This window comes from Streptomyces sp. NPDC005811, from assembly GCF_040630405.1.
Taxonomy (GTDB): Bacteria; Actinomycetota; Actinomycetes; order Streptomycetales; family Streptomycetaceae; genus Streptomyces.
On the sequence record NZ_JBEXXK010000040.1, the window covers coordinates 1 to 57,671 of the forward strand.

At 68.4% G+C, this 57,671-nt stretch carries 54 protein-coding genes and 1 tRNA gene (1 of these 55 running past the window's edge); 48 read left to right on the top strand and 7 right to left on the bottom strand.

All coding sequences use genetic code 11. The annotated features are described in order from the left end of the window. Positions 1 to 551 precede the first annotated feature (551 nt). Complete coding sequence (locus ABZ490_RS34505) at positions 552 to 1,226, bottom strand: Eco29kI family restriction endonuclease (RefSeq protein ID WP_358999205.1); 675 nt, start codon at positions 1,224 to 1,226, stop codon at positions 552 to 554. A gap of 130 nt (positions 1,227 to 1,356) precedes the next feature. On the opposite strand from ABZ490_RS34505, the gene ABZ490_RS34510 reads away from it, so the two are divergent. The 8 genes from ABZ490_RS34510 (at position 1,357) to ABZ490_RS34545 (ending at position 12,362) form a co-directional block, all read left to right on the top strand. Beyond that, on the top strand, positions 1,357 to 2,676 hold the full coding sequence (locus tag ABZ490_RS34510) for a DNA cytosine methyltransferase (RefSeq protein WP_358999208.1): 1,320 nt from the start codon (positions 1,357 to 1,359) through the stop codon (positions 2,674 to 2,676). A 296-nt stretch (positions 2,677 to 2,972) separates the two neighbouring features. Beyond that, positions 2,973 to 3,485, top strand: a complete 513-nt coding sequence (locus ABZ490_RS34515) for a very short patch repair endonuclease (protein ID WP_358999210.1) — start codon at positions 2,973 to 2,975, stop codon at positions 3,483 to 3,485. 444 nt (positions 3,486 to 3,929) lie between these two features. Then, positions 3,930 to 6,959, top strand: a complete 3,030-nt coding sequence (locus ABZ490_RS34520) for an ATP-binding protein (protein WP_358999213.1) — start codon at positions 3,930 to 3,932, stop codon at positions 6,957 to 6,959. Then, on the top strand, positions 6,956 to 8,707 hold the full coding sequence (locus ABZ490_RS34525; protein WP_358999216.1) for a response regulator receiver domain: 1,752 nt from the start codon (positions 6,956 to 6,958) through the stop codon (positions 8,705 to 8,707). Before ABZ490_RS34520 ends, ABZ490_RS34525 begins: the two co-directional genes overlap by 4 nt. Positions 8,708 to 9,170: 463 nt before the next feature. After that, complete coding sequence (locus tag ABZ490_RS34530; protein ID WP_358999219.1) at positions 9,171 to 10,019, top strand: helix-turn-helix transcriptional regulator; 849 nt, start codon at positions 9,171 to 9,173, stop codon at positions 10,017 to 10,019. 96 nt (positions 10,020 to 10,115) lie between these two features. Further along, complete coding sequence (locus ABZ490_RS34535) at positions 10,116 to 10,517, top strand: ATP-binding protein (protein WP_358999222.1); 402 nt, start codon at positions 10,116 to 10,118, stop codon at positions 10,515 to 10,517. Between the two features lie 175 nt (positions 10,518 to 10,692). Next, positions 10,693 to 11,544: a sigma factor-like helix-turn-helix DNA-binding protein gene (locus ABZ490_RS34540; RefSeq protein WP_358999225.1), complete on the top strand. Its 852-nt coding sequence runs from the start codon at positions 10,693 to 10,695 to the stop codon at positions 11,542 to 11,544. Then, on the top strand, positions 11,541 to 12,362 hold the full coding sequence (locus ABZ490_RS34545) for an integrase (protein ID WP_358999228.1): 822 nt from the start codon (positions 11,541 to 11,543) through the stop codon (positions 12,360 to 12,362). The genes ABZ490_RS34540 and ABZ490_RS34545 overlap by 4 nt, the downstream gene beginning before the upstream one ends. A gap of 92 nt (positions 12,363 to 12,454) precedes the next feature. Here the strand turns inward: ABZ490_RS34545 and ABZ490_RS34550 are convergent, their stop codons facing one another. Then, positions 12,455 to 13,126, bottom strand: a complete 672-nt coding sequence (locus ABZ490_RS34550; RefSeq protein WP_358999231.1) for a hypothetical protein — start codon at positions 13,124 to 13,126, stop codon at positions 12,455 to 12,457. Between the two features lie 214 nt (positions 13,127 to 13,340). Between ABZ490_RS34550 and ABZ490_RS34555 the strand changes: the two genes are divergently transcribed. The 10 genes from ABZ490_RS34555 to ABZ490_RS34600 all read left to right on the top strand — a co-directional run bounded on the left by ABZ490_RS34555 (position 13,341) and on the right by ABZ490_RS34600 (position 20,082). Further along, on the top strand, positions 13,341 to 13,688 hold the full coding sequence (locus ABZ490_RS34555; RefSeq protein ID WP_358999234.1) for a hypothetical protein: 348 nt from the start codon (positions 13,341 to 13,343) through the stop codon (positions 13,686 to 13,688). A 5-nt stretch (positions 13,689 to 13,693) separates the two neighbouring features. Then, positions 13,694 to 15,058, top strand: a complete 1,365-nt coding sequence (locus ABZ490_RS34560; protein WP_358999237.1) for an FtsK/SpoIIIE domain-containing protein — start codon at positions 13,694 to 13,696, stop codon at positions 15,056 to 15,058. An 87-nt stretch (positions 15,059 to 15,145) separates the two neighbouring features. Beyond that, positions 15,146 to 15,811: a DUF2637 domain-containing protein gene (locus ABZ490_RS34565; RefSeq protein WP_358999240.1), complete on the top strand. Its 666-nt coding sequence runs from the start codon at positions 15,146 to 15,148 to the stop codon at positions 15,809 to 15,811. Positions 15,812 to 15,826: 15 nt separating this feature from the next. After that, positions 15,827 to 16,006, top strand: a complete 180-nt coding sequence (locus ABZ490_RS34570; RefSeq protein ID WP_358999243.1) for a mobile element transfer protein — start codon at positions 15,827 to 15,829, stop codon at positions 16,004 to 16,006. 15 nt (positions 16,007 to 16,021) lie between these two features. Beyond that, entirely contained in the window at positions 16,022 to 16,177 is a 156-nt protein-coding gene (locus ABZ490_RS34575; protein ID WP_167467581.1) for a hypothetical protein, read from the top strand. 20 nt (positions 16,178 to 16,197) lie between these two features. Next, complete coding sequence (locus ABZ490_RS34580; protein ID WP_358999246.1) at positions 16,198 to 16,500, top strand: SpdD protein; 303 nt, start codon at positions 16,198 to 16,200, stop codon at positions 16,498 to 16,500. 89 nt (positions 16,501 to 16,589) lie between these two features. Then, complete coding sequence (locus ABZ490_RS34585) at positions 16,590 to 17,960, top strand: replication initiator (protein ID WP_358999249.1); 1,371 nt, start codon at positions 16,590 to 16,592, stop codon at positions 17,958 to 17,960. Beyond that, entirely contained in the window at positions 17,960 to 18,130 is a 171-nt protein-coding gene (locus ABZ490_RS34590; protein WP_358999473.1) for an excisionase, read from the top strand. The genes ABZ490_RS34585 and ABZ490_RS34590 overlap by 1 nt, the downstream gene beginning before the upstream one ends. Next, on the top strand, positions 18,127 to 19,500 hold the full coding sequence (locus ABZ490_RS34595) for a site-specific integrase (protein WP_358999252.1): 1,374 nt from the start codon (positions 18,127 to 18,129) through the stop codon (positions 19,498 to 19,500). Before ABZ490_RS34590 ends, ABZ490_RS34595 begins: the two co-directional genes overlap by 4 nt. 195 nt (positions 19,501 to 19,695) lie before the next feature. Next, complete coding sequence (locus ABZ490_RS34600) at positions 19,696 to 20,082, top strand: DUF6083 domain-containing protein (protein ID WP_358999255.1); 387 nt, start codon at positions 19,696 to 19,698, stop codon at positions 20,080 to 20,082. A 175-nt stretch (positions 20,083 to 20,257) separates the two neighbouring features. Here ABZ490_RS34600 and ABZ490_RS34605 read toward each other — a convergent pair. Next, positions 20,258 to 20,329 (bottom strand) — tRNA-Arg (locus ABZ490_RS34605). Positions 20,330 to 20,393: 64 nt separating this feature from the next. Here ABZ490_RS34605 and ABZ490_RS34610 point away from each other — a divergent pair. The 27 genes from ABZ490_RS34610 (at position 20,394) to ABZ490_RS34740 (ending at position 49,253) form a co-directional block, all read left to right on the top strand. Beyond that, the gene (locus tag ABZ490_RS34610) at positions 20,394 to 20,972 is read left to right on the top strand and encodes a response regulator (RefSeq protein ID WP_358999476.1); all 579 of its coding nucleotides are present in this window, start codon (positions 20,394 to 20,396) and stop codon (positions 20,970 to 20,972) included. Positions 20,973 to 21,074: 102 nt separating this feature from the next. Continuing rightward, positions 21,075 to 22,241, top strand: a complete 1,167-nt coding sequence (gene nrtL / locus ABZ490_RS34615) for an ArgS-related anticodon-binding protein NrtL (RefSeq protein ID WP_358999258.1) — start codon at positions 21,075 to 21,077, stop codon at positions 22,239 to 22,241. 15 nt (positions 22,242 to 22,256) lie between these two features. Then, entirely contained in the window at positions 22,257 to 23,648 is a 1,392-nt protein-coding gene (gene lysA / locus ABZ490_RS34620) for a diaminopimelate decarboxylase (RefSeq protein ID WP_358999261.1), read from the top strand. A 195-nt stretch (positions 23,649 to 23,843) separates the two neighbouring features. After that, positions 23,844 to 25,136 carry a homoserine dehydrogenase gene (locus ABZ490_RS34625; RefSeq protein WP_358999264.1) on the top strand — a complete coding sequence of 431 codons (1,293 nt, stop codon included), beginning with the start codon at positions 23,844 to 23,846 and terminating at the stop codon, positions 25,134 to 25,136. A gap of 6 nt (positions 25,137 to 25,142) precedes the next feature. Continuing rightward, positions 25,143 to 26,201 (top strand): threonine synthase, encoded by a 1,059-nt coding sequence (gene thrC, locus ABZ490_RS34630; RefSeq protein WP_358999267.1) that lies wholly within the window; start codon positions 25,143 to 25,145, stop codon positions 26,199 to 26,201. A gap of 288 nt (positions 26,202 to 26,489) precedes the next feature. After that, positions 26,490 to 27,434: a homoserine kinase gene (gene thrB, locus ABZ490_RS34635; RefSeq protein ID WP_358999270.1), complete on the top strand. Its 945-nt coding sequence runs from the start codon at positions 26,490 to 26,492 to the stop codon at positions 27,432 to 27,434. 406 nt (positions 27,435 to 27,840) lie between these two features. Then, a complete protein-coding gene (rho, locus tag ABZ490_RS34640) occupies positions 27,841 to 29,859 on the top strand; it encodes a transcription termination factor Rho (RefSeq protein ID WP_358999273.1) in 2,019 nt (672 codons plus the stop codon). A gap of 159 nt (positions 29,860 to 30,018) precedes the next feature. After that, positions 30,019 to 31,827 carry a trypsin-like serine protease gene (locus ABZ490_RS34645; RefSeq protein WP_358999276.1) on the top strand — a complete coding sequence of 603 codons (1,809 nt, stop codon included), beginning with the start codon at positions 30,019 to 30,021 and terminating at the stop codon, positions 31,825 to 31,827. A 168-nt stretch (positions 31,828 to 31,995) separates the two neighbouring features. After that, a complete protein-coding gene (locus tag ABZ490_RS34650) occupies positions 31,996 to 33,126 on the top strand; it encodes an LCP family protein (protein ID WP_358999279.1) in 1,131 nt (376 codons plus the stop codon). A 176-nt stretch (positions 33,127 to 33,302) separates the two neighbouring features. Next, positions 33,303 to 33,527, top strand: coding sequence for a 50S ribosomal protein L31 (gene rpmE / locus ABZ490_RS34655; protein WP_067247864.1), 225 nt, complete (start codon positions 33,303 to 33,305; stop codon positions 33,525 to 33,527). A 108-nt stretch (positions 33,528 to 33,635) separates the two neighbouring features. Further along, complete coding sequence (gene prfA, locus ABZ490_RS34660; protein ID WP_358999283.1) at positions 33,636 to 34,712, top strand: peptide chain release factor 1; 1,077 nt, start codon at positions 33,636 to 33,638, stop codon at positions 34,710 to 34,712. 36 nt (positions 34,713 to 34,748) lie between these two features. Continuing rightward, entirely contained in the window at positions 34,749 to 35,594 is an 846-nt protein-coding gene (gene prmC, locus ABZ490_RS34665; RefSeq protein ID WP_067247858.1) for a peptide chain release factor N(5)-glutamine methyltransferase, read from the top strand. A 76-nt stretch (positions 35,595 to 35,670) separates the two neighbouring features. Next, on the top strand, positions 35,671 to 36,318 hold the full coding sequence (locus ABZ490_RS34670) for an L-threonylcarbamoyladenylate synthase (protein ID WP_055632548.1): 648 nt from the start codon (positions 35,671 to 35,673) through the stop codon (positions 36,316 to 36,318). Next, positions 36,315 to 36,995, top strand: a complete 681-nt coding sequence (locus ABZ490_RS34675; protein WP_358999288.1) for a protein-tyrosine-phosphatase — start codon at positions 36,315 to 36,317, stop codon at positions 36,993 to 36,995. The genes ABZ490_RS34670 and ABZ490_RS34675 overlap by 4 nt, the downstream gene beginning before the upstream one ends. Positions 36,996 to 37,243: 248 nt before the next feature. Further along, entirely contained in the window at positions 37,244 to 37,408 is a 165-nt protein-coding gene (locus ABZ490_RS34680) for a hypothetical protein (protein WP_358999291.1), read from the top strand. 389 nt (positions 37,409 to 37,797) lie between these two features. Further along, positions 37,798 to 39,048 (top strand): serine hydroxymethyltransferase, encoded by a 1,251-nt coding sequence (gene glyA, locus ABZ490_RS34685; RefSeq protein ID WP_358999294.1) that lies wholly within the window; start codon positions 37,798 to 37,800, stop codon positions 39,046 to 39,048. A 203-nt stretch (positions 39,049 to 39,251) separates the two neighbouring features. Next, on the top strand, positions 39,252 to 40,553 hold the full coding sequence (locus ABZ490_RS34690) for an MraY family glycosyltransferase (protein ID WP_358999297.1): 1,302 nt from the start codon (positions 39,252 to 39,254) through the stop codon (positions 40,551 to 40,553). Between the two features lie 311 nt (positions 40,554 to 40,864). Continuing rightward, positions 40,865 to 41,296: a hypothetical protein gene (locus tag ABZ490_RS34695; protein ID WP_358999300.1), complete on the top strand. Its 432-nt coding sequence runs from the start codon at positions 40,865 to 40,867 to the stop codon at positions 41,294 to 41,296. A gap of 225 nt (positions 41,297 to 41,521) precedes the next feature. Continuing rightward, the gene (atpB, locus tag ABZ490_RS34700; RefSeq protein WP_358999303.1) at positions 41,522 to 42,343 is read left to right on the top strand and encodes a F0F1 ATP synthase subunit A; all 822 of its coding nucleotides are present in this window, start codon (positions 41,522 to 41,524) and stop codon (positions 42,341 to 42,343) included. A gap of 71 nt (positions 42,344 to 42,414) precedes the next feature. Further along, complete coding sequence (locus ABZ490_RS34705) at positions 42,415 to 42,663, top strand: ATP synthase subunit C (RefSeq protein WP_030008695.1); 249 nt, start codon at positions 42,415 to 42,417, stop codon at positions 42,661 to 42,663. A 36-nt stretch (positions 42,664 to 42,699) separates the two neighbouring features. Continuing rightward, entirely contained in the window at positions 42,700 to 43,245 is a 546-nt protein-coding gene (locus ABZ490_RS34710) for a F0F1 ATP synthase subunit B (RefSeq protein WP_358999307.1), read from the top strand. After that, the gene (locus tag ABZ490_RS34715; RefSeq protein ID WP_358999310.1) at positions 43,242 to 44,057 is read left to right on the top strand and encodes a F0F1 ATP synthase subunit delta; all 816 of its coding nucleotides are present in this window, start codon (positions 43,242 to 43,244) and stop codon (positions 44,055 to 44,057) included. The genes ABZ490_RS34710 and ABZ490_RS34715 overlap by 4 nt, the downstream gene beginning before the upstream one ends. A gap of 146 nt (positions 44,058 to 44,203) precedes the next feature. Further along, complete coding sequence (gene atpA / locus ABZ490_RS34720) at positions 44,204 to 45,793, top strand: F0F1 ATP synthase subunit alpha (RefSeq protein ID WP_358999313.1); 1,590 nt, start codon at positions 44,204 to 44,206, stop codon at positions 45,791 to 45,793. A gap of 21 nt (positions 45,794 to 45,814) precedes the next feature. Continuing rightward, positions 45,815 to 46,732, top strand: coding sequence for a F0F1 ATP synthase subunit gamma (locus ABZ490_RS34725; protein WP_358999316.1), 918 nt, complete (start codon positions 45,815 to 45,817; stop codon positions 46,730 to 46,732). After that, positions 46,732 to 48,168, top strand: coding sequence for a F0F1 ATP synthase subunit beta (atpD, locus tag ABZ490_RS34730; RefSeq protein ID WP_358999319.1), 1,437 nt, complete (start codon positions 46,732 to 46,734; stop codon positions 48,166 to 48,168). The genes ABZ490_RS34725 and atpD overlap by 1 nt, the downstream gene beginning before the upstream one ends. A 118-nt stretch (positions 48,169 to 48,286) precedes the next feature. Beyond that, on the top strand, positions 48,287 to 48,661 hold the full coding sequence (locus tag ABZ490_RS34735) for a F0F1 ATP synthase subunit epsilon (protein ID WP_358999322.1): 375 nt from the start codon (positions 48,287 to 48,289) through the stop codon (positions 48,659 to 48,661). Between the two features lie 145 nt (positions 48,662 to 48,806). After that, entirely contained in the window at positions 48,807 to 49,253 is a 447-nt protein-coding gene (locus tag ABZ490_RS34740; protein WP_358999325.1) for a DUF2550 domain-containing protein, read from the top strand. Between the two features lie 22 nt (positions 49,254 to 49,275). Here ABZ490_RS34740 and ABZ490_RS34745 read toward each other — a convergent pair whose 3' ends face one another. From ABZ490_RS34745 to ABZ490_RS34755, 3 genes are all read right to left on the bottom strand, one after another. Continuing rightward, entirely contained in the window at positions 49,276 to 51,096 is a 1,821-nt protein-coding gene (locus ABZ490_RS34745) for a glycoside hydrolase family 18 chitinase (protein ID WP_358999328.1), read from the bottom strand. A 130-nt stretch (positions 51,097 to 51,226) separates the two neighbouring features. Further along, positions 51,227 to 51,868, bottom strand: a complete 642-nt coding sequence (locus tag ABZ490_RS34750) for a response regulator transcription factor (protein ID WP_358999331.1) — start codon at positions 51,866 to 51,868, stop codon at positions 51,227 to 51,229. Then, positions 51,865 to 53,043: a histidine kinase gene (locus ABZ490_RS34755; RefSeq protein WP_358999334.1), complete on the bottom strand. Its 1,179-nt coding sequence runs from the start codon at positions 53,041 to 53,043 to the stop codon at positions 51,865 to 51,867. Before ABZ490_RS34755 ends, ABZ490_RS34750 begins: the two co-directional genes overlap by 4 nt. Before the next feature lie 153 nt (positions 53,044 to 53,196). On the opposite strand from ABZ490_RS34755, the gene ABZ490_RS34760 reads away from it, so the two are divergent. Further along, on the top strand, positions 53,197 to 53,820 hold the full coding sequence (locus ABZ490_RS34760; RefSeq protein WP_358999337.1) for a hypothetical protein: 624 nt from the start codon (positions 53,197 to 53,199) through the stop codon (positions 53,818 to 53,820). On the opposite strand, the gene ABZ490_RS34765 is transcribed toward ABZ490_RS34760, so the two are convergent. Then, positions 53,740 to 54,312, bottom strand: a complete 573-nt coding sequence (locus ABZ490_RS34765; RefSeq protein WP_358999340.1) for a cob(I)yrinic acid a,c-diamide adenosyltransferase — start codon at positions 54,310 to 54,312, stop codon at positions 53,740 to 53,742. The two genes, ABZ490_RS34760 and ABZ490_RS34765, sit on opposite strands and share 81 nt — an antisense overlap. A gap of 434 nt (positions 54,313 to 54,746) precedes the next feature. On the opposite strand from ABZ490_RS34765, the gene ABZ490_RS34770 reads away from it, so the two are divergent. Next, positions 54,747 to 55,070, top strand: coding sequence for an STAS domain-containing protein (locus ABZ490_RS34770; protein ID WP_020131168.1), 324 nt, complete (start codon positions 54,747 to 54,749; stop codon positions 55,068 to 55,070). A gap of 248 nt (positions 55,071 to 55,318) precedes the next feature. After that, positions 55,319 to 57,671: the 5' portion of an ATP-binding protein gene (locus ABZ490_RS34775; RefSeq protein WP_358999344.1), read on the top strand. The gene runs 152 nt beyond the window's last position; 2,353 of the gene's 2,505 nt are visible here — the first part of the coding sequence; the start codon lies at positions 55,319 to 55,321; the stop codon falls past the right edge of the window.

A 57,671-nucleotide genomic window follows, 5' to 3' on the forward strand; every position in this document is an offset into this window, starting at 1 on the left:
CACCGGAACGATGCCGGCTCCGTCAGGCAGAGCACAAGATCTGAAACAGAACACGACTCATGGGGCGAGCCCAGAACTCAAAACCAGGTCACTAGGACTCACCGGCCACCGCAGAGGTTGCACTGACAGCTGGCCACAGACCCCGACACAGATCGGCTTCGGGCACCATCCGCCTACACATACGCGAAGACCCCGTCCCCAGCGTTCTCGCTGATGGCGGGGTCTTTGGGCACCTGAATCAAGGTGCCCCCGGCAGGATTCGAACCTGCGCACACGGCTCCGGAGGCCGCTTGAGGACTGGGCAACGCGGCAGGTCGCGGCCCCAACTGCAGTAGGTCGGGCAGGCCCAGTCCACGGATAGTCCACGGGCTGCTGAGCATCGCTTAGATGTGAGACCTCAGTCGTGGGACTGACTGATGCCGACCGTTGCACCTGGCATGCGACCCTGTGAACCGCGCGGTGGACCTACGACTTCGGACTCGGCGAGACCCGTTCAGCTCTTTGCTCTGGCACTTGCCGCATTGGAGTAACTCCGCAGGAAGCCAAGCGGCTTAGGAGATGAGGCCCAACTGTTTCCAGTGGTTCAGAATTCGGATCCTCGACTCTTGGGCGGTGTACTGACTGGGCTTCGGCATCTTCTCCGGTGCCGACCACGAGCGCCCAGGGTGGAGGTCGTCCCACGGGGGCCGCGCCTGGCTGGTCCGGCCGCTACCCGGTGCATGATTCCCGAAGCCGTCAACGATGGCGTTCCACACCGGCCTGAACTGTCGAAGCATGACCTGCTCGGCGAGGGAGACGAAGAAGTCGACGGCGACCAGGTACCTCACTCGGAAGTCCGCCACGTCGAGATCGTAAGCTTGTTCGATGGATCGCCGATGGTCTCGGAGGCGATCCCATAGGGCGTCCTCATCGTCAGCGGCGCCAGACCCGGTGCCCTTACGCCCGCCCTCCGGAGTGGCCTTGCCCACATAGATGGGACTCTGGCAGTACGGCTCTGCGATGGGTGCGTACAGCTCATGGGAGCCGACGTAGTAGAGGGCGTAGATTCCGGCTCCTATCATCAGAGGCACGTCGGTGAGCGGGGCCGGCTCCATCTCCAGCATCTGCATCTCGATGCTGCGCCCGAGGTTCTCCAGTGTCAGCGGGTCGTAGGGATCAGGGCGAAGCGCGGTTTCGCGCCAGTTGCGCGGCCTGCGGCCGCCATTCACAGGTGATGCCTCCGACATGTGGTGCAGTCCCCCTCCTCGACCGATGCCTGCTGATGCGGCGATCACTCTAGTCGTGCGTTTCCCCTGGTGAAGCAGTACTTGCGCAGGTCTGTCCCCATGATCAACAAGTCCGCGGTACGCTTTGGTCATGTCTGATCAGGAGAAACACAAGTTCACCGACAGGACGTCTGTTGAGCTTTTCGCGGGTGGAGGCGGCCTAGCGATGGCTGTACACAACGCGGGCTTCCGGCCGCTCCTGGTCAATGAGTTCGCCAAACGGGCCTTGGAGACGTTGACTGAGAACGGGGCGCTTCCCCGAGACCTAGACGACGTGTCCATGCCCGAGCCGGGGAAGGGCCACCCGGGGCGGCGCGCCGCTGGCTGGCCTTTGGTACCCGGGGATGTGCGGCAAATCCCGTCGTTCGAGTTCCTGCGGGATGCGACGGTAGATGTCCTTGCCGGTGGGCCGCCCTGCCAGCCGTTCAGTCTCGGAGGTGTGGCTAAGGGTACCGAGGACGAGCGGAACATGTTCCCCGAAATGTTCCGAGCGATTCGCGAAATGCGCCCCAAGGCCGTGATCTGTGAGAATGTACGCGGCCTGCTCCGGAAATCATTCTCCCCGTATTTCGAGTACATCATTCGGGAAATGAGCCTTCCCTTCGTCCAGCGGGCCGAAGGTGCCACATGGGAAGAACACGATGAGGTTCTTCGGAAGGTACTGCGAGAGGGTAGTGCCGATCCGTCGGAGCGCTACGACGTCACGTATATGCCGGTCAACGCTGCAGATTACGGTGTCCCCCAGGTCCGGCAACGCGTAATCATCGTTGCGTTCCGCTCGGACCTGGGGGTGGCCTGGGACAGGTTCAAGCCCGAGCCACAGTATTCGGAGGCCGCACTGGTTCACTCCATGTATGACGGGACGTACTGGAAGCGGCACGACGACGTTCTGGGCATCGACGAGGTACGCGGGAAAGTCATGGCAAATCTGCCGCCGCTGCCCCTCATGCCGGATGGTAAGAAGCCGTGGCGCACGCTCCGTGACGCCATCGCGGGTATTGATGAAAACGAAAAAAAGCCACTGCCTCCCGTTTCGCTGGAGGCTGTCCACGGCAGACTCATGGTCGAAGGAATTCCTGATCACATCGGCTGGCCCGGTGCCCGTATCTATGCTGGCCACACTCCCAACGAACTTGACCGCCCTGCTAAGACGGTCAAGGCCGGTGTGCACGGTGTTCCCGGCGGTGAGTCCGTGGTGCGCCTAGATGACCCCACCTTCGACGGCACCGGGTGTCGATACATGACCGTCCGAGAGACGGCGCGAGTGATGACTTTCCCTGATGACTGGGTCCTTGCTGGCCCTCGTGGTGAGCGGATGCGCCAGCTCGGCAACGCTGTTCCTGTCAGGTTGGGAGAGGTCTTCGCCGCCGCTGTGCGTGACGCATTGGACGATGCTGAGGGGCGGGTGTGACCCAACGCGGCTGGAGCAACCAACTTCCTCCGGATCGGGCATGGAAGCCGCGTCCGGGGATGTCTCGCGCAGCCCGCTCAGGGGAGCAGGATCGTGCGGCTGGGGGCCGGCATCGCCGTGTCGTTGTCCTAGACGAAGACAAGCGAGCCACGGGTTCCATTGCCCTACGGGTTTATCGTCGAACGCGTCGCATCCGCGCTTATCTTCGGTGGTCTGAGGGAGGACGCACCCGCGAGAACTACATAGGTGAAGTCGACGCGGCTACTCGAGCGGCCAATCTGCTGCAAGCTTGGGCGATGGCTCGCGCGGCGGGCCTGGTTCGAGACGAAGTCTTGCCCAGTGACTCCAAGGCATCCTCCACAGCTGTGCGCGCTGTGATGACCGCCAACAGGAGCCGCGACACCAAGCCTGAACGCCAGCTCCGCTCACTGCTTCACCGTCAAGGGCTACGCTACCGAGTCGACGCTCGGCCGATTGGGACTCTCCGTCGCACCGCAGACCTTGTATTCCTCAAGGCACGCGTCGCCGTATTCGTGGACGGTTGCTACTGGCATGGCTGCCCCGAGCACTACCGCCCGGCTGTGAAACGCTCGCACTGGTGGCAAGAGAAAATCGAGGGAAACCGGGCCCGAGACGCCGATACGAACGCCCGACTCCGTGAGCAGGGATGGACAGTTGTCCGTGTCTGGGAGCACGAGGCTCCTGAGGTGGCAGCTGCGGAGGTCATCTCTGCACTTGAACGTTGCTCAGGTACGTCTGAAGGTCGGGTGCCGGCTAGTTCGCCGCGTGGCTCGGGAACCGACGACTAACCAGCACCGATCACGACTTGGTGTTAGCCCTCGTTCGAGAGGCAGACAGGTACAGCACACCATCTTCAAGCAACGAAGGGCCGACTCGGAGTACTGCGCCTCGGGAGTGAATCTTCTCCAGGCCACTCCCCAGGTCTACCAGGCCGCGCATCCTGAGGACGCGACGCTTCTCATCTTGACCCCGTCCTCTACTGGTCAACACCACAAGCGGGCGCTTGCCTTGACGCACCCGGCCATCCTTCAGCGCCGCCGGCCCCGGCTAGCTGGCGCTCCGGAGCTAAGCCTCTAGGCACGTTGCTCCAGCTCCAGACGTAAGAGAAGGCGTTGCCACTACCCGTGGAGCGGCGAAGCGTTCGAAAGCCTCCACGAGTGGGGGTATGCACCGCTAGCATGATCGGGCCTGAGGGTATCCCGGGCCCCGATCCTCGTCAGGAGTTCGCTAGCGTGGCTAACTTTCGCACCTCGGCCCGAACGGTGGACATGCTCGGCCGGCAGCAGATTGCAGGCATTCCCACAGCAATCAATGAACTCTTCAAGAATTCCTTTGACGCGTATGCCAAATCTGTAGTCGTTGATTGGCTAAAGGATCGCAACGTATTGATCCTGCGCGACGACGGAGTGGGCATGAGCCAAAGGGACTTCTTGGAACGGTGGCTTACTATTGGGACTGACAGCAAGGCTGCGGGAGGGCGGCTCCCACCACCACCAATCCCCCTGGGGTTCACGAAGCGCCCTGTCATGGGAGAGAAGGGGATCGGACGTCTTGCTATTGCTGCACTCGGTTCCCAAACCCTAGTGCTGACGCGGCAGCGCCCCCCGCTAGCAGTCGAAGAGAATCCATCCCCGGTTATCGCAGCCCTGCTCCCTTGGACTCTTTTCGGTGCACCCGGTGTGAATCTTGAAGATATCCACATTCCCGTCATTCCGGTGGTAGGAACAGTTGATCGATCAGTGGTCGAGCAATTGACTGACGAGGTTCGTGCGAACTTGGTCCGCCTCTCTGGTCGACTGGATAGGACAACCGAAGCGACGATCCGCGATCAGCTGGCTCAGCTAGATCAGATCGACCCCACAATTATTGAACGGATTCCTGGTCCACATATCACCAGCAACGCTGGTTATGGAACGGCATTCATCGTAACGCCTGTCGACGAATCTCTGCCAGGAGAGATTGAAGGAAGTAACGCAAACAAGGGCCAAGCGAGCCGTCTCTTCAAGTTGTTGGCTGGATTCTCGAATTCAATGTCGACAGACGCCAGAGAACCAGAAATGAAGACGTCATTCGTGGTTCGCACCGATGACGGTGTTGCCACGGACGTTCTAGATGGCGATGAATTTTTCAGGCGATCTGATTTTAAAAAAGCTGATCACGAATTCTCCGGAACGTTTGATGAGTACGGAACATTTCGTGGGCAGGTGTCTGTTTACAGAGAAGATCCCGTAGACCACGTTATCCCGTGGCGGGCGGGGCGAGGGGCTGCAACTCAATGTGGTCCGTTTAAGATTCACTTTGCATACGTGCACTACAGCCTGGCGCAGAGCAGTCTCACGCCTCAAGACCATGGAGATATTTCTGCAAAACTAGAAAAAATCGCGGGATTGTACGTGTATAAAGACGGCATTAGAATTCTTCCTTACGGCCAGAGTGACGTAGATTATCTCCAGATCGAAGAGCGGCGGAGCCGAAACCAGGGTTACTACTTCTTCTCGTATCGGAGGATGTTCGGGGCTATCGAGCTGTCGTCTTCTTCGAATCCTGCCTTGCAGGAGAAGGCCGGTCGTGAGGGATTTCGCGAAAATATCGCGTACCGGCAAATGAGAGGCATTCTCGAGAATTTCATGGTTCAGCTTGCCGCCGACTTCTTTAGGTCCAGCGGCACGCAAGGGCAGGAATTCCTAGCGAAGCGAGACGAACTCCAACGTACAGAGAAGATTCGTCGTGCGCGCGCCAGAGTCGCTGATGCGCAGCGTGACGGTTTTCGTTTTCGACTTCAACAAGTAATTGGAGAATTTTCTGAATCGAAACCTGCCACGCTAGTTGCTAACACGGTATCGCGTGTTGAGCGCGAACTTGCTCGTCTTAGTGATACTGCACCAGATGCTCTGGAATCCACCCTTGAGCTAGAAGAGGCGGCTCGCAGAGATCTGGAAAGCCTAGTTCATAACTACACGCTACGTAAACCCGACGGGGTAGGACTTGATCGCGAAACCAGCAGGGATTGGAATGTTTATGAGCGACTTCGGGATGAGCTGGTAACTGCTGTCGTGCCTGGGGCCGCTGTCAGAATCAGTGAGATGACAGCAATCCGGGCTGGGCGTTTGGCGCCGATCTCACACCTGAGAGAAAGAATCAAGGAGGATTTCGAGGAGTCCGCGAGCCGGGATCTTTACGACTGGTCGCAAGATGTTCAAGCGATCCGGACGAGATCTGAGCAGATTTCCGACGGCATCTCAGGCAAAGTTCGTTCGGCAGTTCAAAATGCGTCAGACTTTGCTAGGGAGCTGACGCGACGAATTACAGACCTTCCACCGTCAGCAACGGAAGATGACCTTTTCGCTTTGCGCCGACGACTTCTGCAGGAACTGGAGAGAGAGCTTCAGCGGCAGAAGGAATCATTGGATCCAATCCGCCGATTTCTAGGAAGCTTTGAGAGCGTGTCTCGTGGCCTCAGCTTGGATGAACAGCTTGAGGCTGTGGAAGAGGAGGTTATTGCCCTTCGTGCGCAGGTGGACACAGATCTCGAACTTACACAGCTGGGAAGAGCCGTAGAGCTGATCAATCACGAGTTCTCGTCAAGCATTAAGACCGTGAGGCGAAATCTGCGTGCTTTGCGCCCTTGGGGTCAGCGGAATGAGAAACTCGGCCATATTGAGCGGGAGCTAGCGACTGCTTTCGAGCACCTGGATAATTACCTAACGCTTTTCACGCCGCTGCAGAGGAGGTTGTACCGGAAGCCAACAAATATTAGAGGTTTCCAAGTGGCGCAATTCGTTCGCGATCTTTTCGGTGAGAGGTTTCGGCGTCACGATGTCGATCTCCGGGTGAGTCCGTCGTTCGAAGACTATTCCTTTGTGGGCTACCCGTCTACGTTTTACCCTGTCTTTGTCAACTTGGTTGATAATGCGATCTTTTGGCTGGCAGATAGGCCGGAGCCTCGTATTGTGCAGTTGGGGCAGCGGGGTGGCGCCTTGATTGTTGAGGATAACGGTCCTGGCATTTCGCTCCGTGACCGCGAAGCGATTTTTGAGCATGGGTTCTCGCGAAAGCCGGGGGGGCGGGGGCTAGGCCTGAAGATCAGCAGAGACGTACTGCAGAGAAGCGGATGGTCGCTGGAAGCGGTCGCTGATGGTGGTCTGCCATGGCCGGATAGTGCGGCATCCTTGCCGGGGCCCGGAGGGCAGGGCGTAGGCGCGAGTTTCTCGATCAATCCGCCAGACGACATCGAAGCGAGCGAGTTGGGGGAGGAAGAATGACTGAGGAGCTTGAGCACTGGTCGGTTGATGCCGCCAGGCACTACCTACAAACCGTTGTCGTCGTTGACGATCAGGTGGCTATTGAGCCGCTTGAGGGCGAGGATATTACGGGAGACGATGAAGTCTTTGACGGCTTTGATCCTTTTTCTGTGCCAGCAGAGTCAGAAGGAAGGCCGGCAGCTTCGCAGGAACCTCCAAAAGCCCGCCAGGAAGGAAAGGTCCCACGAGTCGAATCGGATCTAGATGGCGCTGTACTCTCAGAAGCCTTTGCAGGTTACGGGCTGGTCTGTGGGTACTTGCGTCCAGCTACCGTCGAACAACGGAATGCCCTGACCGAGGGGAGCTATGACCGTCTCTTCATGCGATCTGATGTCTTGGTGCTCGACTGGTCACTGAATGGTGACACAGGCCAGACCACATCTCGGCTCGTGGCCCGCTTGTTGAAGACCGAACAGGGCAAGCTCGGGCGGCTACGACTGATTTGCGTCTACACAAATGATCCCGACCTTTATGGGGTCCGAGACGTCCTTCGTCAGATGTTGCTGAATGAGGGCCATAAGCTGGATGAACTCGAAGATGACGACAGGCTGCAGCTTGAAGCAAGGGACTTTCGAATCTCGGTTCTGGGAAAGGCTGGAGTGAGCCGTCCTCCTATTTATGAGGCGGCGGTGGTGCCTGAAGTAGAGCTTCCTGAAAGAATCGTGAGGGAGTTTGCCCGAGCATCCCATGGCATCTTGCCGGGGTTCGCACTGAAAAGTCTGAGCCTACTGCGGGACAACGCGCCGGCGCTTCTGCAGCGGTTCCGGAGCGAATTGGATCCGGCATTCGTCAGCCATGACATACTCAGCGGTGAGGGCAAGCGATTCGCTATCCAGCTGATAGCTCGAGAGGTGCAGTCACTTCTGGAGTCGGCTGGTGCTGGCGATATGATTTCGCGTGAGCGCATTCAGTCATGGGCAAAGGCTCGGCTCGCTGATTCGGCGTTCGCCCCGTCTGTGCAGGGTAAAAAGGATGCTCTGAAGGAAGTCTCGGCAGAGAGCGTTTTGGGACTCCTCTCGCAGGAATCTGTCGATGTTTCCACACTGCACGATACCCGGGGTGGGAAGCTGGGCATCAATAACGTGGCAACTGTTGCCTCACTATTTGTGACGTCAGATCAAGCGCGCGTATCGGAAGAGGAATTGGGCAGGCTCTCCTGTTTCTCCAGGGATCTTCACAGTGGATATAGTGCTGCGCAAGAACCGACTCTCCAGCTGGGAACCATCTTGGTTCGAGGTGATGGGGTCTCTTCAGCTAAATCAGCCACGGACTTGCTGAAGGATTTGGAAGAGGGGGATTCGAAACTCGAATTCTTGCTATGTTTGCAGCCGCTTTGTGACTCGGAGAGATTGGAGATGGATATGCCTCGCGGGTTTCCGATGATTCCGCTATCTGAAGTGGAACTCGGAAAGGAGTTCCACTTCCTGGCTCTCGATCACCGCAAGAGCAGGCGGGTTCTCGCCAGTAAGGCCAAGCCGTATGACATGATTATGGTTCCGTTTCGTCGCACTGGCGATGAGCGGGTGGTGAGAGCTATTGGCAAACAGGGCATCCCGTGCTTCACCAGCGATGCCGGTGAGGAATTTCTATGGGTAGGCGAGCTGCGTCCCGAGCATGCGTTGCGTGTATCTCATGAAATGGGTCGCCTGATTAGTCGAGTGGGCTTGGATGAATCCGAGTGGCTCAGGAACAACGGCCTCAATCGTTAGCCAGTCCTTTCGTGAGCGTATGAGACCCGCACAGGTCATGTGTAGGTCGGTGGAGCGGCTTTGGGCTGGAGCTGCTTTGGCGCGAGTGATCATGGCCCCGTAAGCTTCCGGCGCGTCGGGCAGTCTGTGGACCTGCCCGGTAAAGCACGACGTTGGGGCCATGATCTTCGAGGCTCGCGCCAAAGTGGCTGCCTAAAGCCGTGGAGGCGACCGCCCCAGCCGCGACGTACTCTTTCTCGCACGTCAGGTCTCTGATTGCTGTGTGCGTGGCACGGGCGCCGGCCGGGCTGGAGCGGGGCGGAGACTGGAGCGCAGGCCCGGCCGGGGGCCGGGCCGCGCGCGGGGAGCGGAGCGAGCCGCCTTGAACCAGTAGAGAAAGTTTGAATCATGGCTGGGCTGCTGGTCGTGAGCAGTGAGGTTCATGGGCCTGGTCCCCGCAGTCCCGTGGTGTAGAACCCTGGGTATGGGGAGTGAACGGCGGGAGCGGCTGAGGGTGCTCGGGGCACGTCTTCGGGGGCTTCGCCTGGAAGTCGGTCTGACGGGTGCGGTGTTGGCGCAGCGCGCCGGTGTCGGTCAACCGACTGTGTCCAAGGTGGAGAACGGGCGCATGCTTCCCAGCCCCGATGTTCTGGGGCGCCTGTCGTCGGCGTTGGGTCTCGACGAGCCGACCACCCGTGAGGTGCGTGAGCTCCTGGCCGCGGTGGAAGCCGCGCCGGACGATGACCAAGTATCCGGCGAGGCAAGTCCCGCGGGTGTCCTGGACGACGCGGTGCGCTCCGCCAGCCTGGTCCGCTCGTTCCAGTGCGTTGTCCTGCCGGCCATGCTCCAGAGCGCCGAGTACGCACGCCACGTCTTCGAGAGCGCGCCGAACGCGACACCCGAAGCCATCGGCCGTGCTGTCGCCGCCCGTGTGGAGCGGCAGAGCCTCCTGTACGAACCGGGGCGGGAGTCAGTGTTCGTGCTGACGGAAGGCGTCCTGCGGACCTGGCCGGGGAATCCCGCGCTCATGCTGGCCCAGTTCGACCGGCTCTTGGCTGTCGAGAGCCTGAGTACGGTGCAGCTCGGGGTCATCCCGTGGCGTCGTGCGGTGCCGGTCATGCCTCGCCAGGGGTTCACCTTGTGCGACCGGCGGGCGGTCGTCGTCGAGACCTTCCGCGGTGAGCAGGTCTTGACCGACGCAGCTGAACTGGCTGCGTATGAGGATGCCTTCGCCCGGTTCGCGGAGGCGGCTGTCTTCGGTGCCGAGGTGCGGGAACTGCTCCTGAGCGTGATGAAGGAGTTTCAGGAGTTGGGAGACTCCGCCACTCGTTAGAGGAATAATTCCTCAAGATGCCTGGCCTGGTGCTTGCCTCTGGGAATAGTCTGCCGTGTGATGTCTAGCCCCCTAGACGGTGAGGAGTGCTTTCCCATGCCCACAAAGTGGTGCCGCATCTTTCCGGGCCAGGCTTGGCAGGTGGCCGAGGCTCGTCACTTCGTCGCCGCCATGCTCGACGACGAGGGCTCGGACGTCGTCGATGATGCCGTGCTGATCGTCGGCGAACTGGCCGCCAACGCTGTCCGGCACACACGCAGCGGTTGGTATCGAGGATGGTTCCTCGTCGCTGTCCACTTCGGTGACGACCTGGTGCGCGTTGAGGTGACGGACCAGGGCGGCGACGAGGAGCCCCTGCTTCGCAGTGTGACCAGCCAGGTGGAAGAGGGTGGCCGTGGGCTGATGCTGATCGCGGCCTGCGCCAAGGACTGGGGAGTGCGGGACCGGCCCGCCGGCGGTCGTTGCGTGTGGGCCGAGCTGCCGCGGAACGGTGCGTGATGCTCTCCTGGGCGGCAGGACTCGGTGTCTGCCTCAAGGGCTGTGAAGGGTGAGCCCCAAGGGAGTGCCTCGGCGGAGAGCCGGCTTCTTCGTGATCGGGGTTCGTTCGGGCAGGCGACTCCCGCCCATTCCGTCTAGGGCCCTAGACTCCTGGGTACTTCTAGGAGGTGTGGTCATGTCGGACGAGTTGCAGCGGATCATGGCGATCGATGATCCGTACCTGCTCCTGCGTGAGGTCACGACGCGGTTGGCCGACGCGCAGCAGGAGGTGACCGAACTCGCCCGGCTCCGTCGCCGTGTGGTTCAGGACCTCCATGCGCAAGGGCTGTCGTACGCGCAGATCGCCGAGAAGGCGGGCCTGAGCCGTGGGCGCATCCACCAGATTCGGCACACTGGGCCGGCGCCCGAGGGAGCGTTCCTCGGGGCGGGCGCCGTCACGATCGTCACCCCGCTGCGGTGGGACGGTGAGAAGAAGCGTCCGGTCGTCGCCATGGCTGACATGAACTCCGGGAAGCGGCTCGAAGAGCTGGCCAAGTCGTACGGACTCGCCGTCAGCTCCGGTCACGTCCAGGTGAGCGGTGAGGTCGACCTCAACCGGGACGGCCTGGTCGTCGTCTGCGGGCCGGGCATGTCCCAGGCCATGAGCGACTTGTACGCTCAGGACCCGGTACTCGGCTGGGAGCACCCGGACGGGGAGCCGTGGGCGTTGGTGGACCGGCGTAGTGGCACGTCCTACCGCGCTGGAGCGGACATTGAGCCGTACCGGCCGCATGACGTCGGATACCTCGGCCGTCTGCCCCGGCCCGACGGCAACGGCTCTGTCCTCGCCATCGCGGGAATCCACACGGCGGGCTCGCTCGGTGTCGTGCAGCTCCTGGCCTCGGATCTCAACGCGCTCTGGGGGCAGGTGGGCGAACGTCACTTCTCCACGCTGGTGAGCGTCGAGTACGACCCTGCGACCGATGAGCCGCAGTCCGTCGAGCTGCTCACCCCGCTCTACCTGCACGATGAGGAGTCGGGGGCGTGAACGTCGCCCTCGGCTCACAGCCCGCTGATCCGGGACGGGGGAACGAGGACTTTGCCGCAGCTGCCCCGGGTGCGGCTGTCCTCCTCGACGGTGCTGGCGTGGCCGGGGCGGAGACCGGATGCTTGCACGGCATCGCGTGGTTCTCCGCGACGCTGGGCGGGCTGCTGCTGAGCACCATCACGGCGCACCCCGCCCGGCCACTCGCCGACTGCCTCGCCGACTCGATCCGTGTCGTCCGGTCCCTGCACGGGGACGGCTGCGACCTGACCTATAAGGCCAGTCCGACCAGCACAGTCGTTGCCGTGCGGGCCAACACGGGAGGTCTCGAATACCTCGTCCTCGGAGACTCCACCCTCCTCCTCGCCGACAAGGACGGGAAGACGACGGCCGTCACCGACCAGCGCTTGGACGAGGTTGGCAAGCGGCTGCGCGGCCCGGTCGATCAGCTGCCCACCGGCTCACCCGAGCACGCTGTCGCCCTGGCCAAGTACCGCGACGCCCTGACCGGGCTCCGCAACCGGACAGGCGGCTTCTGGATCGCCGGGCCTGATCCGCAAGCGGCCGGCCACGCGCTTACAGGGGTGGCGCCGCTCGACTCGCTGATGTCCGTGACGCTGCTGAGCGACGGTGCGACACGACTCGTCGACTCCTTCGGGCTTGCCACATGGGAAGGGGTGCTGGCGGTTCTCGGTTCGTCTGGTCCGGATGAATTGATCGACCGCGTGAGGGAGGCAGAGGCCAGCGATCCTGATGGTCGGCGCTGGCCCCGCGGCAAGGCGCAGGATGATGCCACCGTCGTGCATTGGGTGCTGTCCTGAGTCTGTAGACGCCGTGCACAGGCGCGGGATGACCTGCCGAAGCTCGGGACGACCGAAGCGAGGCCAGGGGCCGGAATCCGCGATCCGCCGATTCAGGTGTCCGTGTCCTCGACTTCTCCTCGCAGCCCCCACTCGTCAAGGCCGGAGTAGATCAGCGCAGTGCGGGCGGCCGGGAAGGACAGGGAGTCGGCCTCCCCCGAGTACACCGCCACCAATGAGTCGGCTCCTCGCCACCAGGTGTCCGCCAGCCCCTTCACCTCGCGCACCGGCTCGTAGGCGCCCAGCGGGATGCTGTCGACGTCGTTGCCGGTGACCTTGGTGATCTGCTTCGCCCACATGGACGCGTGGTAGGCCAGTGCGAGCGATTCCACCCACCCCTCGACAGTCGCGTGAAGGGGTGTCCACTGATGTGAGTGGATGCCGAACTCTCCGTTCGGCCCGATCATGAACGAGTAGGGGACCGCGGTCCGTTGGTCTCCCGCTTCGAACGACCACCCTTCAGCGGGCGAGCCTTCAGGAGCGTCGGGGTGGAAGTATTTGGGGCCTCCGTCGTACTTCGGTGCCGGCGGCAGGACCAGGCCGCCCCATCGTTGCTGGTAGGCGGCCATCCGGTCGATCACTGCCGTCGGTATGTTCCGCTCGAGCCACCAGTCCCTGTGCTCCTCGATCGACTTCGTGTCGATCTTGACGCCGTGCTCGGTGACAAAGGACCGAGCCCTTCGCGTCAGCCCGTCGGGAACCTTGCTGGAGGGATGCGGTTTCACCAGGTGGACGGTACCCGGCACGGCCGTGCGACGCACGGGAGAAGTCGTCGTCCATCATCCGATCCGTATACCCCCCTAGACAATTGACGGCGCGTCGGTTTACTGTCGTCGTCAACCCCCCTAGACGGATGGGGTGGGTCGCCCCTCGCTGTCTAGGGGGGTATCCAAGTCGAGCGGGCCTATGAGGTCCCGGTAGTCCAGTGAGGTTCAGAAGATGCGTTTCATCCCCGTAGACGTCTCCGCCGCAACGCTGCTGGTCACGAAGCTTCCGGAGGTCAAGGTGAAAGACCGTCAGACCGGAGAGGTCGCCGTGGACCCGGTGACCAACCAGCGGCTGATGGTGCTGGAGCTGGTGTTCATCGCGCAGGGCGGATCGGACATGATCAAGGTGACCGTTCCGGAATCGGGCCTTGGCGAGGGGCTGATGATGGGCGCGGCGGTGATCGTGTCCGGGCTCGTCGCCAGGCCCTGGGAGAGTGAGTTCGGTGGTCGGATGCGGCACGGCATCGCCTACCGGGCGGACGCCGTCATGGTCAACGCGCCGGCCCCGGTGCAGGGCTGATCGCCATGACCGACACCGTATGGATGCTCGCTCTGGGTCTGCTCGGCCTGGTCGCGTTGCTGGTGCTGCGGCGCCGTGCGCCAGTCGCGTTCTGGTGGCTCGTCGGCTATCCACTCGTCGCGGTCCGGGTGTTGACGACGTACCGGGCCACGATGGACGCGTGCGGCCTGACCGTCCCCGCGTCGGCCATGCGCCGGGCCACCGCCCGGATGATCGGGCGGGAAGCGGCCCCGGTGCCGCCTCGGCGGTCCTTCCCCGTGCCGACCGGTTCCGGTCTGGTGATGCGCCTGCGGATGGCGACCGGACAGGCTCCGGAGGACTTCATGGCCTCCGCCGACCGGCTACGACATGCCTGGGCGGCGCACGCCGTACACATCCGTCCGACGAAGCCGGGTCGGCTGGAACTGCGGCTGATCGGCTGGGACGTGCTCGCGGACGTGCGGCCCTCCCGGCGACGCAACGGCGGCGGTCTGTTGTCGCTCCCGCTGGCGCTGCGGGACGACGGACGTTGGCACGTACGGGACTTCCGCGCCGTGCCGCACGAACTCATCCTCGGCGCAACGCAGTCCGGCAAGTCCGTCTTCCTGCGCAACCTGCTGTGCGGTCTGGCCCGCCAACCGGTCGTGCTCGTCGGGATCGACTGCAAGTGGGGCGTCGAACTCGCCCCGTTCGCGCCGCGTCTGTCGGCCCTCGCCGACACCCCGGACCGGGCGAACGAACTCCTTGACGCCCTGCTGGAGGAGATGGAAGCGCGGTTCCGACTCATCGGCCTGAAGTCTGGGTTCGGCCCGGACACCGCTCTCACCTCCGACATCTGGGGGCTGCCCGAGAACGTGCGGCCCGTCCCCGTCGTGGTCGTCGTCGACGAGGTGGCGGAACTCTTCCTGGCGGCCAGTCGGGACGACGAGAAGCGACGCGACGCCATGGTCACCAAGATCATTCGTATCGCCCAGCTCGGCCGCGCCGCTGGCATCTACCTGGAAGTGTGCGGCCAGCGCTTCGGCTCCGAACTCGGCAAGGGCGCCACCATGCTCCGCGCCCAGCTCACCGGCCGCATCTGCCATCGCGTGAACGACGAGTCCTCGGCCAACATGGCGCTCGCCGACATCTCCCCGGAAGCGGCCCTCGCCGCCACCGCCATCCCCGCCGAACGCCCCGGCGTCGCCATTGTCGGCGACTCCTCCGGCGGCTGGTCCCGTGCCCGCTCCCCGCACCTGACCCTCGACGAAGCTGCGGCCGTCTGCCGTGCCACCTCCGCCCTGGTGCCGCCGCTGCCTCGCGTCGACGCCTTCCGGCCCGCCGTTGCCACCGCTGTCGAGTCGCCCGCGGCCGCCGTCGCCGTACCGGCCGCGCGCCCGGTGGGCGAGTAGCCGCACCCCTCTCCACACGGTCGGCGTGACCGCCTCACGCCGCGTCCCTACCCCTCCCATGCCTGGAACCGGAAGGAGAACGACTCGATGCGTGCCCACCTCGCCCGCGTGGACGCCGTGATCGTCCAAGCCGTCATCGCGGGCGCCCTGTCCTTCTCCCACCTTCACGACCTGGCGGAAGCGGCCGGACAGGGCGGCTGGAAGGCATGGGCCTACCCGGTCAGCGTCGACCTGCTCTTGGTCGCCGCTTGGCGCCGGATGCGCGAACAACAGCGCGCCGGACAACCCGCGGGCGGACCGCGCCTGTGGTTCCTGGTCGCCCTGGCCGCATCCCTCGGCGCCAACGTCGCCACCGCCGGACTCCTCGACCTGGACGACGTACCCGCCTCGCTGCGAGTGGTCGTGGCCGGCTGGCCCGCTGTCGCCTTCTTCGGTGGGACCCTCCTGGCGCACACGGTTCGCATGCCGCAGGAACCCGCCGCTTCGGCCACGCCTGCGACGGCGTCTGAGCCACATCCCACCCCGGTGGCGATCGACGGCGTACCCCACCGCGACCACCCGGTGGAACCGGAACCGGCCGCCGCCCCTGCCTCGGCCCCCGTCGTCGCACTGCCGCCCGCGCTGGTCGACCGCCTCCAGGCCCTCGCCGCAGATCACCGCTCCGCGACCGGCCACCCCGCCGACCCCGACGCCCTACGTGCCCGGCTCGGCCTGCCCCCGTCCATGACGGCATCCGTCGCCGCCCACCTCTGAGAAGGGACGACCACTGTGAACCCGCGCTTCCGCAACGTCCGCCGTATCGGCCCCGTACAGATCGCCTCGTACCTCGCCCGCGGCCGCAACCGTCACCTGGCCACGTGCACCGCGCCCCGCTGCGACTTCTCCGCCGAGTACGACAGCCGCGCCGCCGCCGAACTCGCCGCCCGCACCCACCGCTGCAAGGCCTGAGAAGGAGTCCACGCCATGACCGTGCCCCTCTGGTTCGCCGTGCTCGTCGTCGCCGTCCTAGGCATCCAGCTCGCCCGCCCGCCGTGGTGGCTGGTCGCCCTGCTCCTCCTCGGCGGCTACCTCGTCGCCAACAGCGTCCTCGCCCCCGCCGTCGCCACCCTCCTCGACTGACCCCGGAAGGGACCACTCACGTGTTCACTCCGAAGTACCCGCCGCAGGACACCGCCCCGACGACGTTCACGCACCCGGCCCCGTACGGCTCGACGCCCTACGTTCCGGCCCCCACCCCGGTCCCGTCCGCACCGGTCTCCCACCGGCCCGCCGCGCAGCTCACCCCCGGCAGCACGCTCGCGCTCGTCGCCGGCGGCGGCGCCCTGGTCCTGGTCGTCGGCGCGGTCCTGGTCTCCATGCTCCTCGCTGTCGCCATCACTGCCGCCTCCGTGGCCGTCTGCGCGGTCACGGTCCGCTCGATCCTCAAGAGCGACCGCCGCTGATCCCGCCTGAGCTCCGCCCCTCGGCCTGCCCTTGCTGTCTAGCCCCCTATGCAGGCCGAGGGATCGCCCCCTCTAGGAGGAACCCGCACATGAGTCCCGAGGCTCCCGACGCCGGAGCCATCCGCCAACTAACCTCCCTCGCCCAGCACGGCGACCTCAGTTCCTACGCCCGTCAGGTCCAACGACTCGGCGGTTGCGAGCGGCCCGTTCGGATGGAGGGTCACCGCCTAGACGTTCACGCCGCGACGGGGGAGATCGTCCGTGAGGTCGTGGACCACGCCCTTCCGGCCGGACAGCTCCTCATCCGCTGCAACAACCGCCGTGCCACACGGTGCGCCGCGTGCGCCGAGGTCTACCGCAAGGACACGTACCAACTCGTCACGGCCGGCCTGAGCGGCGGCAAGGGCATCGGCGCGGCCGTCGCCGGACACCCCCGCGTCTTCGCCACCTTCACGGCCCCCTCCTTCGGCCCCGTCCACAACCGCCCCGGCGGCGGTCGCTGCCGCTGCGGACGTCTCCACCCGGACGGTGACGTCGTCCTCGGCACCCCGTTGGATTCGGCCCGCTACGACTACCGCGCCGCGGTTCTCTGGAACGCGCACGCCGGTGCCCTGTGGGCCCGCTTCACCACCTACCTCCGCCAACAGCTCGCTTCCCGCGCGGGCATCACCCGCGCAGAGCTGCGGGACTGCCTCAAGCTCTCCTACGCCAAGGTCGCCGAGTACCAGCGACGCGGAGCCGTCCACTTCCATGCAGTGATCCGCCTCGACGGCCCGGACGGAGCCGAGGACACTCCGCCCGTCTGGGCCACGACCGAACTCCTCACCGACGCCATCCGCTCGGCGGCCCGCCTCGCCGAGACACCCGGCCCGGCCCTCGACGGACGCGCCTACACCTTCTGCTTCGGCGAACAGCTCGACATCCGCCCCATCCACTCGGCCGACTTCACTGGCCCCACCAACCTGACCAGCCGCGCCGTCGCCGCCTACATCGCCAAGTACGCCACCAAGGGCGCCGAGAGCGCGACGGGCACCCTGGACCGCCCCATCCGAAACCCGATCACGGACCTCATCGGCGCCGAAGTCACCGGCCACGCACGCCAGATGATCCTCACCTGCTGGCACCTCGGCGCCCTGCCCGAACTGGAAGACCTTCGCCTGCGCAAGTGGGCCCACATGCTCGGCTTCCGCGGCCACTTCTCGACCAAGTCCCGTACGTACTCGGTCACCCTCGGCGCCCTCCGCCAGGAACGTGCCGACCACAACGAAACCCTCACCCGCGAACGCGCTGCCGCAGCCGGTCACCCGCTGCCTGACCCGGACACCGTCCTTGTCCTCTCACACTGGCGCTTCGCTGGCACCGGACTGACCGCCGCAGAGTCCTGGCTCGCCACCTCACGACGACCCAACGCCACCGAGACGCAAGGAGACTCGGCGTGGACAGCCGACGAGACGAACTGATGACCGTCCCACAGATCCTCACCGAGCTGGGCGGAGTCTCTCGCCGCACCTTCTACCGCTGGCGGGAGCTGGGATACGGGCCGGCCGCATTCAAGCTGCCCAACGGAGAGCTCCGGGTTTGGCGGAGTGATTTCACGACCTGGCTGCGACGGTTGGAGGCGGCGGCGTGAAGTCTCTCGACGTGAAGGTGTGGGGCGTTCGGAAGAGGAACACAAAGAAGTCCTCCTACGACGTCCGGTGGATTGTCGCCGGGAACGTGTTCTCCGATCAGTTCTGCACCAAAGGGCTGGCGGATCACTACCGCTCCAAGCTCCTCCGCGCCGCCCATGGTGGCGAGGAGTTCGACACGGTCACGGGGCTGCCTGACTCGATGGTCGAAAAGGCGGCCTCGACGAGCTGGTACGCCTTCGCGCTCAAGTACCTCGCCATGAAGTGGCCGCACGCGGCCCCCAACACGCGTAGCGGGATCAACGAGTCGTTGACCGCGGTGACCATGGCGCTCTTGGACGACCGGCCGGGGCGGCCCTCTGGGGAGCTGGTCCGGAAGGCGCTGCGCAACTGGGCCTTCGTCCTGCCCGGCCCTGGTGATCGCGACTTGCCGGATGACGTCGCGCGCGTGCTGCACTGGGTCTCGAAGGCGTCTCGTCCCCTGGCCGATCTTGGAGACGCCGCCCTCGCAAGGGCTGTTCTGGACTCGCTGAAGTTGAAGCTCGACGGAACTGCGGCAGCCGCGGAAACCGTGCGGCGCAAGCGCCGGACACTCGTCAACGCCCTGCACTATGCAGTGGACCTCGGGGAGTTCAAAGAGAATCCGATCACAGGAATTCGGTGGAAGAAGCCGAAGGTCGCGGGGGAAGTCGATCCGCGTGTGGTCGCCAATCCCGAGCAGGCGCGTTCACTGCTGACCGCCGTGTCGTACGTCGGCGGGTACGGCCGGGCACGCGGCCGTCGACTCGTCGGCCTGTTCGCCTGCATGTACTACGGAGCTTTCCGTCCCGCTGAGGTCGTGGGCCTCACCGGAGCGGATCTGAAGCTTCCGGAAGAGGGCTGGGGTACGGCGCTCCTCCACCGGACGCGCCCCAGTGCCGGCAAACAGTGGACGGACTCCGGTGAGACACACGACGACCGCGGCTTGAAGAACCGGCCCGCCGAAGAAGTCCGGCCTGTGCCGATCCCGCCTCAGCTCGTGGCCATGCTGCGGCAGCACCTCGACACCTTCGGCACCGCCGAGGACGGGCGGCTGTTCACCAACGAGCGTGGGGGAGTGGTCGGCTCGTCTACGTACTACCGCGTCTGGCAGGAAGCTCGAGTGCTGGCGCTTCCTCCGGCCGCCGTCGCCTCGCCGCTCGCTGCACGGCCGTACGACTTGCGGCACTCGGCGCTGTCCACCTGGCTCAACTCCGGGGTGGACGCGACCGAGGTTGCTGAACGGGCGGGAAACAGTGTGGAGGTTCTGCTGTCTCGCTATGCCAAGTGCATCGATGGCCGACAGGAGGTGGCCAACCGAAAGATCGAGGAGTTATTGCGCGAGTACGAGTGATCGTGCGACATAGGCCGTGAGCCCCCAGCCCGCATGGGCCGGGGGCTTCGTCTTGTCTCGGCCGTGCATCGTCGGCCAATAGGTGCTGGGTGCACCTGCCGCATCGCATTTCGTCTCGCTGGCACACGGCTACCTCAAGTGCTCCGTCTGGTTCGCGCTCTACGCCTTGACCGACTGCCTGGCGACCCTCACGGTATGGGGGTTTTAGATGAAAAGCCGCGCCGCCTGGGCGGTGGGCAGAACCGTTGTCCTTACTGCGGGCTCTTGCAGGATCGGGTAGCGACGCTTGAGCAGGACTGGGTGTTGCTGGAGCCGGAAATGCACCCGCTCGCCCATACGGTGCCTGCGGAGCACCGCTGGATCGAGCTGTCCGATGGGCGGGTGACGGTCTACGGGGTGTGTCCGCCGGACCAGTTCCAGCGGTGCCGCATCGAGCACCGCCTCGCCTGCCCGCAGCAGGCTCTGCCGGATCTATGGCCATGGCTGACCAGCCTGCGAGGGGAGAACGCGCGGCAAGCGGAGCGGCAGAGCGACTCGGAGCCGCCGCCTCTGCCCCCTGAGGAGTGGCCGGACGCCGGCTGAGGAAGGCTTCGGAAATTCCGGGGCTGACCAGGGGAGATGCCTCAAGATCCTGTCCACGAATAGTCCACAGACCGCGTCATAGAGCCGCTGTGCGCTGCATAGGGCTGCACATACGCGAAGACCCCGGCCTCAGCGTTTCCGCTGGTGACGGGGTCTTTGGGCACCTCATAAGGGGTGCCCCCGGCAGGATTCGAACCTGCGCACACGGCTCCGGAGGCCGTTGCTCTATCCCCTGAGCTACGGGGGCGTGTCGGGTGCGGGCTGTTGCTCGCGGCGACAGGTGGAACACTACCAGCTCCCTCGGGGTGTTCATGAACGGGTTTACGCGGGCGGGGAGGGGTGGGTGTCGCCCGCAGGGGGTGGAAGTGGGGAAAACCCGGACGCGGTGGCCGGTGTCGACCTACTCTCGAGTTGTGCCAGGCGCGTCGGGTCGGGTGCTTGTTGTGGACGACAACAAGGTCATCCGGCAGCTGATCAGGGTCAATCTCGAGCTTGAGGGTCTCGAGGTCGTGACCGCCTCCGATGGTGCCGAGTGTCTGGAAGTCGTTCATCAGGTGCGGCCCGACGTCGTCACGCTCGATGTCGTCATGCCCCGTCTGGACGGCCTCCGGACCGCCGCTCGGCTGCGTTCCGATTCGCGGACGCGTGATCTTCCCCTCGCGATCATCAGCGCGTGTACCCCGTACGAGGTCGAGGCCGGCCTCGAAGTCGGCGTCGACGCGTTCCTCGCCAAGCCCTTCGAACCCCAGGAACTCGTCTCTCTCGTACGGCAGTTGTTGGAGGGGGAGCGGCGGGGCGGCGCCTCGGACCGTGGTGTGGGCAGGGGGTTCGGGCTCGGGACCTCCCTCGGGGCCGGGCAGGGGAGCGGAGGGCCCGCCGGTTCGGAGTAGCGGAAGCGGGCGGCCGCAAGGCCGTCGGGCCCGGCGTCCACATCCCGGGACCTCCCCAAACCGGCTCGCCTACCCACCCCCCTCCTCCCCTACGCTTGTCCCGTGACCCCCGTCGAGCTCTCCCGCACCGTGCTGCACGCGGTACGTCGTGCTGTCGACGCCGGAGAGCTCAGCGTGGCCGTCCCGGCGCGGGCCGTCGTCGCTCCGCCGGGGCCCGGAGGGGCCGGGGACTACGCCACGAACATCGCCCTGCAGCTGGCCCGCCCCGCCGGACAGCCCGCCCTGCGGGTCGCCGAGGTGCTGCGCACCCATCTCGCCCGCGCCGAAGGCGTCACCCGCGTCGACATCACCGGGCCCGGATTCCTCAACATCAGCCTCGATCAGCAGGCCGCCGGCACCGCACTCGTCCGGCGGATCCGGCAGGAGGGGCCGCGGTACGGGCACGGCGACAGCCTCGCCGGGCAGGTGTACGAGGTGCGCGTGCCGTTCGAGGTCCGGGCCGAGGTCCTCGCCGACGCCCTCGCGCGGATCGTCGCCTCCCAGGGCGGACGCGTCGCCATCCATCATCTTGCTGCGCAGGGTGCGTGCGTCCCCGTCCCCGCCGCGCACCCTGCCGCCTCCCAGCCCCCTCACCTCGTATCGCCGCAGCCCTCTCTCCCCGCCTCGCGAGACGGGCGGCGGCGCCTCTCCGGCCCCCACCCCGAGGCCGACGGCGACACCCGCCCCACCCCCCTCGAGCTCCGCCCCCACCCCGCCCCCGAGGACCCCACCCCTCTCGGGCTCGACGCCGTCTCCTGGGCGCTGCTCCACCCCGCCCCACACGACCGGCCGCGCATCACCGCCGACCATCTGGTCCAGCGCGAGAGCAACCCTCTCTTCCGTGTCCGTTACGCCCACGCCCGCACCCGGGCCCTCGGCCGTAACGCCGCCGATCTCGGGTTCACCGCCGAGCCCGGGAGCATGGGTGGACTGCACCCCTTCCCGGGCCCGGCGGTGGAGCTGTTGTCCCTCCTCGCCGACTACCCCCGCGTCCTCGCCACCGTCGCCGCCCTGCCCCGTACGGAGGGGGTCGGCGCGGCCTCCCGGCTCGCGCGGCATCTCGTCGTGCTCGCGGACGCCACGCTGTCGCTGCTTCCCGTCGTGCTGCCGCGCGGCGAGGAGAAACCCTCGGCCGCCCACCGTGCCCGGCTCGCGCTCGCCGAAGCCGCCGGGACGGTGCTGGCCGGTGGCCTGTCCCTGCTCGGCATCGACGCACCCGACCATCTCTAGAGAGCCAGTCAGAACATGAGCCGTTCCGCCCACCCCGCCGGGCCCCGTCACGCCGATGTCCTTCCCGAGGGGCACTACTCGGCGCCGCCCAGTGACCTCAATGTCCTCGACCCGAAGGTCTGGGCGCAGACCGTGGGGAGGAACGACGACGGGGTCGTCACCGTCGGGGGCATCGACGTCAAGACGCTGGCCGAGGAGTACGGGACCCCCGCCTACGTCCTCGACGAGACCGACTTCCGGGCCCGGGCCCGGGCGTGGCGCGGCGCGTTCGGGAACGACGCCGACGTGTTCTACGCCGGCAAGGCCTTCCTCTCGCGGGCCGTCGTGCGGTGGCTGCACGAGGAGGGGCTCAACCTCGACGTGTGCTCGGGGGGTGAGCTGGCCACCGCGCTGTCCGCGGGGATGCCGGCCGAGCGCATCGCCTTCCACGGCAACAACAAGTCGAGCGAGGAGATCCACCGGGCCGTCGACGCCGGGGTCGGGCGGATCGTGCTCGACTCGTTCCAGGAGATCGTGCGGGTCGCCCACATCGCGCAGTCGCTCGGCAAGCGGCAGCGGGTGCAGATCCGTATCACCGTGGGGGTGGAGGCGCACACCCATGAGTTCATCGCCACGGCGCACGAGGACCAGAAGTTCGGGATCCCCCTCGCGGGCGGCGTGGCCGCCGAGGCGGTGCGGCGGGCGCTGAAGCTCGACGGGATCGAGCTCATCGGCATCCACAGCCACATCGGCTCGCAGATCTTCGACATGTCCGGGTTCGAGGTCGCCGCGCACCGGGTCGTCGGGCTGCTCAAGGACGTCCGGGACGAGCACGGCGTCGAGCTGCCCGAGATCGATCTGGGCGGTGGGCTCGGGATCGCGTACACCAGCGACGACGACCCGCGGGAGCCGCACGAGATCGCCAAGGCGCTGACCGAGATCGTCACCCGGGAGTGCGAGGCCGCCAGGCTGCGCACGCCGCGGATCTCGGTGGAGCCCGGGCGGGCCGTCGTCGGCCCGACCGCCTTCACGCTCTACGAGGTCGGCACCATCAAGCCGCTCGACGGGCTGCGGACGTACGTCTCCGTCGACGGCGGGATGTCGGACAACATCCGCACCGCGCTGTACGACGCCGAGTACAGCGTCGCTCTCGTGTCGCGGACCTCCGATGCCGCGCCGATGCTCGCACGGGTCGTCGGCAAGCACTGCGAGAGCGGGGACATCGTGGTCAAGGACGCGTTCCTGCCGTCGGACCTGGCACCGGGTGACCTGATCGCCGTACCGGCCACGGGTGCGTACTGCCGGTCCATGGCCAGCAACTACAACCATGTGCTGCGGCCGCCGGTCGTCGCCGTGGCCGACGGGGAGTCGCGGGTCATCGTCCGGCGGGAGACGGAGGACGACCTTCTGCGGCTCGACGTCGGGTGAACCCGATGTCTGGTGAGCCTGGATTCTGGTAAGGGAAAAGCCGAACAGAAACGTAAACAGAGGGGCGGGAGAATCTTCTGTCTGCCGCCCCGGTGAAAATGAAATAGATGTCTCACGATCCGGACCAGGGATAGAAACTCCGGTCCGGTGGGTGAGACTGGTCCAACCGTAGACGGTATGAGGAAACGAGGTCGGATGATGCGTACGCGTCCGCTGAAGGTGGCGCTGCTGGGCTGCGGAGTGGTCGGCTCAGAGGTGGCGCGCATCATGACGACGCACGCCGACGACCTCGCCCAGAGGATCGGTGCCCCGGTGGAGCTCGCCGGGGTGGCCGTGCGGCGGCCGTCGAAGGTGCGCGACGGCATCGACCCGGCCCTCGTCACCACCGACGCGACCGCCCTCGTCAAACGCGGGGACATCGACGTCGTGGTGGAGGTCATCGGGGGCATCGAGCCCGCGCGGACACTCATCACCACCGCCTTCGCGCACGGCGCCTCCGTCGTCTCCGCCAACAAGGCGCTGCTGGCCCAGGACGGCGCCGCGCTGCACGCCGCCGCCGACGAGCACGGCAAGGATCTGTACTACGAGGCCGCCGTCGCCGGGGCCATTCCCCTCATTCGGCCGCTGCGGGAGTCCCTGGCCGGGGACAAGATCAACCGGGTGATGGGGATCGTCAACGGGACGACCAACTTCATCCTCGACAAGATGGACAGCACCGGGGCCGGATATCAGGAGGCCCTCGACGAGGCCACCGCCCTCGGGTACGCGGAGGCCGACCCCACCGCCGACGTGGAGGCCTTCGACGCCGCCGCCAAGGCCGCCATCCTCGCCGGGATCGCCTTCCACACGCGCGTGCGGCTCGACGACGTCTACCGCGAGGGGATGACCGAGGTCACCGCGGCCGACTTCGCCTCCGCCAAGAACATGGGCTGCACCATCAAGCTGCTCGCCATCTGCGAGCGGGCCGCCGACGGAGGCTCCGTCACCGCGCGCGTGCACCCCGCCATGATTCCGCTGACCCATCCGCTCGCCTCCGTGCGCGGCGCGTACAACGCCGTCTTCGTGGAGTCCGACGCGGCCGGTCAGCTGATGTTCTACGGCCCCGGCGCCGGCGGTGCCCCCACCGCCTCCGCCGTGCTCGGCGACCTGGTCGCCGTCTGCCGCAACCGGCTCAGCGGGGCAACGGGGCCCGGCGAGTCGGCGTACGCCGCCCTGCCCGTGTCGCCGATGGGTGACGTCGTCACCCGGTACCACATCAGCCTGGACGTGGCCGACAAGCCGGGTGTTCTCGCCCAGGTCGCCACCGTCTTCGCCGAGCACGGCGTGTCGATCGATACCGTTCGTCAGCAGGGCAAGGACGGCGAGGCCTCCCTCGTCGTCGTCACCCACCGCGCGTCCGACGCCTCCCTCAGCGGGACCGTCGAGGCGCTGCGCAAGCTCGACACCGTGCGGGGTGTCGCCAGCATCATGCGGGTTGAAGGAGAGTAACCAGCAATGACCCACCAGTGGCGCGGAATCATCGAGGAATACCGGGATCGGCTGCCGGTGTCCGACACCACCCCCGTGGTGACGCTCCGTGAGGGCGGTACGCCCCTCGTGCCCGCGCAGGTGCTCTCCGAGCGCACGGGCTGCGAGGTCCACCTCAAGGTGGAGGGTGCCAACCCGACGGGTTCCTTCAAGGACCGCGGGATGACCATGGCCATCAGCAAGGCCAAGGAGGAGGGCGCCAAGGCGGTCATCTGTGCCTCCACGGGCAACACCTCCGCCTCGGCCGCCGCCTACGCGGTCCGTGCGGGCATGGTCTCCGCCGTGCTCGTGCCGCAGGGCAAGATCGCACTCGGCAAGATGGGGCAGGCCCTCGTCCACGGCGCGCAGATCCTCCAGGTCGACGGCAATTTCGACGACTGCCTCACGCTCGCCCGTGAGCTGAGCGACAACTACCCCGTCGCGCTGGTCAATTCGGTCAACCCGGTGCGCATCGAGGGGCAGAAGACCGCCGCCTTCGAGATCGTGGACATGCTGGGCGACGCCCCGGACATCCATGTCCTGCCGGTCGGCAACGCGGGCAACATCACCGCGTACTGGAAGGGCTACCGGGAGTACGCCGGCGACGGCATTGCCTCCGGGACGCCCCGGATGTGGGGCTTCCAGGCCTCCGGCTCGGCGCCCATCGTGCGCGGCGAGGTCGTCAAGGACCCGTCCACCCTCGCCACCGCGATCCGCATCGGCAACCCGGCGTCCTGGCAGTACGCGCTGGCCGCGCGGGACGAGTCGGGCGGCATCATCGACGAGGTGACGGACCGTGAGATCCTGCGCGCCTACCGGCTGTTGGCCGCGCAGGAGGGTGTCTTCGTGGAGCCCGCGTCCGCCGCGTCCGTGGCCGGTCTGCTGAAGGCCGCCGAGCGCGGCGACGTCGACCCGGGCCAGCGGATCGTCTGCACGGTCACCGGCAACGGCCTCAAGGACCCGGGCTGGGCCACCGAGGGCGCCCCGCGTCCGGTGGTCGTCCCGGTCGACGCGGCGGCGGCAGCGGGCCGCCTGGGTCTCGCGTAGGACGTCGTCGCACGGGCCGTATCGCGCGACACGTCGTCGTCCGACACGGCCCCGCACCCCACGTCGACGCGGGGTTAACCCCGTAAGGGATGCACAGGGGGCTTACGACACGCATCGTGCGCCTCCTGTGCGCCCTATGTCGCCGCAGAACCTTCCTTCGATAGGCTGTACCGAACCCGCCCGCTGCATATGCCGCAGCGTCGTGTCGCCCTCGCGGCCCCGGGGTCGTTCACGTCATCCATCGCAGGTCATTCGCCAGTCACGCAGCTCAAGGAGAGTCATCGAGAGATGGCCGGTCCCGCCTTCCGCGCCGCCCCCGTACGGGTGCGCGTCCCCGCCACCAGCGCCAACCTCGGCCCCGGCTTCGACGCCCTGGGCCTGTCGCTGGGGCTCTACGACGACGTCGTCGTCCGGGTGGCCGACTCCGGGCTGCACATCGACATCGCGGGCGAGGGCAACGAGACCCTGCCGCGTGACGAGAAGCACCTCCTCGTCCGCTCCCTGCGCACCGCCTTCGACGTCCTGGGCGGCCAGCCGCGCGGCCTGGAGATCGTCTGCGCCAACCGCATCCCGCACGGCCGGGGCCTCGGCTCCTCCTCCGCCGCGATCTGCGCCGGCATCGTCGCCGCGCGCGCGGTGACCATAGGCGGCGAATCCCGGCTCGACGACGCCGGTCTGCTCGAACTCGCCACCGAGATCGAGGGCCACCCCGACAATGTCGCCGCCTGTCTGCTCGGCGGATTCACCCTTTCCTGGATGGAGGCGGGCGCCGCGCGGGCGATCAGGATGGAGCCCGCCGATTCCATCGTTCCGGTGGTTTTCGTGCCCGGAAAGCCGGTACTGACCGAAACGGCGCGCGGCCTGCTCCCGCGCTCCGTGCCGCACGTCGACGCCGCCGCCAACGCGGGCCGTGCCGCCCTGCTCGTCGAGGCCCTCACCCGGCGCCCCGAGCTGCTGCTGCCGGCCACCGAGGACCGGCTGCACCAGGAGTACCGCGCCCCCGCGATGCCGGAGAGCGCCGCCCTGGTGGAGCGGCTGCGCGCCGACGGGATCCCCGCGGTGATCTCCGGCGCAGGACCCACCGTGATGGCGCTGGCCGACGCGGGAACGGCCGACAAGGTCGAGGCTCTGGCGGGCGCCGACTGGGCCGCGAACCGCCTGGCCCTGGATCTGCAGGGGGCGAGTGTTCTGCCGCTCGCTCCTGCTGGTGAAACGCACTCCGGCGACATTTAAGTGCACGGTCGCCGGATTTCGAGAGGGGGAATGTTTGTTGGATCCGGTAGTGTTAACCTCAAGTCTGCACCCGACCCCACCATGGCGAGGTGCTTCGTGTCCCCGTCCGGGACAGACATTCTTCCGGGAGCTCCCCAAGCCGCACTGCGTTCCGTACGTCGTATCTGGGCAGTACGCCGTACACCGGCGCTGAGCGGTCCGCAGGGCACGCTCCGGAATCGGTGCTTCCACGCCACGTGACACTGGGTGTCACGGTTCGTCGGGGAAGCGCCATCACCAGCAAATCTCTCTTCCGCCGTTGTGGCGGACCACCGCCCCGGCTTCGCCAGAGCAAGGACCGAAGCCGGACAGCACAACCGGTCGCCGAGCCAGACAGGCCGACGTCCGCTCCAGGGAAGGACCCTTCGTGAGCGACACCACCGATCTGATGGGCGCACGTGTCGAGGAGACCGCTGCCGCGCCCGCCACGGACGCCTCCGCGCCTGCCACCGGTGCCGGCTCCCGGCGGCGCCGCGGTACCGGCCTCGAGGGCATGGTGCTGGCCGAGCTCCAGCAGGTCGCATCAGGCCTCGGCATCAGGGGCACCGCGCGGATGCGCAAGAGCCAGCTGATCGAGGTCATCAAGGAGGCGCAGGCCGCCGGAGGCTCCGCCCCGGCGAAGGCCGACGCCCCGGCCGCCGAGACCAAGCCCAAGCGCCGCGCCGCCGTCAAGCGCACCGGCGAGGACGCCGCCGAGAAGAAGGCGGACGCCGCCCCCAAGGCCGAGGCCCCCGCCGAGAAGGCCGTGGCCCAGCAGCAGATCGAGATCCCCGGCCAGCCGGCCAGCAACGACGCTCCCGTCGAGCGCCGCCGTCGCCGTGCCACCGCCGACGCGGGCAGCCCGACGGCCTCCGGCGCCGAGACCGTCGTCGCCGAGGCCAAGGCCGAGCCCAAGGCCGAGACGCCCGCGCAGCCGCAGGCCGAGGCCCGCATCGCCGAGGCCGGCGAGGCCGACGGCCGCCGCCAGGGCCGCCGTGAGCGGGGCGACCGCGGTGACCGCGGCCGTGACCGTGGCGACCGCGGCGACCGCGGCGACCGCCGTGGCAAGGGCGACGACCAGCAGGGCGGCCAGCAGCAGCGCGGCCAGCAGACCCAGCAGCAGAGCCGGCCGGACCGCAACGCCGGTCCGCAGGACGACGACGAGTTCGGCGACGGCCGCCGTGGCCGCCGTGGCCGCTACCGGGACCGCCGTGGCCGCCGCGGCCGCGACGAGATCGGCACCGCCGAGCCGCAGCTCGCCGACGACGACGTCCTGATCCCCGTCGCGGGCATCCTCGACATCCTCGACAACTACGCGTTCATCCGGACCTCCGGCTACCTGCCCGGCCCGAACGACGTGTACGTCTCCCTCGCCCAGGTCCGCAAGAACGGCCTGCGCAAGGGCGACCACATCACCGGCGCGGTCCGCCAGCCCAAGGAAGGCGAGCGGCGCGAGAAGTTCAACGCGCTGGTCCGCCTGGACTCCGTCAACGGCATGGCGCCCGAACACGGCCGTGGCCGCCCGGAGTTCAACAAGCTGACCCCGCTCTACCCGCAGGACCGCCTCCGTCTGGAGACGGACCCGGGCGTGCTGACCACCCGGATCATCGACCTCGTGTCGCCGATCGGCAAGGGCCAGCGCGGTCTGATCGTGGCCCCGCCGAAGACCGGCAAGACCATGATCATGCAGGCGATCGCCAACGCGATCACGCACAACAACCCCGAGTGCCACCTGATGGTCGTCCTGGTCGACGAGCGTCCGGAAGAGGTCACCGACATGCAGCGGTCGGTCAAGGGCGAGGTCATCTCCTCGACCTTCGACCGCCCGGCCGAGGACCACACCACGGTCGCCGAGCTCGCCATCGAGCGCGCCAAGCGTCTGGTGGAGCTGGGTCACGACGTCGTCGTGCTGCTCGACTCGATCACGCGTCTGGGCCGTGCGTACAACCTCGCCGCCCCGGCCTCCGGCCGCATCCTGTCCGGTGGTGTCGACTCGACCGCCCTGTACCCGCCGAAGCGCTTCTTCGGTGCGGCCCGCAACATCGAGGACGGCGGCTCGCTGACCATCCTCGCCACCGCGCTGGTGGACACCGGGTCCCGCATGGACGAGGTGATCTTCGAGGAGTTCAAGGGCACCGGCAACATGGAGCTCAAGCTCGACCGGAAGCTCGCCGACAAGCGCATCTTCCCGGCGGTGGACGTCGACGCGTCCGGCACCCGCAAGGAGGAGATCCTGCTCGGTGCCGAGGAGCTGGGCATCGTGTGGAAGCTGCGCCGGGTGCTGCACGCGCTCGACCAGCAGCAGGCGATCGAACTGCTCCTCGACAAGATGAAGCAGACCAAGTCGAACGCCGAGTTCCTGATGCAGATCCAGAAGACGACCCCGTCGCCCGGAAACAACGACTGAGGTCACACTTCAGGCCGTACAGGCACCTCACGAAGGGCCGCTCCCGTAACCGGGGGCGGCCCTTCGGCATGTCGGTGGGCGTTGTTACGATCGCGCCCTTCGGTCGGCCGTTCGAGCCGGGACCGGAGCTCAGACTTCTGATCCCTAGGGGGGACTCGAGTGGGTACACCCACGTCCGGGAGCCGACGGCACAGACGACGGATACGCATCGCGCTGCCCGTCGCCGCGGCCGGTCTGGCCGCCGCCGTCGCCGGTGTGTTCGTGACGACGTCGGCGGGGGCGGCCACCGCGGCGCCGACGCCCGTGCACAGCACGCCCTCCACGTCCGAGCTCGAGGCACGCCTGTCGACCGCGCTCGCCGGCGACGACACCGCGGGGGAGACGTCCAAGGCGTCCCTCGGCGCCGGCACGAACAGCAGCTCCACCTCCGTCGACCCGAAGATCATCGGCGGTTCGACGACGACCATCACCACCGCGCCGTACATGGCGCAGCTCTGGTACGGCGACGACCGCGGCACCACCACGACCAGCGACGACATCGGCTTCTTCTGCGGGGGCGCGGTCATCGCCCCGACGAAGATCCTCACCGCCGCGCACTGTGTCGCCGGCTACAACTGGAAGGCGCACGGCACCGTCGTCACGGGCACCGCGCAGCTGCTGTCCGAGACGGCCGGTGGTGGCCTCGACCTGCACGGCGGCACCCTCAGCGGGGTCTGGCGGCAGTGGAACCACCCCTCGTACGACGACTACACCGTCGACAACGACCTCGCCGTCCTGACCCTGCCGAACGCGGTCACGGCGAAGCCGATCCCGATGACGACGGCCGGCGACACCGCGTCGTACAAGGCGGGTACCGAGGCGCAGGTCTTCGGCTGGGGCCGGACCAGTTCGACCAGCCAGGACATCTCCGACACCCTGAAGACGGCCACGCTGCCGATCCAGTCCGACGCCACCTGCTCCGCCAAGTACGGCAGCGAGTTCATCGCGAAGCACATGGTGTGCGCGGGCGATCCCGCCACCGGGTCGGACGACGGCACCACCTCCGCCTGCAACGGTGACTCCGGCGGCCCGCTCGTCGTCGGCGGCAAGGTCGTGGGCGTCGTCTCCTGGGGCGTGAAGAACTGCGTGGCGGCGGGCGCGTACAGCGTCTTCACCAAGCTCACCACGTACGTCTCCGCCGCCTCCCCGCGCGTCGACGACACCAACCTCAGCGGTGACCACAAGGCAGACCTCTTCGTACGCAACTCCTCCACGAAGACCGGCTACGAGCTGGACTCCAAGGGCACCTCGCTGGCCTCCCGGCAGTCCTGGGGCTCCTTCAGCGGCAAGAACCTCATCGTGCAGGCGGACCTCGACCGGGACGGCTACCAGGACCTGATCGTGCGCCGCGCGTCCGACGGCGACGTCTTCTGGAAGCACTACGTGCGCGCCACCAACAGCTGGGCGACCAAGCTGATCGGTGACAACTGGAAGACCCGGCTCGCGATCGTCGCCCCGGGGGACGTCACCGGCGACGCCCTTCCGGACGTGCTCTCCGTCGACTCCGCCGGCGTCCTGTGGATCTACCCGGGCAAGGGCAACGGCACGTTCGCCTCGCGGGTCAAGGTGAGCACCGGCTGGAACCAGTACAACGTCGTACGCGGTCACGGAGACCTCAGCAACGACGGCCGGGCCGACCTGCTCGCCCGCAACAAGAGCACCGGCGCGCTCTACCTCTACAAGGGCACCGGCAAGGCCGGCACGGGCGCCTTCTCGGCCCGCGTCAAGGTCCGCACCTGGAGCAACACGACGTACAACGCCTTCGACGCGGTCGGCGACGTCAACGGCGACGGCAAGGCCGACTTCCTGGCCCGTACGCCGGGCGGCACGCTCTATCTCTACAAGGGCACCGGAAAGGCCACGAGCGAGATCTTTGCCACAAGGGTGTCACTCGGTACCGGTTTCAAGCAGTACGACCTGTTCGGCTGAGTTCCGCCGAAAGCGCAGGTGGGCGGGGGCGCACCCCGCTCCGCTCCACACGCTCTGTGTCCGTTCAGCCACTGATCGGGCACAGAGCGTTGTGCAACCCTGTCCCGAGTTTCCCCGTCCGACCAGGCGGGGCGACCATGGTGAGGATGCACGAGAACAGAGGAGCACATGTCCGCCGAGCACACGCCGGAGCCCGGCATACCGGGTGAGACCGGCCCGACGGGTGAGAACGACAGCGGCCCGAGGCACCGCAGACAGCGGAGCCGGCGCAAGGGGCTGCTGATCACGGCGTGGACGGCCGCCGGCATCGTCGCCCTGGGCGGCACCGGCGCGGGCTATCTGTACTTCAAGCTCAACGGCAACATCAAGAGCGTCGACATCGACCAGGCCCTCGGCACCGACCGGCCCACGAAGGCCGACAACGGCTCGGAGAACATCCTGGTCCTCGGTTCGGACACCCGCTCCGGTTCCAACCGCAAGCTCGGCGGCGGCACCGACGACGGCAGCGCCCGCTCCGACACCGCGATGATCATCCATGTGTACGAGGGCCACAAGCGGGCCAGTGTCGTCTCCCTCCCGCGCGACACCCTCATCGACCGGCCGGCGTGCACCGACACCCAGGGCGTCCGGCACGACGCGGCGAACGGCGTGATGTTCAACTCGGCGTACACCACGGGCGGCGCCGCCTGCGCCGTGAAGACCGTCGAGTCGATCAGCGGTCTGCGGATGGACCACTACCTCGAGGTCGACTTCTCCGGCTTCGAGAAGCTGATCGACGAGCTGGGCGGGGTCCAGGTCACCACCACCAAGGCGATCGACGACACCGAGAGCCACCTCGAGCTCAAGGCCGGCACCCACACGCTCACCGGCAAGCAGGCCCTCGGTCTGGTCCGCACCCGGCACGGCGTCGGCGACGGCTCCGACCTCGGGCGCATCCAGCTCCAGCAGGCGTTCATCAAGGCGCTGGTCACCCAGGTCAAGCACGTCGGCCTGTTCACCAGCCCGAAGAGGCTGTACGACCTCGCGGACACCGCGACGAAGGCCGTCACCACCGACTCCGACCTCGGCACGGTCAACGCGCTGATGTCCTTCGTCAACGGCCTCAAGGGGATCAGCGCGTCGAAGATGCACATGGTGACCATGCCGGTCCGCTACGACCCCGCCGACCCCAACCGCGTCGTCGTCCTGCAGAACAAGGCCCAGCAGGTCTGGACGGCCCTGAAGAACGACGAGCCGATCCCGGCGGCGGCGACGAAGGGCAACGCCACCGGGGAGGCGGCGGGGGTCGTGACGTCGTAGGCCGGGTGCGGGTGCGTCGTGGCCGTTCGCGCACAGACGGCCCGCAGGGAATAGACAAGCTCACCCCCCGGTTTTGGGGGATGGCGCCAGTCCTGGCAGACTGGTACGTCGGCTCCGGTTCACGTTTCCGTATCCAGCGGCAGCGACCCGGCGCCCTCCCGAAACTAGGAGACACCTTGAAGCGCGAGATCCACCCCGAGTACGTCGAGACGCAGGTCAGCTGCACCTGTGGCGCCTCGTTCACCACCCGCAGCACGATCGGCAGCGGTGCCATCCGCGCCGACGTCTGCTCCGAGTGCCACCCGTTCTACACGGGCAAGCAGAAGATCCTCGACACCGGTGGCCGTGTGGCCCGCTTCGAGGCCCGCTTCGGCAAGGCTGCCGCCGGCTCCAAGAAGTAGCGAGCCCTTTTTCGCCGGTCCACGGCCGTGCCCCAGCCCGGGGTGCGCCGGGACCGGCGTTTTTGGTCGTTCGCCTTCATCCACGCCACAGCATTTCAGGAGCCCATCATGTTCGAGGCAGTCGAGGAGTTGGTCGGTGAGCACGCCGACCTGGAGAAGAAGCTCGCCGACCCGTCGGTCTTCGCCGACCAGGCCAACGCGCGCAAGCTGAACAAGCGCTACGCCGAGCTCACCCCGATCGTCGCCACGTACCGCTCCTGGAAGCAGACCGGCGACGACATCGAGACCGCGCGCGAGTTCGCCGCCGCCGACCCCGACTTCGCCGCCGAGGCCAAGGTGCTGGACAAGCAGCGCGAGGAACTGACCGAGAAGCTGCGGCTGCTGCTCGTGCCCCGGGACCCGTCCGACGACAAGGACGTCATCCTGGAGATCAAGGCCGGCGCCGGCGGCGACGAGTCCGCGCTGTTCGCGGGCGACCTGCTGCGCATGTACCTGCGGTACGCCGAGCGTGTCGGCTGGAAGACCGAGATCATCGACGCCACCGAGTCCGAGCTGGGCGGCTACAAGGACGTCCAGGTCGCGGTGAAGACCAAGGGCGGCCAGGGCGCGACGGAGCCCGGGCAGGGCGTCTGGGCGCGGCTGAAGTACGAGGGCGGCGTGCACCGGGTGCAGCGCGTGCCGGCGACCGAGTCGCAGGGCCGGATCCACACCTCGGCGGCCGGTGTCCTGGTGACCCCCGAGGCGGAGGAGGTCGACGTCGAGATCAACCCGAACGATCTCCGCATCGACGTGTACCGGTCGTCCGGCCCGGGTGGCCAGTCCGTCAACACCACCGACTCCGCGGTGCGCATCACGCACATTCCCACCGGAGTCGTCGCCTCCTGCCAGAACGAGAAGAGCCAGTTGCAGAACAAGGAGCAGGCGATGCGTATCCTGCGCTCCAGGCTCCTCGCCGCGGCGCAGGAGGAGGCGGAGCGGGAGGCCGCCGACGCCCGCCGCAGCCAGGTCCGCACCGTCGACCGCTCCGAGAAGATCCGCACGTACAACTTCCCGGAGAACCGCATCTCGGACCACCGCGTCGGCTTCAAGTCGTACAACCTGGACCAGGTCCTGGACGGCGACCTCGACGCGGTGATCCAGGCCTGCGTCGACGCGGACTCGGCCGCCAAACTCGCCGCCGCGTAACAACGGCACGTACGAGTACCACCACGGAGGACTTGCGTGAACCTGCTGCTCTCGGAGGTGGCCCAGGCCACCCAGCGGCTGGCCGACGCCGGCGTGCCCTCGCCGCGCAACGACGCGGAGGAGCTCGCCGCGTTCGTGCACGGCGTGAAGCGCGGTGGGCTGCACTCCGTGAAGGACTCCGACTTCGACGCCCGCTACTGGGAGGTCATCGCCCGGCGCGAGCAGCGCGAGCCGCTCCAGCACATCACCGGGCGGGCCTACTTCCGCTATCTGGAGCTCCAGGTCGGCCCCGGCGTCTTCGTGCCGCGTCCCGAGACCGAGTCGGTCGTCGGGTGGGCCATAGACGCCGTACGGGCCATGGACGTCGTGGAGCCGTGCATCGTCGACCTGTGCACCGGCTCCGGCGCCATCGCGCTCGCCCTCGCCCAGGAGGTGCCGCGCTCCAGCGTGCACGCCGTGGAGCTGTCCGAGGACGCCCTGGTGTGGACCCGCAAGAACATGGAGGGCTCCCGCGTCGACCTGCGCCAGGGCAACGCCCTGGACGCCTTCCGCGACCTCGACGGGCAGGTCGACCTGGTCGTCTCCAACCCGCCGTACATCCCGCTGACCGAATGGGAGTACGTCGCTCCCGAGGCGCGGGACTACGACCCGGACATGGCGCTGTTCTCCGGCGAGGACGGCCTCGACCTGATCCGGGGCCTGGAACGCACCGCGCACCGCCTGCTCCGCCCGGGCGGTGTCGTCGTCATCGAGCACGCCGACACCCAGGGCGGCCAGGTGCCGTGGATCTTCACCGAGGAGCGGGGCTGGGCCGACGCGGCCGACCACCCGGACCTCAACAACCGCCCCCGCTTCGCGACCGCCCGCCGGGCGATGCCGTGAACCCCGCGAACACCGCTCACGTGAACACCCATCTGACTTCTGTCCAGCAGTACGTGCACGAGGAGGCCCGCTAGACATGGCTCGGCGATACGACACCAACGACGCGACCGACCGCGTGACCGGTCTGCGCGAGGCCGCGTCCGCCGTCCGCCGGGGCGAGCTCGTGGTCCTTCCGACCGACACGGTGTACGGCATCGGCGCCGACGCGTTCTCCAAGGAGGCCGTGGGCGATCTGCTCGAGGCCAAGGGCCGGGGACGCAACATGCCCACGCCCGTCCTCATCGGCTCCCCGAACACCCTGCACGGCCTGGTCACGGACTTCTCCGAGCTGGCCTGGGAACTGGTCGACGCGTTCTGGCCGGGCGCGCTGACGCTCGTCGCCAAGCACCAGCCGTCGCTGCAGTGGGACCTGGGCGACACCCGCGGCACGGTCGCCGTGCGGATGCCGCTGCACCCGGTCGCCATCGAGCTGCTGACCGAGGTCGGCCCCATGGCGGTCTCCTCCGCCAACCTCACCGGACACCCGGCGCCGGAGAACTGCGACTACGCCCAGGAGATGCTCGGCGACTCCGTCTCCGTCTACCTCGACGGCGGGCCGACCCCCGGGAACGTCCCGTCCTCGATCGTCGACGTCAGCCGCGAGATCCCGCTGCTGCTGCGCGAGGGGGCGATCACGGCCGACGAGCTGAGGAAGGTCGTACCCGACCTCGAGGTGGCGAATTGACAGCCCCTGACGCGGGGCGTGGCATAGGCAACGGGGAACGCGCCGCGGAGATCACGACGACCTTCGTCGGACTTCCGCGCGACACCTTCCGCATCCTCCACGTCAGCACCGGCAATGTCTGCCGCTCACCCATCACCGAGCGGCTGACCCGGCATTTCCTGTCGCAGCGGCTCGGGGTGCTGGGCGGCGGGATGATCGTGGAGAGCGCGGGCACCTGGGGCCACGAGGGCGCGCCGATGGAGGCCAACGCGGAGACCGTGCTGGCCGACTTCGGCGCGGACCCCTCCGGCTTCACCGGCCGGGAGCTGCTCGACGAGCACGTCATCATGGCCGACCTCGTCCTGACCGCGACCCGCGACCACCGCGCCCAGGTCATCTCCATGGGGCACTCCGCGGGCCTGCGCACCTTCACGCTGAAGGAGTTCACCCGCCTGGTGAACGCGATCGACCCGGCCACCCTCCCCCCACTGGACGAGGGAGTCGTCCGCCGCGCCCGCGCCCTGGTCCGCGCCGCCGCCGCCCTGCGCGGCTGGCTGCTGGCCCCGACCCTGGAGGCGGACGAGGTCTACGACCCCTACGGCGCGCCCCTGCCGTTCTTCCGCTCCATCGGCGACGAGATACACCAGGCCCTGGACCCGGTGGTGACAGCCCTGACAGGCGTCCCGGCGCGAGCCTGAGGCAGGGCCGGGCGACCCGCTGAACGGAGCCCGCCACGCGTCCCGCCGCCGGTGAGGCCCGCCGGGGCCGGGTGGTGCGGGGGGTGTGTCTGGGGATGGTCCCGCTGGTGTCGGTGCTGACGTGCGTCCCGGCGCGAGCCTGAGGCGGGACGAGGGCGGCCCGGTGGGCGGGGCCCGCCGCAGTGTCCCGCAGCCCGGGAGGTCCGCCGGGCGCGTCGGGGATTGGCTCCGGTGGTGACAGCCCTGACGTGCGTCCCGGCGCGGGTCTGAGACGGGGCCGGGCGGCCCGCTGGACGGAGCCCGCCACGCGTCCCGCCGCCGGTGAGGCCCGCCGGGGCCGGGTGGTGCGGGGGGTGTGTCTGGGGATGGTCCTGGTGGTGTCGGTGCTGACGTGCGTCCCGGTGTGGACCTGAGGCGGGGCGAGGGCGGCCCGCTGGACGGAGCCCGCCGCGCGTCCCGCTGACCGGGAGGCCCGTCGGGGATTGGTCCCGGTGGTGACAGCCCTGGCGGGCGTCCCGGCGCGGGCCTGCGGGTGGCCCGGTGGGGGGAGTTCGCCGCGCGTCCCGCTGACCGGGAGGCCCGTCGGGGATTGGTTCCGGTGGTGACAGCCCTGGCGGGCGTCCCGGCGCGGGCCTGCGGGTGGCCCGGTGGGCGGAGTTCGCCGTGCGTCCCGTTGCCCGGGGGTGTGTCCGGGGGTGGTTCCGGTGGTGTCGGTGCCGGCGGGTGTGCCGGGCTGGATGTCGCCGTGGGCGGGGCGGGCCTACATTGGTCGTACGGCAGCGTCGACGTCCCGGAGTCCGTCATGTCGGTCACCCCTGTATCTGCTGCGGCCGCCGATGCCGATGTGCTGCGGCGGCACGATCCCGAGATGGCCGAGGTCCTGCTCGGTGAGGCGACGCGGCAGGCGTCGACGCTCCAGCTGATCGCCGCCGAGAACTTCTGCTCCCCGGCCGTACTGGCCGCGCTGGGCTCGCCGCTCGCCAACAAGTACGCCGAGGGCTATCCGGGCGCCCGCCACCACGGGGGCTGCGAGATCGTCGACGTCGCGGAGCGGCTCGCGGTGGAGCGGGCGAAGCGGCTGTTCGGGGCCGAGCACGCCAATGTGCAGTCCCATTCCGGGTCGTCGGCCGTGCTGGCCGCCTACGCGGCCCTGCTGCGGCCCGGGGACACCGTGCTCGCCCTGGGGCTGACCTACGGCGGTCATCTCACCCACGGCTCGCCCTCGAACTTCTCCGGGCGCTGGTTCGACTTCGTCCCGTACGGGGTGGACGCGGAGACCGGGCTGATCGACCACGAGCAGGTGCGGACGCTGGCCCGCAGCCACCGGCCCAAGGCGATCGTGTGCGGGTCGATCTCCTACCCGCGCCATGTCGACCACGCCTTCTTCCGGGCCGTGGCCGACGAGGTGGGCGCCTATCTGATCGCCGACGCCGCCCACCCCATCGGCCTGGTCGCCGGGGGAGCGGCGCCCTCTCCCGTGCCGTACGCCGACATCGTCTGCGCCACCACGCACAAGGTGCTGCGGGGCCCGCGCGGCGGGATGCTGCTGTGCGGGAGCGAACTGGCGGAGCGGGTCGACCGGGCGGTTTTCCCGTTCACCCAGGCCGGCGCGCAGATGCACACGATCGCCGCGAAGGCGGTCGCGTTCGGCGAGGCGTCGACGGAGGCGTTCGCGACGTACGCCCATCAGGTCGTCGCCAACGCACGGGTGCTCGCGGCCCGGCTCGCGCAGGAGGGGCTGGCCGTGACGACCGGCGGCACCGACACCCACCTCATCACCGCCGACCCGGCGCCCCTGGGCGTCGACGGGCGTTCCGCGCGCGGACTGCTCGCGGCCGCCGGGATCGTCCTGGACTGCTGTGCGCTGCCCCACGCCGAGGTGCGCGGCCTGCGGCTCGGTACGGCCGCGGTGACCACGCAGGGCATGCGGGAGGAGGAGATGGCCGGGGTCGGGGCGCTGATCGGCGGCGTGCTGCGCGGCCGGGTCGAGGCCAAGCGGGCCCGCGATGAGGTACGGGAACTGGCCGCGGCGTTCCCGCCGTATCCCGGCTGAGGGACACGGAACCGGCCAACTTCATGCGTACCGGCGGGGAAACGGGGTACGCGCGCTGTCACAAAACGCCCCCGTGCACCCACGCACACAGCCACACGTGCAACCATCGTCGCTACCCGGCAGTCCCCACACATATGCGCCGTGTGTGCGTCGATCGCTAGGGTGTGGGGCTGAGATGGCCAGCGAGACCTGTGGGGAAGCCTGTGCGTGAATACCTGCTGACGCTCTGCATCACGGCCGCGGTGACGTATCTGCTGACCGGGCCGGTACGGAAGTTCGCGATCGTGGCAGGCGCGATGCCGGAGATCAGGGCCCGTGACGTGCACCGGGAACCCACTCCGCGGCTCGGCGGGATCGCCATGTTCTTCGGGCTGTGCGCGGGGCTGCTGGTCGCGGACCACCTCACCAACCTCAACGGGGTCTTCGAGAAGTCGAACGAGCCGCGCGCCCTGCTCTCGGGGGCCGCGCTGATCTGGCTGATCGGCGTCCTGGACGACAAGTTCGAGATCGACGCGCTGCTGAAGCTGGGCGGCCAGATGATCGCCGCGGGCGTGATGGTCATGCAGGGTCTGACGATCCTGTGGCTGCCGATCCCGACGGTCGGCACGGTCGCGCTGACCCAGTGGCAGGGCACCCTGCTGACGGTGGCGCTGGTGGTCATCACCATCAACGCCGTGAACTTCGTGGACGGCCTCGACGGTCTCGCGGCCGGCATGGTGTGCATCGCCGCCGCCGCGTTCTTCATGTACACGTACCGCATCTGGTACTCGTACGGCATCGAGGCCGCCGCCCCCGCGACCCTGTTCGCGGCCATCCTGATGGGCATGTGCCTGGGCTTCCTGCCGCACAACATGCACCCCGCGCGGATCTTCATGGGCGACTCGGGCTCGATGCTGATCGGCCTGGTGCTGGCGGCGGGCGCGATCTCCGTCACCGGCAACGTCGACCCGGACAACCTCTTCGGCGGCTCCGAGCGCTCCACCGTGCACCAGATGGTGCCGGTCTACATCCCGCTGCTGATGCCGCTGACGATCATCGCCATCCCGGCCGCCGACCTGATCCTGGCGATCGTGCGCCGCACCTGGCGCGGTCAGTCGCCGTTCGCCGCGGACCGCGGGCATCTGCACCACCGGCTGCTGGAGATCGGCCACTCGCACAGCCGGGCGGTGCTGATCATGTACTTCTGGTCGGGGCTGATCGCGTTCGGCGCGCTCGCCTACTCCGTCAACGCGGCGTCCATGTGGATCGTCCTCGGGGTGGTGTTCCTCAGCGCGCTCGGTCTGGTGCTGCTCCTGCTGCCGCGTTTCACCCCGCGTGCGCCGCGCTGGGCGGAGGCCTTCGTGCCGCCGCGCTACCGCCGCCGCCGGTCCGCCGAACTGGCCGCGGAGGCCGCGCTGGCCGCCGCCGAGGGGGCCGAGCCGCAGCCGCGTACGCCCGTGGCGGTCGGGGTCTCCGGGGTCAACGGAGCGACCGCGGTGGGCTCCCGTTCACGGTCGGCAAGGTAAGAATCTGACTAGAGCATTGCCAAGTCGTGGGGGAAGCGGGCGGGGGCAAAGCTCCCCAATATCAGACAACTCGGCGCTGTTCTTGCACAGACGCGCACTGTCACTCTCATGTGTGACAGCGGGCACACCATCCAGGTAAAGACCTCATCAAATAGTTTGTGATACGGTTCACGAGAACCCCGAACACAGCCGAAGGACCGTAGTGCGACGGCCCCTTGGCGCGAGGTAGGCGTGAGGTCTTTCGCCCCTCGAACCGGGACTACGCTCGTCCATGACGACACCCTGCCCCCATTGAAAGCGGAGTTGCCGCCATGCCGTCCAACGACGTCCGGATCCTGGCCCAGGCCGCCGTGCCCACAGCTGCCGCCGGCGCGATCGCAGCCGTCGTCAGCGGCGTGGTCGCGGGCGGTAAGGGGGCCATCGGCGCCGTCGTCGGCACGGTCATCGTGATCGCGTTCATGGGAATCGGCCTCTACGTCCTGCAGCGCACCGCCAAATCACTTCCGCAGCTGTTCCAGATGATGGGCCTGATGCTCTACGCGGCGCAGATCCTGCTGCTGTTCATCTTCATGGCTGCGTTCAAGAACACGACGCTGTTCAACCCCCGCGCCTTCGCCATCACGCTCGTCGTCGCCACGATCGCCTGGATCGCCGCGCAGACCCGTGCGCACATGAAGGCCAAGATCCTTTACGTCGAACCCGATTCGGGCGCCAAGCCCGAAAAATCGGGGCACTCGTCGTGAGGGGTAGGGCCGGGATAAAGACGTCTGAGATCTCCTGCTATCGTCCGGTGCCAACTGCGGCATCGCGGGCGCGGGCATCCCAGCTGACGCCTGCTCAAGCGCGAGGCGAGATGCCCCACAGCCGCCCTCACATCCGAAACACCAGTCCCGTGCCGAAACGCGGCCGTACGCCGCGCCGACACAACGAGGTTGCCGTACCTATGCGCCACGACGAAGGAGCCCGCGGTGAGTGCTGACCCGACGCAGGTGCTCGCTTTCGAGACCGACTGCCACCTGTTCGACGGTTGTGGCTTCCCGGCTCCGGGCCTGCACTCGTTCCTGTTCGAGCCGCTCTTCGGCGATGCGGACGGCAACTCGTACTTCAACAAGACGATGCTGCTGGCCCTGCTGGGCTCGATCATCATCGTCGGCTTCTTCTGGGCCGCCTTCGCCCGCCCGAAGGTCGTCCCCGGCAAGCTCCAGATGGTCGCCGAGGCCGGCTACGACTTCGTCCGCCGCGGCGTCGTCTACGAGACGATCGGAAAGAAGGAGGGCGAGAAGTACGTACCGCTGGTCGTCTCGCTGTTCTTCTTCGTCTGGATGATGAACCTCTGGTCGATCATCCCGATCGCCCAGTTCCCGGTCACCGCGATCATCTCGTACCCCGCGGCCCTCGCCGGCATCGTCTACATCCTGTGGGTCTCCCTGACCTTCAAGCGCCACGGCTTCGTCGGCGCCTGGAAGAACTTCAGCGGTTACGACAAGTCCCTCGGCGCGGTCCTGCCGATGGTCATGTTCCTCGAACTCCTCTCGAACCTCATCGTGCGGCCGTTCACCCATGCCGTCCGACTCTTCGCGAACATGTTCGCCGGTCACACGCTGCTGCTGCTCTTCACGATCGCCAGCTGGTACATGCTCAACGGCATCGGCATCGCCTACTCCGGCGTCTCGTTCGTGATGGTCATCGTCATGACGGCCTTCGAGCTGTTCATCCAGGCCGTGCAGGCGTACGTCTTCGTCCTGCTGACCTGCACCTTCATCCAGGGCGCGCTCGCCGAGCACCACTGAGCCAGCCCGACCCCCCATAGACATCCGGTGGCCAACCCCCACCGGTCCTTGAAAGAGAAGGAAGAACCGGCATGTCCGCTCTCCAGACCCTTGCAGCCGGCGTCGAGATCAAGGGCAACCTCGGCTCGATCGGCTACGGCCTCGCGGCGATCGGCCCGGGCGTCGGCGTCGGCATCATCTTCGGTAACGGCACCCAGGCGCTCGCCCGTCAGCCCGAGGCTGCCGGTCTGATCCGCGCCAACCAGATCCTCGGCTTCGCCTTCTGTGAGGCGCTCGCCCTCATCGGTCTGGTCATGCCGTTCGTCTACCCGACCTCCTGATCCGTCGGACCGCCCCTTTCGACGAAAGGCACTGATATGAGCCCCCTGGTTCAGCTGGCGGCTGAGGAAGCGGAAAACCCGCTCATCCCGCCGATTCCGGAGCTCGTGATCGGCCTGATCGCCTTCGTCATCGTCTTCGGCTTCCTCGCCAAGAAGCTCCTCCCGAACATCAACAAGGTTCTGGAAGAGCGTCGCGAGCAGATCGAGGGCGGTATCGAGAAGGCCGAGGCCGCTCAGACCGAGGCCCAGAGCGTGCTCGAGCAGTACAAGGCTCAGCTCGCCGAGGCCCGCCACGAGGCCGCGCGCCTGCGCCAGGAGGCTCAGGAGCAGGGCGCCACGCTCATCGCGGAGATGCGCGCGGAAGGCCAGCGGCAGCGCGAGGAGATCATCGCCGCCGGTCACACCCAGATCGAGGCCGACCGCAAGGCCGCCGCGTCCGCGCTGCGTCAGGACGTCGGCAAGCTCGCCACCGAACTGGCCGGCAAGCTCGTCGGCGAGTCCCTCGAGGACCACGCCCGCCAGAGCCGCGTCATCGACCGCTTCCTCGACGAGCTTGAGGAGAAGGCCGAGGCGTCGCGATGAACGGAGCGAGCCGCGAGGCCCTGGCAGCCGCACGTGAGCGTCTCGACGCGCTGACGGACTCCACGTCCGTGGACGCGGCGCGGCTCGCCGACGAGCTGGCGGCCGTCACCGCGCTGCTCGACCGCGAGGTGTCGCTGCGTCGGGTCCTCACCGACCCGGCGCAGGCCGCAGAGGCCAAGGCCGAGCTGGCCCAGCGCCTGCTCGGCTCCCAGGTCAGCGGCACCACCGCCGACCTGGTGGCCGGCCTGGTGCGGTCCCGCTGGTCGCAGTCGCGCGACCTGGTGGACGCCCTGGAGGAGCTGGCGAACATCGCCGACCTCACCGCCGCGCAGAAGACCGGCGCGCTCGACGACGTCGAGGACGAGCTGTTCCGCTTCGGGCGGATCGTCTCCTCCAACACCGAGCTGCGCGCCGCGCTGACCGACCGGAAGGCCACCGCCTCGGCCAAGGGCGAGCTGCTGCGCAGCCTGCTCGGCAGCCGTGCCGACGCGGCCACCGTTCGACTGGTGACGCGCCTTGTGACCGCTCCGCGGGGACGTAGCCTGGAAGCGGGACTCGAGTCCCTGTCCAAGCTCGCCGCCGAGCGCCGCGATCGTGTCGTGGCCGTCGTCACGTCGGCCGTGCCGCTGAGCGACCCGCAGAAGCGACGCCTCGGCGCCGCCCTCGCGAAGCTCTACGGGCGCCAGATGCACCTCAACCTCGACGTGGACCCCGACGTCGTCGGCGGGATCCGGGTGCAGGTCGGTGACGAGGTGATCAACGGCTCCCTCGCGGACCGCATCGAGGACGCCGCCCGCCGCATGGCGAGCTAGCAGCACCGCAACAACGCAGCAGTACGTACGCAAGCGGCCCTGGTTGGGCCGTGCAGAGGATTCACCTCTTTCAGGGGGGAGTCCGGGAGTTTAGGCATCCCCCCAAAGTGAAACTTCGGGCCCAACAAGGAGAGCAGGGAACCCAGATGGCGGAGCTCACGATCCGGCCGGAGGAGATCCGGGACGCGCTGGAGAACTTCGTCCAGTCGTACAAGCCGGACGCGGCCTCGCGCGAGGAGGTCGGTACGGTCACCCTTGCCGGCGACGGCATCGCGAAGGTCGAGGGTCTCCCCTCGGCCATGGCCAACGAACTGCTGAAGTTCGAGGACGGCACCCTCGGCCTCGCGCTCAACCTCGAAGAGCGTGAGATCGGTGCCGTCGTCCTCGGCGAGTTCAGCGGCATCGAGGAGGGGCAGCCGGTCACCCGTACCGGCGAGGTCCTCTCCGTCGCGGTGGGCGAGGGCTACCTCGGCCGCGTCGTCGACCCGCTCGGCAACCCGATCGACGGCCTCGGCGAGATCGAGACGTCCGGCCGCCGCGCCCTGGAGCTTCAGGCTCCCGGCGTCATGGCCCGTAAGTCGGTGCACGAGCCGATGGAGACCGGCTACAAGGCCGTCGACGCGATGACCCCGATCGGCCGTGGCCAGCGCCAGCTGATCATCGGCGACCGCCAGACCGGCAAGACCGCCCTGGCCGTCGACACGATCATCAACCAGCGCGACAACTGGCGCTCCGGTGACGTGAACAAGCAGGTCCGCTGCGTCTACGTCGCCATCGGCCAGAAGGGCTCGACCATCGCCTCCGTGCGTGGCGCCCTCCAGGAGGCCGGCGCGCTGGAGTACACGACCATCGTCGCCGCCCCGGCGTCCGACCCGGCCGGCTTCAAGTACCTGGCGCCGTACACCGGCTCGGCCATCGGCCAGCAGTGGATGTACGAGGGCAAGCACGTCCTGATCATCTTCGACGACCTGTCGAAGCAGGCCGACGCCTACCGCGCCGTGTCGCTGCTGCTGCGCCGCCCGCCGGGCCGCGAGGCCTACCCCGGTGACGTCTTCTACCTGCACTCCCGTCTGCTGGAGCGCTGCGCGAAGCTCTCCGACGAGCTGGGCAAGGGCTCGATGACCGGTCTGCCGATCGTCGAGACCAAGGCCAACGACGTCTCGGCGTTCATCCCGACCAACGTCATCTCCATCACCGACGGCCAGTGCTTCCTGGAGTCGGACCTGTTCAACGCCGGTCAGCGCCCCGCGCTGAACGTCGGTATCTCCGTCTCCCGAGTCGGTGGTTCCGCGCAGCACAAGGCGATGAAGCAGGTCTCCGGCCGCCTCCGCCTCGACCTCGCCCAGTACCGCGAGCTGGAGGCGTTCGCCGCCTTCGGTTCCGACCTGGACGCCGCGTCGAAGTCCCAGCTGGAGCGTGGTCAGCGTCTGGTCGAGCTGCTCAAGCAGGCTCAGTACCAGCCGATGTCGACCGAGGACCAGGTCGTCTCCGTGTGGGCCGGTACCACCGGCAAGATGGACGACGTCCCGGTCGCCGACGTCCGCCGCTTCGAGAAGGAGCTCCTGGAGTACCTGCACCGCTCGGAGCAGGGCCTCATGACCTCCATCAAGGAGGGCGGCAAGATGTCGGACGACACCCTCACCGCTGTTGCCGACGCCATCGCCGACTTCAAGAAGCAGTTCGAGACCTCGGACGGCAAGCTTCTCGGCGAGGACGCCCCGGCCGCGGCCAAGTGACGTAAGGAAGGGACCTGACTCATGGGAGCTCAGCTCCGGGTCTACAAGCGTCGCATCCGATCCGTCACCGCGACCAAGAAGATCACCAAGGCGATGGAGATGATCGCCGCCTCGCGCGTCGTCAAGGCGCAGCGCAAGGTGGCGGCCTCCACGCCGTACGCGACCGAGCTCACCCGCGCGGTCACGGCGGTGGGCACCGGCTCGAACACGAAGCACCCGCTCACCACGCAGGCCGAGACGGTCGTGCGGTCCGCGGTGCTGCTCCTGACGAGCGACCGTGGTCTCGCCGGCGCCTTCAACTCCAACGCCATCAAGGCCGCGGAGCAGCTGACGGCGCGCCTCGAGGCCGAGGGCAAGCAGGTCGACACGTACATCGTCGGCCGGCGTGGTCTCGCGCACTACAACTTCCGCGAGCGCACGGTCGCGGCGTCGTGGTCGGGCTTCACGGACGAGCCGACGTACGCGGACGCCAAGACGGTCGCGGCCCCCCTCATCGAGGCCATCGAGAAGGACACGGCGGACGGCGGTGTGGACGAGATCCACATCGTGTTCACCGAGTTCGTGTCGATGATGACGCAGACGGCGCTGGACGACCGTCTGCTGCCGCTCAGCCTCGACGAGGTCGCCAAGGAGGCGAAGCCGGCGGGCGAGATCCTGCCGCTCTACGACTTCGAGCCCTCGGCGGAGGACGTCCTCGACGCCCTTCTGCCGCGCTACGTGGAGAGCCGCGTCTACAACGCTCTCCTCCAGTCGGCAGCCTCGAAGCACGCCGCGACGCGGCGCGCGATGAAGTCGGCGACCGACAACGCGGGCGAGCTCATCGAGACGCTCTCCCGCCTTGCCAACGCGGCCCGCCAGGCCGAAATCACCCAGGAAATCAGCGAGATCGTCGGTGGCTCCGCAGCCCTGGCCGACGCGACCGCGGGGAGTGACAGGTAATGACGACGACAGTTGAGACGGCCGTTGCCACGGGCCGCGTCGCCCGGGTCATCGGCCCGGTCGTCGACGTGGAATTCCCCGTCGACGCCATGCCGGAGATCTACAACGCCCTTCACGTCGAGGTCTCCGACCCGGCGAACGAGGGCGAGAAGAAGACGCTGACCCTCGAGGTCGCCCAGCACCTGGGTGACGGCCTGGTCCGCACGATCTCGATGCAGCCCACCGACGGTCTGGTCCGCCAGGCCCCGGTCACCGACACCGGCACGGGCATCACCGTCCCGGTCGGCGACTTCACCAAGGGCAAGGTGTTCAACACCCTCGGTGAGGTGCTGAACGTCGACGAGAAGTACGAGGGCGAGCGCTGGTCCATCCACCGCAAGGCCCCGAACTTCGACGAGCTCGAGTCGAAGACCGAGATGTTCGAGACCGGCGTCAAGGTCATCGACCTTCTCACCCCGTACGTCAAGGGTGGAAAGATCGGTCTGTTCGGTGGTGCCGGCGTCGGCAAGACGGTGCTCATCCAGGAGATGATCTACCGCGTCGCCAACAACCACGACGGTGTCTCCGTGTTCGCCGGTGTCGGTGAGCGCACCCGTGAGGGCAACGACCTCATCGAGGAGATGGCCGACTCGGGCGTCATCGACAAGACCGCGCTGGTCTTCGGCCAGATGGACGAGCCCCCGGGCACCCGTCTGCGCGTGGCCCTCGCGGGTCTGACCATGGCGGAGTACTTCCGCGATGTGCAGAAGCAGGACGTGCTGTTCTTCATCGACAACATCTTCCGCTTCACGCAGGCCGGTTCCGAGGTGTCGACCCTGCTCGGCCGTATGCCCTCCGCGGTGGGCTACCAGCCGAACCTGGCCGACGAGATGGGTCTCCTCCAGGAGCGCATCACCTCGACCCGTGGTCACTCGATCACCTCGATGCAGGCGATCTACGTCCCCGCGGACGACCTGACCGACCCGGCCCCGGCCACCACCTTCGCCCACCTCGACGCGACGACGGTGCTCTCCCGTCCGATCTCGGAGAAGGGCATCTACCCGGCCGTGGACCCGCTGGACTCCACGTCCCGCATCCTGGACCCCCGCTACATCGCGGCGGACCACTACAACACCGCGATGCGCGTCAAGACGGTCCTGCAGAAGTACAAGGACCTCCAGGACATCATCGCGATCCTCGGTATCGACGAGCTCGGCGAGGAGGACAAGCTCACCGTCCACCGCGCCCGTCGTGTGGAGCGCTTCCTGTCCCAGAACACCCACGTCGCCAAGCAGTTCACCGGCGTCGACGGGTCGGACGTGCCGCTGGACGAGTCGATCACCGCGTTCAACGCGATCATCGACGGTGAGTACGACCACTTCCCGGAGCAGGCGTTCTTCCTCTGCGGTGGCATCGAGGACCTCAAGGCCAACGCCAAGGAGCTGGGCGTCTCCTGATCTCGGACTGCCCGAGAACGTGTGAGGGGGCGGGCGCGTCCCGCCCCCTCATCCACGCCCACTAGACTTAGTAACCAACACCCGGCACATTCGCCGGGTGGTGACCCGAGGAGCCACCTTGGCTGCTGAGCTGCACGTCGCGCTGGTCGCGGCCGACCGAGAGGTCTGGTCCGGCGAGGCCACCCTGGTCGTCGCGCGCACCACGTCCGGCGACATCGGCGTCATGCCCGGTCACCAGCCGCTGCTCGGTGTGCTGGAGTCGGGCCCGGTGACCATCCGTACGAGTGAGGGCGGGACGGTCGTCGCCGCGGTGCACGGCGGTTTCATCTCGTTCGCGGACAACAAGCTGTCGCTGCTGGCCGAGACCGCCGAGCTGTCGGACGAGATCGACGTCCAGCGCGAGGAGCGCGAGCTCGAGCGCGCGAAGGCGGAGGGCGACGCCGCCGCCGAACGCCGTGCGGACGTACGACTGCGTGCGGCGGCCTCGCGCTGACAACCCGGCGCGGAGCTGTATGACGTCACTCAGCCGCGGTCGGCACCGGAGCAATCCGGAGCCGACCGCGGCTGAGGCAGATATGGATGTTTTTTCCGTTCCGTTACCTATTTTCGGTACCTAGGAGACGAGGAGGTCGGTGTCGATGGTCCTCGCTCTGACTGTGTGCGGAATCGTCGTGGCCCTGGTGGTGCTGGGGCTGTTCGTCTTCGGTCTGCGCCGCAGGCTCATCCAGCGTTCCGGGGGCACCTTCGACTGTTCCCTGCGCTGGGACGTCCCCGAGAAACCGGACGCGAGCGGAAAAGGCTGGAGCTACGGCGTCGCCCGCTACAACGGCGACCGCATCGAGTGGTACCGCGTCTTCTCGTACGCCTATCGCCCCCGCCGGGTCCTGGAGCGCGCCTCCATCGAGGTGGCCGGCCGCCGGCTCCCCGAGGGCGAGGAGGAGCTGGCGCTGCTGTCCGACGCGGTGATCCTCGCCTGCTCCCACCAGGGCGTCCGCCTGGAACTGGCGATGAGCGAGGACGCGCTGACCGGTTTCCTCGCGTGGCTGGAGGCAGCCCCGCCCGGTCAGCGCGTCAACGTCGCCTAGTCGCTCCTACAGGTGGTCGCCCTTACAGGTTGTTGCTGATGGCGCTCACCAGTTCCCCGTTGCCGGTGTCCCCGCTGAACTCCCAGAAGAACGCGCCGCCGAGGCCCTGGTTCTTGGCCCAGGTCATCTTCCCGGCGATGGTGGCCGGGGTGTCGTAGGACCACCAGTTGCTGCCGCAGTGCGCGTAGGCCGTGCCGGCGATCGTGCCGGTGGCCGGACAGGACGTCTTGAGGACCTTGTAGTCCTCGATGCCCTGCTCGTAGGTGCCCGCCGCGGCGCCCGTGGCGGTGCCGCCCGGGGCGTCCTGGGTGACCCCGGTCCAGCCGCGGCCGTAGAAGCCGATGCCGATGAGCAGCTTGCTCGCGGGGACGCCCTTCGCCTTGAACTTGGCCATCGCGTCGGCCGTGGTGAACCCGGCCGTCGGGATGCCGCTGTACGAGGTGAGCGGGGAGTGCGGGGCGGTCGGGCCCTGGGCGGCCCAGGCGCCGAAGAAGTCGTACGTCATCACGTTGTACCAGTCGACGTAGCTTGCCGCGCCCGCGTAGTCGGCGGCGTCGATCTTGCCGCCGGAGGAGCCGTCGGCCGTGGTGGCCGCGGTGACCAGGTAGTTCGCGCCGAACTTGGCGCGCAGCGCGGACATCAGGTTCTTGAAGGCCGCCGCCCCGCTGCTGTCGCAGGACAGACCGCAGGCGTTCGGGTACTCCCAGTCGATGTCGATGCCGTCGAAGACGTCGGCCCAGCGGGGGTCCTCGACCAGGTTGTAGCAGGACTGGGCGAAGGCGGTGGGGTTGGCCGCCGCCTGGGCGAAGCCGCCGGACCAGGTCCAGCCGCCGAAGGACCACAGCACCTTGATGTTCGGGTACTTCGCCTTCAGCTGCCGCAGCTGGTTGAAGTTGCCGCGCAGCGGCTGGTCCCAGGTGTCGGCGGTGCCGCTGACGGACTGGTCGGCGGTGAAGGCCTTGTCGTAGTCGGCGTAGGAGTCACCGATCGCGCACTGTCCGTTGGTGACGTTGCCGAAGGCGTAGTTGATGTGGGTGATCTTCGCGGCGGAGCCGGAGGTCACCAGGTTCTTGACGTTGTAGTTGCGGCCGTAGATGCCCCACTCGGTGAAGTAGCCGAGCTTGACCTTGGAGCCGGTGGTCGGGGGAGGGTTGGTGCCGCCCGTGGTGTGCACGGCGACCGCGCCGCTGACCGGTCCGGTCTGGTCGGCGGTGTCGCGGGCCTGGACGGTGTAGGAGTGGTCGGTGCCGGCGGTGAGACCCGTGTCGGTGTATGACGTGGTCGTCACCGTGGCGACCTTGGTGCCGTCGCGCAGGACGTCGTAGTTCTTGACGCCCTTGTCGTCGGTGGCGGCGGACCAGGCCAGCTTCACCGAGGTGTCCGTGACGCCGGAGGCGGTGGGGGTGCCGGGCGCCGAGGGGGCCGCGTCGCCGGGGACCGTCGTGCCGTCACAACTGTCGTTGTTGAGCTTACAGTTGGACGGGGAGCCGGAGCCCGCGCCGTTGAAGCCGAAGGAGACCGAGGCGCCGGGGGCCAGGGTGCCGTTGTAGGACTTGTTCTTGGCGGTCCAGTGGGTGCCGGAGGAGGTGACGTCGGCGTCCCAGGCGGAGGTGACGGACGTACCGGAGGGGAAGTCCCACTCCACGGTCCAGGAACTGAGGGAGGTGGTGCCGGTGTTCTTCACCGTCCACTTGCCCTCGAAGCCGGTGCCCCAGTCCTGGGTCTTGGCGTAGGTGGCCGTCGCCGTGCCGGCGGCCTGGGCGGGGCTCGCGAGACCGACCAGCCCGGCCAACGGCAGCAACAGGGTCGCGAACCCTGCGGCGGCTCTGTGTCCGAAGCGCATGCTGCGCCTCCTAGGGGGAGTTGGGGGGCGTGACTGAGCCTTCACGCCCACAGTGCCGCGAGAATAGAAAGGTCTGGACCACGGGTCAAGAGGTCTGGACCACGCTTGTATACGGCTGCCGGATGTGCCGTCAGATCCCCAACTCCTGTGCCAGTACGGCTGCTTGGACCCGGCTGCGCAGCTCCAGCTTCCCCAGCAGACGGCTGACGTGCGTCTTGACCGTGGCCTCCGCCATGTCGAGCCGCTCGGCGATCCCCGCGTTCGACAGGCCTTCCCCGAGGCAGGCCAGCACCTCGCGCTCGCGCCGGGTGAGGGTGTCGAGGACGGCGGGGTCGGCCGTCGGCCGCCGCGCCGGTACGGCCGCGAACTCGGCGATCAGCCGACGGGTCACCGCGGGCGCGATCAGCCCCTCGCCGCCGGCCACCGTACGGACCGCCGCCAGCAGATCCCGCGCCTCCGTGTTCTTCAGCAGAAACCCGGCCGCCCCCGCCCTGAGCGCCCCGAACACATACTCGTCGAGGTCGAAGGTGGTCAGCACCAGGACATCGGCCAGGTCCTCCCCGACCACCTGACGGGTCGCCGCCACCCCGTCCAGGAGCGGCATCTGCACATCCATCAGCACCACGTCCGGCCGCAGCTCCCGCGCCAGCGCCACCGCCCGCTCCCCGTCCGCCGCCTCCGCGACCACCTCGATGTCGGGCGCGCTGCGCAGGATGAGGACGAGCCCCGCGCGGACGGCGGACTGGTCCTCGGCGACGAGTACACGGATCACTGCGGGGCTCCTTCGGTGAGGGGAAGCGTGGCGCGTACGGTCCACAGGGCGCCCTCGGGCCCGGCCGCGAACGTGCCGCCCAGCAGCGCCGCCCGCTCTCCCATCCCGACGAGACCGGCCCCCGAGCCGGGGGCGCGCGGACCGCCGTCCCGGTCGCCGTACGGGCTGCTCACCCGGACGTCGAGCAGTCCGTCCCGGCGGCCGAGGGACACGGTCACCCGGCCCGGACAGGCGTGCTTCAGGGCGTTCGTCAGCGACTCCTGGACGATCCGGAAGGCGGCGAGCTCCACGGGTGCCGGGACCCGGCCGGGATCGGAGTCCAGGGTGACGTCGAGGCCGTTGGCGCGGGCGCCCTCGACCAGGGCGGCCAGGCCGTCCAGTGTGGGGGTGGCGGCGGGCCCCCGCTCCTCGCCGCCGTCGCGCAGGATGCCGATCAGCCGCCGCATCTCGGTGAGTCCGTCGACGCTGTTCTCCCGGATGACGGTCAGCGCCTGCCGGGAGGTCTCCGGGTCGTCGATCGACAGCGCGGCCGTGGAGTGGATGGCGATCGCCGACAGATGGTTGGCGACCATGTCGTGCAACTCCCTTGCCATCCGCGCCCGTTCGGCGAGGACCGCCTGGCTACGGTCGAACTCGGCCAGCAGCGCGGTCTGTTCGGCGCGCAGCCGGGCCGCGTCGGCGGCGTCGCGGTGGTCGCGCACGATCCAGCCGGTGGCGGCGGGACCGAACGCCACCGCGCCGATCACCACCCCGATCAGCAGCGCCTCGGGCCGCCGCCACACCGCGAACGGCACCACCGTGCCGGCCACCGTGAGCAGCCCGGTGATCCAGGGGATGCGGCGGGCCGAGGCGGGCGGGCCGTACACGACGGCCGTGTACACCAGGTCGGTGAACATCAGGATCGTGGCCAGACTGCCCTGGGTGACCGTGTCCAGGGCCAGCGCGGCCGTGCCGGTCGGCAGGGCGGCACGTGGCGCGGTCCTGCGCAGCAGCTCGCAGCCGGACATCACCACGAGCGGCACCAGGACCGGCCAGGCGCCGTCGAGGAGCGCGTTCGGCTCGGTGGCCGGCCGGGTGCTCAGGCCGAGGGCCATCAGCAGCAGCCCGCCGAGCAGCCCGCCGACCGCGACGTACACGTCGAAGCGGTGGGGGCGGGACGGACGTCGTACGGCCATGCCCTCCATCCAACACGCCCCGCACCCCGCCCGCCTGCTGCCCGGGAAGGGTCCTCGACTGCATCTTTCGATGTACGGCGGGTTCGTCACCGCCGACGACGCCCGCCGCCGATCGGGCCGTGAGCCTGGAAGGGTGAGCGAAAGGAGCGAGCCGTGGTCGTCGGACTGATCGTCGCGTGCGAGGTGGCTTTCTGGGTGCTGCTGGCCCTCGGGCTGGGCGCCCGCTACCTGCTGGGGTGGCGGCGCACGGGTGTGGTGCTGCTGCTGTGCGAGCCGGTGCTGGAGCTGGTCCTGTTCACCGTGACCGCGATCGACCTGAGGAACGGGGCCGAGCCCGGCTGGGAACACGGCCTGGCGGCCCTCTACCTCGGCTACACCGTCGGCTACGGCCATTACACGATCCGCCGGCTCGACGGCCACGCCGCGCACCGCCTGGCCGGGGGCCCGCCCCCGCCGAAGCCACCCCGGTACGGCATGGCCCGGGCCCGCCACGAGGGCCGGCTGTGGCTGCGGACGGTGCTGGCGGCGGCGGTCGCCTGCGCTCTGCTCCAGGCCGCCGTGTGGTACGTCGGCGACGCCGGGGACGTCACGTCCCTGCGGTCCTTCCAGTGGGTGACGCTCAGGGCCGCCGGCATCCACGGCCTGATCGCCCTGACCTACGCGATCTGGCCGAAGAAGCCGAGGGGGACGCCCGCGTCAGCGCTCCCCGCCCGGTACCCAGAGCACGTCCCCGACGTCCTTGTTGGCCGTGCGCGCGAGGATGAAGAGGAGGTCTGAGAGGCGGTTGAGGTAGGTCGCGGTGAGCGGGTTCATCGTCTCGGCGTGGGTCTCCAGGGCGGCCCACGTCGAGCGTTCCGCGCGGCGTACGACCGTGCAGGCCTGGTGGAGCAGGGCGGCGCCCGGGGTGCCGCCGGGCAGGATGAAGGAGCGGAGCTTGTCCAGCCGCTCGTTGAAGAGGTCGCAGTCCGCCTCCAGCCGGTCGACGTAGAACTGCTCCACCCGCAGCGGCGGGAACTGCGGGTTCTCCACCACCGGCGTCGACAGGTCCGCGCCCACGTCGAACAGGTCGTTCTGGACCCGGGTGAGGACCGTGACGATCTCCTCCTCCAGACCGCCCAGCGCGATCGCGGTGCCGATGGCCGCGTTCGCCTCGTTGGCGTCGGCGTAGGCCGCGATCCGCAGGTCGGTCTTGGCGACCCGGCTCATGTCGCCGAGGGCGGTCGTGCCCTGGTCCCCGGTCCTGGTGTAGATGCGCGTCAGATTGACCATGCGGCCAATCTAGACCGTCTCCGCGGATCCGCCGCGTTCGCTCGGTCACGTCCGCTCCACGAAGATCCAAACGGTGCGAATAGGCTTGAATCGGACAGGAATTGACGACGTGACCGGTGTCTCACCCCGTGAGACGTGAGACGCGTTACTAACCGGTCGCACAGCGCTCCACGAGCGCTAATCTCCGGCCGAGAGCCATACGTGAGCCATACGGCGAATGCGCCGGATGGTTGACGCCGGTGACATCCGAGGCGAGAGCGGGCAGGGCTTACTCCAAGCGCCGAAACCGCACAGGCCCCAGGGGCCTCACCCCTGCGGGTGAATTCGGTATCGGTTCGCTCACAGACGGCAACCTCCGGCCGCTTCGCGCAGTCAGAGCATGCAACACCGGACATCACACCGCGGAGCACGAGACGCACGCTTAGGGGAGCGCTATGCACATCAGGGGCGACCACGTCGAGCTGGTCGTCGGGGGCCGCCTCGACGTGCGCAGCGCGGCGGACGCCCGCACGGCCCTGCACACGGCCGTGGACGACGGCGTCGGCGACCTGGTGCTCGACCTGTCCGAACTGGACTCCTGGGACGCCACCGGACTCGGCGTCATCATGGGCGTCCACCGACGGGCCGGCCGCTGCGGCCGCCGCCTGGTGCTCCGCGGCGTACCCCCGCAGATGCAACGCCTGCTGGTCGCCACCCGGCTGCACCGGATCCTCGCCATCGAGGGCGGCATCGGCGTGGAGTCCCTGCCCCGGGTCTGACCGCACCGGTCACGACACCGGGCCACCTGCGGCGAAACGTACGGCGGGCACCAATCCTCACCGGACCGTGACGTCTCGGACCGCGCGGCACCCCGGACTGTCGTAGATACTGTGCGAAGGTTTACGGTTCGTCTGCCCGCGGCCCTCGGCCCTCTACCGAGCGGGCACCGGACCAGAAGCGACAGCGCAGTGTGCAGCGAGGCCGGGAGGGGCTACCGCCACACGACGCTCTTGGGGGGCTATAACCCATGGACCCGACGAACCAGGGGCCCGAGGAGTACGGTCACGAGGGCGACGGCCGCGCGCCGCGCCCCCGCCCGCCCAGGGACCCCCTCACGCCCGACTTCGGCGCGCACACCCCCGGACCCGCCCGCACGGTCCGGGTGATCGCCGGCGAGCATCTGCTCACGGTCAACCCCGTGGACGGCAGCGAGATCGAACTCTGCCCGCCCACCGAGCGGCCCGGCCGCCCCGCCAAGCGGTCCGCCGAGGAACGCGCCGAGTACGACGAGCTCGCCGCCCGGCCGCCCACCCCGGCCGGACCCGCCCGGCCCGAACAGCCCCTGCTCGGCCGCCAGGACGAACGCGAACAGCTCGTCCGCCTGCTCGCCCGCGGCCGCTCCGTCCGCCTCACCGGACCCTCCGGCTCCGGCCGCACCAGCCTCCTCGACCTGGTCGCCGAGGACTGCGAGGACCTCGCCCCCGACGGCGTCGTCCGCCTCTCCGGCTACGGCCGCACCCCGGCCGAACTCCTCCACGACCTCTTCCACACCGTCCACGACGCCGACCCGCACCGCCCCGACCCCGAGGAACTGCGCACCCTCGTCCGGGACATCGGCGCGGTCGTGGTCGTCGACGACCTCGGCTTCGGCGGCGCGCTCCTCGACGGACTCCTGGACGCCACCCCCGAGTGCGCCTTCCTGCTCGGCGCCACCCCCGACACCCCGCTGCCCTCCGCCGACTCCGCCGTAGAGGAGGTCGCCCTCAGCGGCCTCGACCGGGCCGGCGGCGTGGACGTCATCGAGCGCGCCGTGGGCCGCACCCTCACCGAGGAGGAGGCCAACTGGGCCGGCGACCTCTGGTTCGAGTCCGAGGGCCTGCCGCTGCGCTTCGTCCAGGCCGGCGCCCTGCTGCGGCAACGCGACCAGCTCCGCGCCGACGTGGACGCCGTGGACGCGTTCGGCGTGTTCGAGGACGCCCGCCCGCTCTCCGCACCCGTCGACGCCGGCGCCGGCGACGCCGAGGAGATACCCCTGCCCTCCCTCGGCGAGGCCGCCGCGCCCGCCCCGCTGCTCGCCGCCCGGCTCAGCGCCTCCGCCCGCGCCACCCTGCGCTTCGCCGTCGCCCTCGACGGCGAGGTCCCGCACCAGGCCCATCTGCCCGCCCTGGTCGGCGACACCCACGCCGACGCCGCCCTCGGCGAGCTCGTCGCCTGCGGACTGGTCTCCCCGGTCGGCGTCCGCTACCGGCTCGCCGCCGGCATCCAGACCCAGCTGGAGGCCGCCGGGTACGACGACGACACCGAGGCCCGCGCCGCGGCCGCCGCCCAGCACTACGCCTGGTGGGCCGGGCACCCCTCGGTCACGCCCCAACGGGTCTGCGCCGAGGCGGACGCCGTCCTCACCGCCCTCGCCCTCGTGGTGCCCTCGACGACCCCGCCCGCCGAGGACGAGGAGGCCACCTCGGTCCGCCTCGCCCGCGCCGCGGCGCCCGCGTTCGCCGCGGGACTGCACTGGAGCGCCTGGGAGAGCGCCCTGCACGAGGGCGCCGAGGCGGCCCGGCTCGCCGGGGAGTCCGCCGACCGCGCCTACTTCCACCACGAACTCGGCGTCCTCGCCCTGTGCGCCGGGGACCTCGACCGGGCCCGCTCCGAACTCGAGGCCTCCCTCGGGCTGCGCGGCGCCCTCACCGACAAGCGCGGCACCGTCGCCGGCCGCCGCGCCCTCGCCCTGGTCGCCGACGCCTCCGGGGACGTGCCGGGCCTCCTCGCCGCCATGGCCGGTGAGGAGGTGCACGACGCCCGCCCCGAGGAGCCCGTGTCCCCACCGCGCGGCATCCAGGCCGCGCTGCCGACCTATCCGCCGGAGGCCCAGACCGTCGTCCACCGCGCGGTCACCCCGCCGCCCGCCCCGGCCCCGCAGGCGCGGCGCCCGAGCGGCCTCAAGGGCCTCGCCAGGCGCAACCTCGTCGCGGTCGGCGCGGGCGCGCTCCTCGTCGCCGTCCTCGGTACGGTCGTCACGCTCGGCGCGACCTCCAACAACGACGCAGGGGACCCCGCCGACCGCGGCGGCGTCAACCCCTCTGCCAGCACCGGCCTCGACGACGGCGGCCCGGACTCCGAAACCCCGGGCGCCGACACCGGCACCGGCGACACGGGCACGGCGACCAGCCGGCCCACGGACCCGGGCCCGGACGGGACGATGGGGACGTCGGACGACCCGACACCGTCGGAATCGGCGTCGGCCACGGAGACCGGCTCGACGGGGTCGGACACCGGCGGGTCGTCGCCGACGCCCAGCAGCAGCTCCTCGCACCAGTCCCCGAGGCCCTCGCACTCGGCCTCGCCGAGCCCGACGTCGAGCAGCACCGGGGGCAGCTCCT

Bases quoted from the DNA above. Each gene is read 5' to 3' on its own strand.
- ABZ490_RS34765 (WP_358999340.1), bottom strand. From the start codon at position 54,312: ATGGTCAATCTGACGCGCATCTACACCAGGACCGGGGACCAGGGCACG.
- ABZ490_RS34755 (WP_358999334.1), bottom strand. From the start codon at position 53,043: ATGGCCGTACGACGTCCGTCCCGCCCCCACCGCTTCGACGTGTACGTC.
- ABZ490_RS34530 (WP_358999219.1), top strand. From the start codon at position 9,171: ATGGGGAGTGAACGGCGGGAGCGGCTGAGGGTGCTCGGGGCACGTCTT.
- ABZ490_RS34600 (WP_358999255.1), top strand. From the start codon at position 19,696: ATGGGGGTTTTAGATGAAAAGCCGCGCCGCCTGGGCGGTGGGCAGAAC.
- glyA (WP_358999294.1), top strand. From the start codon at position 37,798: ATGTCGGTCACCCCTGTATCTGCTGCGGCCGCCGATGCCGATGTGCTG.
- atpD (WP_358999319.1), top strand. From the start codon at position 46,732: ATGACGACGACAGTTGAGACGGCCGTTGCCACGGGCCGCGTCGCCCGG.
- ABZ490_RS34770 (WP_020131168.1), top strand. From the start codon at position 54,747: ATGCACATCAGGGGCGACCACGTCGAGCTGGTCGTCGGGGGCCGCCTC.
- thrC (WP_358999267.1), top strand. From the start codon at position 25,143: ATGACCCACCAGTGGCGCGGAATCATCGAGGAATACCGGGATCGGCTG.
- atpA (WP_358999313.1), top strand. From the start codon at position 44,204: ATGGCGGAGCTCACGATCCGGCCGGAGGAGATCCGGGACGCGCTGGAG.
- ABZ490_RS34740 (WP_358999325.1), top strand. From the start codon at position 48,807: ATGGTCCTCGCTCTGACTGTGTGCGGAATCGTCGTGGCCCTGGTGGTG.
- ABZ490_RS34565 (WP_358999240.1), top strand. From the start codon at position 15,146: ATGCGTGCCCACCTCGCCCGCGTGGACGCCGTGATCGTCCAAGCCGTC.
- ABZ490_RS34585 (WP_358999249.1), top strand. From the start codon at position 16,590: ATGAGTCCCGAGGCTCCCGACGCCGGAGCCATCCGCCAACTAACCTCC.
- ABZ490_RS34560 (WP_358999237.1), top strand. From the start codon at position 13,694: ATGACCGACACCGTATGGATGCTCGCTCTGGGTCTGCTCGGCCTGGTC.
- ABZ490_RS34695 (WP_358999300.1), top strand. From the start codon at position 40,865: ATGCCGTCCAACGACGTCCGGATCCTGGCCCAGGCCGCCGTGCCCACA.
- ABZ490_RS34715 (WP_358999310.1), top strand. From the start codon at position 43,242: ATGAACGGAGCGAGCCGCGAGGCCCTGGCAGCCGCACGTGAGCGTCTC.
- ABZ490_RS34540 (WP_358999225.1), top strand. From the start codon at position 10,693: ATGTCGGACGAGTTGCAGCGGATCATGGCGATCGATGATCCGTACCTG.
- prfA (WP_358999283.1), top strand. From the start codon at position 33,636: ATGTTCGAGGCAGTCGAGGAGTTGGTCGGTGAGCACGCCGACCTGGAG.
- ABZ490_RS34525 (WP_358999216.1), top strand. From the start codon at position 6,956: ATGACTGAGGAGCTTGAGCACTGGTCGGTTGATGCCGCCAGGCACTAC.
- ABZ490_RS34575 (WP_167467581.1), top strand. From the start codon at position 16,022: ATGACCGTGCCCCTCTGGTTCGCCGTGCTCGTCGTCGCCGTCCTAGGC.
- ABZ490_RS34745 (WP_358999328.1), bottom strand. From the start codon at position 51,096: ATGCGCTTCGGACACAGAGCCGCCGCAGGGTTCGCGACCCTGTTGCTG.
- ABZ490_RS34610 (WP_358999476.1), top strand. From the start codon at position 20,394: ATGAACGGGTTTACGCGGGCGGGGAGGGGTGGGTGTCGCCCGCAGGGG.
- ABZ490_RS34725 (WP_358999316.1), top strand. From the start codon at position 45,815: ATGGGAGCTCAGCTCCGGGTCTACAAGCGTCGCATCCGATCCGTCACC.
- ABZ490_RS34625 (WP_358999264.1), top strand. From the start codon at position 23,844: ATGATGCGTACGCGTCCGCTGAAGGTGGCGCTGCTGGGCTGCGGAGTG.
- ABZ490_RS34710 (WP_358999307.1), top strand. From the start codon at position 42,700: ATGAGCCCCCTGGTTCAGCTGGCGGCTGAGGAAGCGGAAAACCCGCTC.
- ABZ490_RS34590 (WP_358999473.1), top strand. From the start codon at position 17,960: ATGACCGTCCCACAGATCCTCACCGAGCTGGGCGGAGTCTCTCGCCGC.
- ABZ490_RS34705 (WP_030008695.1), top strand. From the start codon at position 42,415: ATGTCCGCTCTCCAGACCCTTGCAGCCGGCGTCGAGATCAAGGGCAAC.
- thrB (WP_358999270.1), top strand. From the start codon at position 26,490: ATGGCCGGTCCCGCCTTCCGCGCCGCCCCCGTACGGGTGCGCGTCCCC.
- lysA (WP_358999261.1), top strand. From the start codon at position 22,257: ATGAGCCGTTCCGCCCACCCCGCCGGGCCCCGTCACGCCGATGTCCTT.
- ABZ490_RS34555 (WP_358999234.1), top strand. From the start codon at position 13,341: ATGCGTTTCATCCCCGTAGACGTCTCCGCCGCAACGCTGCTGGTCACG.
- ABZ490_RS34650 (WP_358999279.1), top strand. From the start codon at position 31,996: ATGTCCGCCGAGCACACGCCGGAGCCCGGCATACCGGGTGAGACCGGC.
- ABZ490_RS34510 (WP_358999208.1), top strand. From the start codon at position 1,357: ATGTCTGATCAGGAGAAACACAAGTTCACCGACAGGACGTCTGTTGAG.
- ABZ490_RS34670 (WP_055632548.1), top strand. From the start codon at position 35,671: ATGGCTCGGCGATACGACACCAACGACGCGACCGACCGCGTGACCGGT.
- ABZ490_RS34515 (WP_358999210.1), top strand. From the start codon at position 2,973: ATGGCTCGCGCGGCGGGCCTGGTTCGAGACGAAGTCTTGCCCAGTGAC.
- ABZ490_RS34505 (WP_358999205.1), bottom strand. From the start codon at position 1,226: ATGTCGGAGGCATCACCTGTGAATGGCGGCCGCAGGCCGCGCAACTGG.
- ABZ490_RS34535 (WP_358999222.1), top strand. From the start codon at position 10,116: ATGCCCACAAAGTGGTGCCGCATCTTTCCGGGCCAGGCTTGGCAGGTG.